General features: G+C 63.5%; 49 protein-coding genes, 4 tRNA genes and 1 pseudogene (1 of these 54 cut by a window edge). 43 read left to right on the top strand and 11 right to left on the bottom strand.

All coding sequences use genetic code 11. The annotated features are described in order from the left end of the window. From rfbB to QC818_RS03855, 28 genes and pseudogenes are all read left to right on the top strand, one after another. On the top strand, positions 1-920 hold the 3' portion of the coding sequence (gene rfbB / locus QC818_RS03985; protein ID WP_309651548.1) for a dTDP-glucose 4,6-dehydratase. Its footprint begins 139 nt before the window's first position; 920 of the gene's 1,059 nt are visible here — the last part of the coding sequence; its start codon lies beyond the left edge, outside the window; its stop codon occupies positions 918-920. 80 nt (positions 921-1,000) lie between these two features. Then, positions 1,001-1,876 (top strand): glucose-1-phosphate thymidylyltransferase RfbA, encoded by an 876-nt coding sequence (rfbA, locus tag QC818_RS03980; protein ID WP_309651547.1) that lies wholly within the window; start codon positions 1,001-1,003, stop codon positions 1,874-1,876. Continuing rightward, positions 1,873-2,931, top strand: coding sequence for a TDP-N-acetylfucosamine:lipid II N-acetylfucosaminyltransferase family protein (locus QC818_RS03975; RefSeq protein WP_309651546.1), 1,059 nt, complete (start codon positions 1,873-1,875; stop codon positions 2,929-2,931). The genes rfbA and QC818_RS03975 overlap by 4 nt, the downstream gene beginning before the upstream one ends. Beyond that, positions 2,924-3,631 carry an NAD-dependent epimerase/dehydratase family protein gene (locus QC818_RS03970; RefSeq protein WP_309651545.1) on the top strand — a complete coding sequence of 236 codons (708 nt, stop codon included), beginning with the start codon at positions 2,924-2,926 and terminating at the stop codon, positions 3,629-3,631. Before QC818_RS03975 ends, QC818_RS03970 begins: the two co-directional genes overlap by 8 nt. 154 nt (positions 3,632-3,785) lie before the next feature. Continuing rightward, positions 3,786-4,613: a sulfotransferase family protein gene (locus tag QC818_RS03965; protein WP_309651544.1), complete on the top strand. Its 828-nt coding sequence runs from the start codon at positions 3,786-3,788 to the stop codon at positions 4,611-4,613. 525 nt (positions 4,614-5,138) lie between these two features. Continuing rightward, a complete protein-coding gene (locus tag QC818_RS03960; RefSeq protein ID WP_309651543.1) occupies positions 5,139-6,464 on the top strand; it encodes a hypothetical protein in 1,326 nt (441 codons plus the stop codon). A gap of 1 nt (position 6,465) precedes the next feature. Next, on the top strand, positions 6,466-6,756 hold the full coding sequence (locus QC818_RS18370; protein ID WP_374710051.1) for a DUF1153 domain-containing protein: 291 nt from the start codon (positions 6,466-6,468) through the stop codon (positions 6,754-6,756). Positions 6,757-6,782: 26 nt separating this feature from the next. Further along, a pseudogene (locus tag QC818_RS03955) lies at positions 6,783-7,941 on the top strand (transposase); the annotation flags it as partial. A gap of 329 nt (positions 7,942-8,270) precedes the next feature. After that, positions 8,271-8,882, top strand: a complete 612-nt coding sequence (locus tag QC818_RS03950; protein WP_309651542.1) for a CatB-related O-acetyltransferase — start codon at positions 8,271-8,273, stop codon at positions 8,880-8,882. Further along, on the top strand, positions 8,879-10,045 hold the full coding sequence (locus QC818_RS03945; protein ID WP_309651541.1) for a glycosyltransferase family 4 protein: 1,167 nt from the start codon (positions 8,879-8,881) through the stop codon (positions 10,043-10,045). Before QC818_RS03950 ends, QC818_RS03945 begins: the two co-directional genes overlap by 4 nt. Before the next feature lie 21 nt (positions 10,046-10,066). Continuing rightward, complete coding sequence (locus QC818_RS03940) at positions 10,067-11,074, top strand: SDR family NAD(P)-dependent oxidoreductase (RefSeq protein ID WP_309651540.1); 1,008 nt, start codon at positions 10,067-10,069, stop codon at positions 11,072-11,074. Positions 11,075-11,103: 29 nt separating this feature from the next. Next, complete coding sequence (locus QC818_RS03935; RefSeq protein ID WP_309651539.1) at positions 11,104-12,216, top strand: polysaccharide biosynthesis C-terminal domain-containing protein; 1,113 nt, start codon at positions 11,104-11,106, stop codon at positions 12,214-12,216. A 12-nt stretch (positions 12,217-12,228) separates the two neighbouring features. Continuing rightward, a complete protein-coding gene (gene wecB / locus QC818_RS03930) occupies positions 12,229-13,377 on the top strand; it encodes a non-hydrolyzing UDP-N-acetylglucosamine 2-epimerase (RefSeq protein WP_309651538.1) in 1,149 nt (382 codons plus the stop codon). Beyond that, a complete protein-coding gene (locus QC818_RS03925; protein WP_309651537.1) occupies positions 13,349-14,629 on the top strand; it encodes a glycosyltransferase family 4 protein in 1,281 nt (426 codons plus the stop codon). Before wecB ends, QC818_RS03925 begins: the two co-directional genes overlap by 29 nt. Next, positions 14,626-15,486 carry a sulfotransferase family protein gene (locus tag QC818_RS03920; RefSeq protein ID WP_309651536.1) on the top strand — a complete coding sequence of 287 codons (861 nt, stop codon included), beginning with the start codon at positions 14,626-14,628 and terminating at the stop codon, positions 15,484-15,486. Before QC818_RS03925 ends, QC818_RS03920 begins: the two co-directional genes overlap by 4 nt. After that, on the top strand, positions 15,470-16,108 hold the full coding sequence (locus QC818_RS03915; RefSeq protein ID WP_309651535.1) for a sugar transferase: 639 nt from the start codon (positions 15,470-15,472) through the stop codon (positions 16,106-16,108). Before QC818_RS03920 ends, QC818_RS03915 begins: the two co-directional genes overlap by 17 nt. A gap of 69 nt (positions 16,109-16,177) precedes the next feature. Beyond that, positions 16,178-17,380, top strand: coding sequence for a DegT/DnrJ/EryC1/StrS family aminotransferase (locus QC818_RS03910; RefSeq protein WP_309651534.1), 1,203 nt, complete (start codon positions 16,178-16,180; stop codon positions 17,378-17,380). A gap of 5 nt (positions 17,381-17,385) precedes the next feature. After that, on the top strand, positions 17,386-18,774 hold the full coding sequence (locus QC818_RS03905) for a lipopolysaccharide biosynthesis protein (protein WP_309651533.1): 1,389 nt from the start codon (positions 17,386-17,388) through the stop codon (positions 18,772-18,774). Continuing rightward, the gene (locus tag QC818_RS03900; protein WP_309651532.1) at positions 18,774-20,540 is read left to right on the top strand and encodes an SLC13 family permease; all 1,767 of its coding nucleotides are present in this window, start codon (positions 18,774-18,776) and stop codon (positions 20,538-20,540) included. The genes QC818_RS03905 and QC818_RS03900 overlap by 1 nt, the downstream gene beginning before the upstream one ends. Positions 20,541-20,701: 161 nt before the next feature. Beyond that, on the top strand, positions 20,702-21,544 hold the full coding sequence (gene cysQ / locus QC818_RS03895) for a 3'(2'),5'-bisphosphate nucleotidase CysQ (protein WP_309651531.1): 843 nt from the start codon (positions 20,702-20,704) through the stop codon (positions 21,542-21,544). A 176-nt stretch (positions 21,545-21,720) separates the two neighbouring features. Next, the gene (gene cysD, locus QC818_RS03890) at positions 21,721-22,638 is read left to right on the top strand and encodes a sulfate adenylyltransferase subunit CysD (RefSeq protein WP_309651530.1); all 918 of its coding nucleotides are present in this window, start codon (positions 21,721-21,723) and stop codon (positions 22,636-22,638) included. Between the two features lie 241 nt (positions 22,639-22,879). Next, complete coding sequence (locus QC818_RS03885) at positions 22,880-23,233, top strand: four helix bundle protein (protein WP_309651529.1); 354 nt, start codon at positions 22,880-22,882, stop codon at positions 23,231-23,233. 87 nt (positions 23,234-23,320) lie between these two features. Next, complete coding sequence (gene cysN, locus QC818_RS03880; protein WP_309651528.1) at positions 23,321-25,234, top strand: sulfate adenylyltransferase subunit CysN; 1,914 nt, start codon at positions 23,321-23,323, stop codon at positions 25,232-25,234. A gap of 57 nt (positions 25,235-25,291) precedes the next feature. Continuing rightward, positions 25,292-27,277 (top strand): polysaccharide biosynthesis protein, encoded by a 1,986-nt coding sequence (locus tag QC818_RS03875; RefSeq protein WP_309651527.1) that lies wholly within the window; start codon positions 25,292-25,294, stop codon positions 27,275-27,277. Positions 27,278-27,403: 126 nt separating this feature from the next. Next, on the top strand, positions 27,404-28,780 hold the full coding sequence (locus tag QC818_RS03870) for an O-antigen ligase family protein (protein WP_309651526.1): 1,377 nt from the start codon (positions 27,404-27,406) through the stop codon (positions 28,778-28,780). Next, on the top strand, positions 28,777-29,937 hold the full coding sequence (locus QC818_RS03865) for a glycosyltransferase (RefSeq protein WP_309651525.1): 1,161 nt from the start codon (positions 28,777-28,779) through the stop codon (positions 29,935-29,937). The genes QC818_RS03870 and QC818_RS03865 overlap by 4 nt, the downstream gene beginning before the upstream one ends. After that, positions 29,934-30,854: a hypothetical protein gene (locus QC818_RS03860; protein WP_309651524.1), complete on the top strand. Its 921-nt coding sequence runs from the start codon at positions 29,934-29,936 to the stop codon at positions 30,852-30,854. Before QC818_RS03865 ends, QC818_RS03860 begins: the two co-directional genes overlap by 4 nt. A 46-nt stretch (positions 30,855-30,900) precedes the next feature. Continuing rightward, entirely contained in the window at positions 30,901-31,464 is a 564-nt protein-coding gene (locus QC818_RS03855) for a serine acetyltransferase (RefSeq protein ID WP_309651523.1), read from the top strand. Positions 31,465-31,491: 27 nt separating this feature from the next. Here the strand turns inward: QC818_RS03855 and QC818_RS03850 are convergent, their stop codons facing one another. From QC818_RS03850 to QC818_RS03840, 3 genes are read right to left on the bottom strand one after another with little or no spacing between them, the layout of a single operon-like run. Further along, positions 31,492-32,577 carry a glycosyltransferase gene (locus tag QC818_RS03850; protein ID WP_309651522.1) on the bottom strand — a complete coding sequence of 362 codons (1,086 nt, stop codon included), beginning with the start codon at positions 32,575-32,577 and terminating at the stop codon, positions 31,492-31,494. Between the two features lie 59 nt (positions 32,578-32,636). After that, the gene (locus tag QC818_RS03845) at positions 32,637-33,350 is read right to left on the bottom strand and encodes a lipopolysaccharide kinase InaA family protein (RefSeq protein WP_309651521.1); all 714 of its coding nucleotides are present in this window, start codon (positions 33,348-33,350) and stop codon (positions 32,637-32,639) included. Between the two features lies 1 nt (position 33,351). Continuing rightward, the gene (locus QC818_RS03840) at positions 33,352-34,434 is read right to left on the bottom strand and encodes a glycosyltransferase (RefSeq protein ID WP_309651520.1); all 1,083 of its coding nucleotides are present in this window, start codon (positions 34,432-34,434) and stop codon (positions 33,352-33,354) included. 181 nt (positions 34,435-34,615) lie between these two features. Here QC818_RS03840 and QC818_RS03835 point away from each other — a divergent pair, with 181 nt between their 5' ends. Continuing rightward, positions 34,616-35,602 (top strand): NAD-dependent epimerase, encoded by a 987-nt coding sequence (locus QC818_RS03835; protein ID WP_309651519.1) that lies wholly within the window; start codon positions 34,616-34,618, stop codon positions 35,600-35,602. Positions 35,603-35,641: 39 nt separating this feature from the next. On the opposite strand, the gene QC818_RS03830 is transcribed toward QC818_RS03835, so the two are convergent. Next, on the bottom strand, positions 35,642-35,989 hold the full coding sequence (locus tag QC818_RS03830) for a four helix bundle protein (RefSeq protein ID WP_309651518.1): 348 nt from the start codon (positions 35,987-35,989) through the stop codon (positions 35,642-35,644). Positions 35,990-36,121: 132 nt separating this feature from the next. On the opposite strand from QC818_RS03830, the gene QC818_RS03825 reads away from it, so the two are divergent. Beyond that, positions 36,122-37,468 carry a UDP-glucose dehydrogenase family protein gene (locus tag QC818_RS03825; RefSeq protein WP_309651517.1) on the top strand — a complete coding sequence of 449 codons (1,347 nt, stop codon included), beginning with the start codon at positions 36,122-36,124 and terminating at the stop codon, positions 37,466-37,468. A 19-nt stretch (positions 37,469-37,487) separates the two neighbouring features. On the opposite strand, the gene QC818_RS03820 is transcribed toward QC818_RS03825, so the two are convergent. Together QC818_RS03820 and QC818_RS03815 are read right to left on the bottom strand one after the other, a co-directional pair. Then, positions 37,488-38,597, bottom strand: a complete 1,110-nt coding sequence (locus QC818_RS03820) for an aminotransferase class I/II-fold pyridoxal phosphate-dependent enzyme (protein WP_309651516.1) — start codon at positions 38,595-38,597, stop codon at positions 37,488-37,490. 20 nt (positions 38,598-38,617) lie between these two features. Beyond that, positions 38,618-38,995: a DUF3592 domain-containing protein gene (locus QC818_RS03815; protein ID WP_445351947.1), complete on the bottom strand. Its 378-nt coding sequence runs from the start codon at positions 38,993-38,995 to the stop codon at positions 38,618-38,620. Positions 38,996-39,095: 100 nt separating this feature from the next. Between QC818_RS03815 and QC818_RS03810 the strand changes: the two genes are divergently transcribed. Beyond that, on the top strand, positions 39,096-39,548 hold the full coding sequence (locus tag QC818_RS03810; protein ID WP_309651514.1) for a tellurite resistance TerB family protein: 453 nt from the start codon (positions 39,096-39,098) through the stop codon (positions 39,546-39,548). 1,117 nt (positions 39,549-40,665) lie between these two features. Beyond that, the gene (locus tag QC818_RS03805; protein ID WP_309651513.1) at positions 40,666-41,907 is read left to right on the top strand and encodes an NAD(P)/FAD-dependent oxidoreductase; all 1,242 of its coding nucleotides are present in this window, start codon (positions 40,666-40,668) and stop codon (positions 41,905-41,907) included. Positions 41,908-41,923: 16 nt separating this feature from the next. Here QC818_RS03805 and QC818_RS03800 read toward each other — a convergent pair whose 3' ends face one another. Beyond that, on the bottom strand, positions 41,924-42,361 hold the full coding sequence (locus tag QC818_RS03800) for a hypothetical protein (RefSeq protein WP_309651512.1): 438 nt from the start codon (positions 42,359-42,361) through the stop codon (positions 41,924-41,926). 141 nt (positions 42,362-42,502) lie between these two features. Here QC818_RS03800 and pyrC point away from each other — a divergent pair, with 141 nt between their 5' ends. Next, positions 42,503-43,540 (top strand): dihydroorotase, encoded by a 1,038-nt coding sequence (gene pyrC, locus QC818_RS03795; RefSeq protein ID WP_309651511.1) that lies wholly within the window; start codon positions 42,503-42,505, stop codon positions 43,538-43,540. 740 nt (positions 43,541-44,280) lie between these two features. Here the strand turns inward: pyrC and QC818_RS03790 are convergent. The 4 genes from QC818_RS03790 to folD form a co-directional block, all read right to left on the bottom strand. Beyond that, positions 44,281-45,201, bottom strand: a complete 921-nt coding sequence (locus QC818_RS03790; RefSeq protein ID WP_309651510.1) for an alpha/beta hydrolase — start codon at positions 45,199-45,201, stop codon at positions 44,281-44,283. A gap of 3 nt (positions 45,202-45,204) precedes the next feature. Beyond that, the gene (mtnN, locus tag QC818_RS03785; RefSeq protein ID WP_309651509.1) at positions 45,205-45,936 is read right to left on the bottom strand and encodes a 5'-methylthioadenosine/S-adenosylhomocysteine nucleosidase; all 732 of its coding nucleotides are present in this window, start codon (positions 45,934-45,936) and stop codon (positions 45,205-45,207) included. Between the two features lie 40 nt (positions 45,937-45,976). Next, positions 45,977-46,450, bottom strand: a complete 474-nt coding sequence (locus tag QC818_RS03780; protein ID WP_309651508.1) for an S-ribosylhomocysteine lyase — start codon at positions 46,448-46,450, stop codon at positions 45,977-45,979. A 182-nt stretch (positions 46,451-46,632) separates the two neighbouring features. Beyond that, the gene (gene folD / locus QC818_RS03775) at positions 46,633-47,493 is read right to left on the bottom strand and encodes a bifunctional methylenetetrahydrofolate dehydrogenase/methenyltetrahydrofolate cyclohydrolase FolD (protein WP_309651507.1); all 861 of its coding nucleotides are present in this window, start codon (positions 47,491-47,493) and stop codon (positions 46,633-46,635) included. A gap of 434 nt (positions 47,494-47,927) precedes the next feature. Between folD and QC818_RS03770 the strand changes: the two genes are divergently transcribed. The 10 genes from QC818_RS03770 to QC818_RS03725 all read left to right on the top strand — a co-directional run bounded on the left by QC818_RS03770 (position 47,928) and on the right by QC818_RS03725 (position 57,069). Then, positions 47,928-48,004, top strand: a tRNA-Pro gene (locus QC818_RS03770). A gap of 68 nt (positions 48,005-48,072) precedes the next feature. Continuing rightward, positions 48,073-48,149: transfer RNA gene (locus QC818_RS03765), tRNA-Arg, on the top strand. A gap of 48 nt (positions 48,150-48,197) precedes the next feature. Further along, positions 48,198-48,272, top strand: a tRNA-His gene (locus tag QC818_RS03760). A gap of 22 nt (positions 48,273-48,294) precedes the next feature. Further along, positions 48,295-48,369, top strand: a tRNA-His gene (locus QC818_RS03755). Positions 48,370-48,637: 268 nt separating this feature from the next. Then, a complete protein-coding gene (tig, locus tag QC818_RS03750; protein WP_309651506.1) occupies positions 48,638-50,002 on the top strand; it encodes a trigger factor in 1,365 nt (454 codons plus the stop codon). An 88-nt stretch (positions 50,003-50,090) separates the two neighbouring features. Beyond that, positions 50,091-50,711: an ATP-dependent Clp endopeptidase proteolytic subunit ClpP gene (gene clpP, locus QC818_RS03745; RefSeq protein WP_309651505.1), complete on the top strand. Its 621-nt coding sequence runs from the start codon at positions 50,091-50,093 to the stop codon at positions 50,709-50,711. A gap of 76 nt (positions 50,712-50,787) precedes the next feature. Further along, positions 50,788-52,065 (top strand): ATP-dependent Clp protease ATP-binding subunit ClpX, encoded by a 1,278-nt coding sequence (clpX, locus tag QC818_RS03740; RefSeq protein WP_309651504.1) that lies wholly within the window; start codon positions 50,788-50,790, stop codon positions 52,063-52,065. Positions 52,066-52,219: 154 nt separating this feature from the next. After that, positions 52,220-54,628 (top strand): endopeptidase La, encoded by a 2,409-nt coding sequence (gene lon / locus QC818_RS03735; RefSeq protein ID WP_309651503.1) that lies wholly within the window; start codon positions 52,220-52,222, stop codon positions 54,626-54,628. Positions 54,629-54,805: 177 nt separating this feature from the next. After that, positions 54,806-55,078, top strand: coding sequence for an HU family DNA-binding protein (locus QC818_RS03730; protein WP_183382282.1), 273 nt, complete (start codon positions 54,806-54,808; stop codon positions 55,076-55,078). Between the two features lie 170 nt (positions 55,079-55,248). After that, positions 55,249-57,069, top strand: a complete 1,821-nt coding sequence (locus QC818_RS03725; protein WP_309651502.1) for a SurA N-terminal domain-containing protein — start codon at positions 55,249-55,251, stop codon at positions 57,067-57,069. Positions 57,070-57,141 lie beyond the last annotated feature (72 nt).

Genomic DNA, 57,141 nt, shown 5'->3' with positions numbered 1-57,141 from the left:
GCGACAGTGACCGCTACGCATTCGAACAGGTGGATATCTGTGATCGTGTTGAGTTGGAGAGGGTGTTCCGCGAGCATCGGCCAGACGCGGTAATGCACCTGGCTGCCGAGAGTCATGTCGACCGCTCCATCGATGGTCCGGCAGCGTTCATCGAAACCAATATCATCGGCACCTACACCTTGCTGGAAGTGGCGCGTGCCTATTGGAACGGCCTGGAGCGCGAAGACCAGCAAGCCTTTCGCTTCCACCATATCTCCACCGACGAAGTGTATGGCGACCTGGAAGGGCTGGAAGGGCTGTTTACCGAAGAGACCTCCTATGCACCCAGCTCGCCCTATTCGGCCAGCAAGGCCAGCTCGGACCATCTGGTACGTGCCTGGCAGCGCACCTATGGCCTGCCGACGCTGATCACCAACTGCTCGAATAATTATGGGCCCTACCACTTCCCCGAGAAGCTGATTCCGCTGATGATCCTCAATGCCCAAGAGGGCAAGGCGCTGCCGGTTTACGGCAAGGGCGAGCAGGTTCGTGACTGGCTCTACGTGGAAGACCACGCCCGCGCGCTCTACAAGGTAGTGACCGAAGGCCGGGCAGGGGAGACCTACAACATCGGCGGGCATAACGAGAAGCAGAACATCGAGGTAGTGCGGACCATCTGCGATCTGCTCGATGAGCTGGCCCCTTCGCAGTATTCGCCCTATGCGGATCTGATCACCCATGTGGCCGACCGCCCCGGCCACGACCTGCGCTACGCCATCAACGCCGACAAGATCGAGCGCGAGCTGGGCTGGCGCCCGCGAGAGACTTTCGAATCCGGCATCCGCAAGACCGTTCAGTGGTACCTGGATAACGCGGATTGGTGTCGCCGAGTGCAGGATGGCAGCTACCAGCGGGAGCGTTTGGGCGTAGCTACATCTTGAAAAACATACAGGAGCGCAGCATGGCTGCGCGATCCATCGCATAGCGATGACTGAAGGCTGGAACTGGATAAGGAATCACCATGGCACGCAAAGGCATTATCCTCGCCGGCGGCTCCGGTACGCGCCTGTACCCCATCACCATGGGCGTCTCCAAGCAACTGCTGCCGATCTACGACAAGCCGATGATCTATTATCCGCTCTCGGTACTGATGCTTGCCGGCATTCGTGAAGTGCTGATTATCACCACCCCGGAAGACAGGACGAGCTTCGAACGTTTGCTGGGCGATGGCAGCCAGTTTGGCATCGAGTTGAGCTATGCCGAGCAGTCCAGCCCGGATGGCTTGGCTCAGGCCTTCATCATCGGTGAGGAGTTTATCGGCAGCGACAGTGTGTGCTTAGTTTTGGGGGATAATATCTTCTATGGCCAAGGTTTCTCACCTAAGCTCCAAGAAGCCGCGGCGCGTGGTAGCGGCGCCACGATTTTCGGGTATCAGGTCAAAGACCCCGAGCGATTTGGCGTAGTTGAGTTCGATACCAACCAGCGCGCCATTTCCATTGAGGAGAAACCTGTAAAGCCGAAATCTAACTATGCTGTTACTGGCCTGTACTTCTACGATAATGATGTGATCGAAGTCGCAAAAAAAGTGAAGCCTTCTCACCGAGGAGAATTGGAAATCACCAGCATCAATCAGGCCTACCTCGAACGAGGAGATTTGAGCGTGGAACAGTTGGGTAGAGGTTTCGCTTGGTTGGATACGGGTACACATGAGAGCTTGTTGGAAGCAAGCAGTTTTGTACAAACGATTGAGCATCGCCAAGGTCTGAAAATAGCATGCTTGGAAGAAATTGCTTATAAACAAAATTGGCTGACTCAAAGAGATTTAAAGAGAATAGGCGGCTCCCTTAGGAAAACTGGATATGGGCAATACATTTTAGATCTTGTGGGTGAGTTGTGAGTAATAAAGTCCTGCATGTATGTACCCCAGATAAGTTTATCCCTCCATTTATTGATTTTGTTGAAGATAACTTCGATTTGAATGACCATGTCTTTTGGTTGAAGGAAGGAGGGCGTTTTCCAGTTGAAGAAGTAGCAAGAGTTAATAGTTCTGGGAGGGGTAAAATAAAAAAAATAAAAGGGTTGGTAGATCTTGCCAAGATGATGAGTGCTTCTGACAAAATTATATTGCATGGGCTTTTCGATATTAGGGTTATTCTTTTGTTGTGGAGTATGCCTTGGCAGTTGAAAAAAGCTTATTGGGTTCTATGGGGTGGGGATTTATACAGCTTTAGACAGGGAGATAAAACTTTCAAATGGAGAATCAGAGAGTTTTTTAAAGCACCTGTGATCAGGGGGATGGGATTTATTATAACTACAGTGCCTGGGGATGTTGATCTAGCAAGGAAATGGTATGGCTTTTCAGGTAAGTTTCATCAAAGCCTTATGTATAGAAGTCATTTGGCTAGGGAGTTGACGAGTAATGGGGCGAAGAAAGAGAATTCTCTTGATGTTGTGAAAGTGCAGATTGGAAATTCTGCTGACCCAAGCAACGAACAGTTTGAGCTAATAGATAAGCTCAGTAAGCTAAGGGGAAAAAGCTTCCTGGCATACTGCCCGCTTTCATATGGGGATCAATTACACAAAAGTAAGGTGATTGACTACGGGGTTGATCGTTTAGGTGAGAGCTTTGTTCCGCTAACAGAGTTTATGGGGTTTGAAGATTACAATGCTTACATGGAAAAGATAGATGTGGCACTCTTCAATCATCGCCGCCAGCAAGCTATGGGTAACATTATTGCCCTTTTGAGCATGGGTAAAACTGTGTATTTAAGGTCAGACCAAACACCATATGAATTTTTCAGAAGTCTAGGGGTGAATGTTAAATCTGTCGAGAACATGGATTCATTGTCTCTTATCGATGAAGAAAGCTCGATGTTAAATATGAAAATAATCAACGAGAATTTTAACATGAAGTTGCTCAAAGCTTCTTGGGAGAAAGTGTTTGATGAGTGAAGTTGTTGGGAATGGTATGCTTGCAAAGGCATTCATGGCTCGATCTTCTGATGTTACATTGCCTGATGGATGTGTCTTTTTCTGTTCGGGGGTTTCCAACTCTTCTGAAGTGAAAAAAAGTGAGTTCCAGAGAGAGAGAGAACTTGCTATAAAAGAAATAAACAAGGCTGACGCTTCAACTTTTGTTTACTTCAGTAGTGTCGCATCTGTGACTGAAAGTTCAGAATATTATAAGCACAAATTGGAGATGGAAAATGTTGTTGGTGATTTGTCGAAAAGTTATTTAATATTTCGGCTCCCGCAAGTTGTTGGGTGCGTGAATAATAACACATTGTTCCCAAGTTTTATAAGGAAGATAAAAAAAGGTGAGCCTCTTGAAATATATTCTAAGTCAACTAGATGCCTTATTGATGTAGACGACGTTGTGAGGCTGTCTAGCTTTATACTGAAGAAAGGGTATGAAAATACAACAATAGATTTGTGCCCCTGTGATTCAATAACTCCTTTGGAGCTTGCTAGACTGATATCCAAGGAGGTTGGGGTTAAGTCGAAAGTAGAGATTGTGGATAAAGGTGGGTCTTATCCTTATGGTAGTCATGAAGATAAAACAATAATTGGAGAGGATGATTCTATATTCTCTAAAAATTACTATAGCCTAGTTGTGAAAAAATATGCTAAAAAGATATTTGCAATTACTTGATGTAGGGCCCAAGAGATATTTGTTAACATTGCACATAATTTAATAAACTCCCTGGTGGTGTCCTTGTGCTTTCTGTCAAATGTCAAAAAGAAAGGCTGGCTTGATCATATGGGATTAGCTTTTTGTGAAATCGCTGTCGTTAAGGAAATGCCTGATGAAGCATCTTTTAAGTAAGGCTGTTGCTGAAACACTTGAATCGAATTATAAAAAGAAAGTGAAAGCATTCTGCTCAGAAGTTCATGATAGCAAGCCTGTTGTGATTCTTGGTAACCAAAAAACAGGGTCAACAGCGATTGCTGCATTACTATCTGAGGCGACACAACAATCCGTAACTTTAGATCTTAAGAAAGCGATCCCTGATGTCGGATGGCAACTCTGTATAAAGCACAACGTTATGAAGTTTTCGGATGTGGCATATAAGTACAGGTCTGACTTCAAACGCTCCATTATTAAAGAACCTTGCTTGACATTTTTTTACGATGAGGTTCGTGAATTGATGCCTAATGCCAAGTTTGTGTTCATCCAAAGGGATCCATTTCAAAATATTAGGAGTATTCTAAATAGGCTGGGAATTCCAGGGGATTTACAAAACATAAACTTGGATGATTGGCCTGAGCTTGCTAAGACTCCAGTATGGCGGCTGGTTTTGGATAGTACTTGGTTAGGGCGAGATTCCGGAAGCTATATAGAAGGCCTAGCCCATCGTTGGGATTTGGCAGCGAAAGAATGTTTGAATGGGGACAAAGAATTCTTCGTAATAAAGTATGAAGATTTCATCAAAGATAAAGAAGGGGCTATCTATTCCTTAGCTGATAGTCTAGGGATGGAGATTAAAAAAAATATTTCTGGAAATGTTGATGTTCAGTATCAGGGCCGGGGGAACTCCGCGGTTTCAGTTAAAGACTTTTTTGGAATGCGCAATTGTGAAATCATACGGAATATATGTGGTGAAAGTGCAGATAAGCTTGGGTACGCTATTTAATTTATACGCAGTTTGAAACTTTGCCTTATATGTGGCTTTCTGTTATCAGATGGTAATGTTAATGGTAATGTCTAATTGCCTGATCTAAATTATTCGCGAAAATCCATCCTAAAAGTTCTGAAACGGATGGAGTTGTGGGTAAAGTGCTTTGTTGCACAGCTTGCTGAATCTGAGCAGCAACAAATGCTGGTTATCGACTATTAGCTTAGTCGCTGGAGTTGAAATTGATCAAGGTTCTCTTTAGGTATATGAGGTAAACATGGCTGTAGCTGATAGCTTAAAGCCCATTTGATCTATTTTGTGATGAGGAACACCGCCTGCTTGCTGACTATGAAGGAAAGGGTGATTCGATTAGTTTTGAATAAGTGCTTGTAACATGTGCACGAGAAGTGGTGTTGCCCAATCCCCACGCGAGACCTGACCATGATGCCAATCCTTCCAGAAAAGGAAGCTACGTAAAACTGAACGAGTATGACGGTTTTCTTGGCGTTGCTGACTAGTATAAATATTCATTGAGAGAGAACATTGGAAAGCCCTAATGCTATTCTAGCTCCAATTAAGAGGGAGCTTTTTTTATTGCTAATTTTTAGTGCCATGATGTTTTTTCTCGTTTTTAACGAGATGTGGTCTTTAACTTATGTATTGTCTGCCTTTATTGTTCCCACCTCATTTTTTAATCCCCCGCTTGCGGTAGCTATTTGGTTAAGCTATCTTGCTTATGAGCCAATTTTTAGCTTTAATGAGGTTTTTTCTTTATACAAGATTCTTTCTCCTGGTGTTGTCATAGGCTGGCTTGCGCGCCAAGTTTATTTCTTAGATTTTGTTAAATATGATACTGCTTCACTTTTTTGGCTGCTGCAATTTCTTCTGACACCCTTGTTATTTATTGTTGTTGGGAATAACTTTGATAGCTTTATTGCATATCTCTCTCTTTGCATGCTGGTGTTGGTGGCCTTTATTAGCTTCACCTGTTGCCACAATTCTAAGAGAAGTATGCTTGTTGTTTTCTGTGGTATTGTTGTAGCTTCAGTGTCATGTTTGGCTTATGCAGCGTTAATCTACGATGGTGGATGGAGACTAACCCTTACTCCAGGCTGGGGAGGTGGTGTAAGGATAATAGACCAAGTTTTGTCTCTTGGGATTGTATCGCTAAGTGCAATTATTTATGGGGGCAAAAGATATTGGCTGCCATCAAAGTTTGTTTTTTTCATCTTATTATCTCTTCTTTTTACTTTTGTTGCCGGGCTGTTGGCAGTGGTAGCAAGGGGGGCTCTTCTTGGGTTAGTAGCTTTCGTTTTGACTTACTTCTTTGTTAAGCTGGCTGAAACATTTAAGTCGGGAGGTATGAGAAGAATTGGTCTTCTTAAGGGTTTTTTCATTTTGTTGTTTTTCCCTTGTTTGATATTCTATGCTTCTTGGTTTGTTAATAAAACTGTTGCGAATGGTTTGCTTTTTGATAAGATCATGCAAGCTGTAAGTAATCCAGGAGAGAGCCCGCGCTGGGATATCTGGAATTCGATACTATCTTCTGTTCTTCAGGATGGTGCTTTGTTTGGGTTGGGGCTGGTGAATATTGAAAGTGATTCTGGATATTATTCGCATAGCCTTTATGTTTCGATATTGGGAGCGGGAGGTTTCTTGGGTTTAATGTTGTTTTTATTTTTCCTGGCTTTTCATTGCTTTAGGGTTCTTAAAGATACAAATGCTCTGGCCTTATCTGCCACCTCTTACTTTGTAGTTAGTTATGCATTTTCTGGGACTATTTTTAGTAAGACAATTTGGGCGGCGGGGGTTTTGGTTTTGTTGGTAGTGGCTTTTTCTTCTAATAAACTCAGATCAGCCTCTTATTGAAGTGACCCCCTCCATAGCTGCACAGGGTATAGTGCAGCCATCAGAAGGACAGGACGAGCGACGCCCCCCCCCTATCAAACGGTGGGCCGCGAAGTGCAAGGCTGCCGTGGTCATGGACATCTTTAAGGGCAAGAACACAGCAGCTGAGGTGGCTCGCCAGTACGATCTCACCGTCTCCGAGATCGAAGGCTGGATCGATGAGGCCCAGCGCTGTCAACACCGATTAGAACTGTCCACTTTCTACCGATCTAAGATGTCTGATCTTGCCCAACAGCAGTGGACACCTCGTTAAAACAGTACACTGAGACGAGGTGACCCATGGCAAGGCAAGCAGCTTCGATGAAGAAGACCTGTACCCGCTACTCCCAGGACTACAAGGCTGAGGCCCTGGCGCTCGCCGATCGCGTCGGCATCAGTGCTGCCGCCCGAGAGCTTGGTCTCCAGCCCAGCCAGCTCTACCAGTGGCGGACCAAGGCCCAGCAGCAGCAAAGCGCTTCAGCCCGCGAGCAAGCCTTGGCCGACGAGAATGCCCGGCTCAAGCGCCAACTGGCCGAGAAGTCGGAAGAGCTTGAAATCGCAAAAAAAGCCGCGGTGTACTTTGCCAAGAGCCTGAAGTGAAGTACGCCTTCATCCATCAGCATCGTCAGGCATTCAGCATCCAGCGGATGTGCAGGGTTCTCGGGGTCGCTCGCAGTGGCTACTACGCCTGGCGGCAGCGTGACGGTGAACCGTGCCCGAGACGCCGCCAGCAGGCGCTTCTCGACCAGCGAGTGGCCCAGGCCTACGAGCGCCGGAAGGGGCGCTCAGGTGCCCCCGATTGGCGCTGGACTTGGTTGACGATGGTCTGGCGGTGAATCGCAAGACCGTCGCTGCCAGCCTGCGACGCCAGGGGCTTCGCGCCAAGGCGGCGCGCAAGTTCAAGGCGACGACGAACTCGCGACACTCGCTGCCGGTGGCGCCCAACCTGCTGGAGCAAGATTTCACCGCCATGGCGCCGAACGAGAAATGGGTTGGCGACCTCACCTATCTGGCGACCGGTGAAGGATGGCTCTACTTGGCGGTGTTGATCGACCTGTTCTCACGCAAGGTGATCGGTTGGGCGATGAGCAATCGGAAGACCGCCGACCTGGTCGGGGACGCGCTCCAGATGGCGCTGTGGCGCCGTAAGATGCCCAGGAAGGTCATCGTACATTCAGATCGCGGCAGCCAGTACTGTTCGATCCTGTACCAGTCGCTGCTGACCCGGCACGACCTCCAGTGCAGCATGAGTGCCAAAGGCAACTGCTACGACAATGCCTGTGCCGAGAGCTTCTTCCATAGCCTCAAGGTCGAGGCGATCCATGGCGAGCGATTCGAGACCCGGGGCGCCATGCGACGGCAAGTGTTCGAGTACATCGAGATGGACTACAACCGGCAGCGCCGGCACAGTGAGATTGGGATGATCAGCCCGGAGGCCTTCGAGGCCCGAATGATCGCTTAGATCGGTGTCCACGATTGCTGGGTAAGATCACTGCTTGAGCATCGGGTCCCTCCTGATCGCTTCGCTTCACAACCAGAAGGTACCCGGCTTGAGTGGGGGACACCTTATTTCGGTACTCAGGGGACTTTTAGCCTCGGTACTGACAGCAGGCGGAAATGGTTGAAGTTCCCCGGCGAAGCCTGTATTACCGGCCAAAGGTGCGGCCGATAATGGTAGACATTGGACTTAGATTTTTACGGAAAATTGGAAAGTGGGTATTTTCTTGGTGCTGAAATTTCTTGTTTTCTTCATCATCTTTCGATAGCTATTTCAACGGAGTGCTTGGCATGAGAGTGCTTTATTATATATCAAAAGCATTGAAGAAGATCCAGCTTCCTGCAATTACAAGCTCTGAGGTGCATAGAACAGTTAAAATATGCAGTCGAAGCCATGTTGTGCGATCCAGTATTGGAAAATATTCTTATATTGGGAGTGATTGTTCCGTCGTAAATACTCGGATAGGTTCCTTTTGTTCTATAGCTGATAATGTTGTGATAGGCGGTGGGCATCACCCAATAGATTGGGTTTCTAGCTCTCCAGTTTTTTATTCAGGGGCTAATGTATTAAAAAAGAATTTTGCTACGCATGACTTTTCCCCCAACAAAGAAACTGTCATAGGTAATGATGTTTGGCTTGGAAGGAATTCTCTGATTAAGTCCGGCGTTACTATAGGGCATGGTTCGGTGGTAGGCATGGGGGCAGTTCTCACAAAGAGCATAGGCGAGTACGAGGTTTGGGCTGGCAATCCTGCAAAATTTATTCGGAAAAGGTTTTCTGATGAAATTTCTCGCCAGCTCTTGGCTATTCGCTGGTGGGAGTGGGGGGATGATGAAATTGCCGAGAAGTCTTGGATGTTTAATGATGTGCGATACTTTGTTGAGGCTGAGAAAGGCGTATGAAGATACTCCATTTGTGTCTTGCTAGTTTTTATATAGATGGTTTTTCATACCAAGAGAATTTACTTCCTAGGTTTCATAAAGCTCTCGGGCACCAGGTCGAAATACTAGCATCTCTAGACAGTTTTGATAGTTCAGGATACAAGATTGTTGAAAAAAAACGCCCGCCTTATTTTAATGAAGATGGGATAAAGGTTACCCGGCTGGAATATAAAAGAGAGAAAGTTGATAAGAAGTTGAAAAGGTTTGAAGGGGTTTATGAGCAGCTTGTTTCCGCTAAGCCTGACTTGATATTCATGCATGGCTGTCAGTTTTTAGATATTTTTGAAGTTGCGCGTTACCTGAAGAAAAAATCCGATGTAGAGCTGTACGTAGATAATCATGCGGATTTTTCTAATAGTGCAAGAAGCTTTCTTTCTAGGAATGTTTTGCATAGATTGATTTGGCGGCTTTGTGCAAGGTCGATTTTGCCATATGCAAACAAGTTCTTTGGCGTGCTCCCTGCTAGAGTGGATTTTTTAAAGGATGTGTACAAAATTCCTGATGAGAAAGTAGATTTGCTCCTGATGGGGGCAGATGATGACTGCGTAAATCAGTGGAGCCCTGAAAGCAAAAGGGCTCAGGCTCGTCGTGAGCTCCATATAGCTCCAGACGAATTTGTGGTGGTTACCGGAGGGAAAATTGATAGCGAAAAAAAACAAGTTCTTGCTCTGATGAAGGCCATAGGTGATCTGAAAGATCGAAATATAAGGCTTGTTGTTTTTGGGTCCGTAGTTGATGAGTTAAAAGAAGAGTTTGAGAGTCTATGTCAGGAAGCATCAAAGGTTGAATATGTTGGGTGGATAAGTTCTAGTGAGACATATCAATACTTTGCGATGTCTGATCTGGTGGTCTTTCCTGGTAGGCATTCGGTGCTGTGGGAACAGGTCGTCGCTCAAGGCATACCACTGGTCGTTAAATACTGGAAAGGTACGACGCATGTGGATATTGGTGGGAATGTTGTGTTCTTAGAGACTGGCAATCTTTCTGAAATAAAAGAGGTTGTCTCTAAGTGTGTTGATGATAAGGAGTATTACTTTTCTCTAAAGGCCTCCGCTCAGTCTGCAATGAGGGAGGAGTTTTTGTACTCGAAGATCGCATTGAAAAGTATAGGATGTGAGTCTTGATTTATAGGCTGCAGGTGTGTGATGAATAATGATGTTGTTCTTGTTACTGGGGGTACAGGCTCTTTCGGCAAGACCATGGCGAACTACCTACTTGACCATGGCTACCGTGAGATCCGCATCCTGAGCCGTGATGAAGCCAAACAAGAAGAGATGCGGATCGCTTTTGGTCGTCCCGAACTGAAGTTCTATATCGGCGATGTCCGCGATCGGCAGTCGGTCGACAAGGCCATGCGCGGGGTGGATCTGGTGTTCCACGCGGCGGCGCTGAAGCAGGTGCCGTCGTGTGAGTTCTTCCCGCTGGAGGCGGTGAAGACCAACATACAAGGCAGCCAGAACGTGATCGACTCGGCCGTGGAGGCCGGTGCGAAGAGCGTGGTGTGCCTGAGCACCGACAAGGCGGTGATGCCGGTCAACGCCATGGGCATGACGAAGGCGCTCATGGAGAAGACGGCCCAGGCAGCCAGTCGGCAGCTGGGGGAAGGCGAAACCACCGTCTCCTGCGTGCGCTACGGTAACGTGATGTGCTCGCGTGGCTCGGTCATCCCACTGTTCATCAAGCAGATCAAGGAAGGCAAGCCGCTGACCATCACCGAGGCCAGCATGACGCGCTTCATGCTCTCGCTGCCGGATGCCATCGAGCTGGTCAACTTCGCCTTCGAGAATGCACACCAAGGTGACATCTTCATCAAGAAGGCCCCGGCCTGTACGGTCAAGCTGCTGGCCGAGACCCTGCTGGAGATGTTCGATGCCGATAACGAGTTGCGCGTCATCGGCATGCGCCACGGCGAGAAGCTCTACGAGACCCTTGCCAGCCGCGAGGAGCTACGTCGCTCCGAGGACATGGGCGACTACTATCGCGTCAGCTTCGACGATCGCGACCTCAACTACGGCAAGTACTTCACCGAGGGTGACGTGGAAGAGGCCGCTACCGAGGATTACCATTCCCACAACACTTATCAGCTCAACAAGCAGGAGCTCAAGGAGCTGCTGCTGACGCTGCCGGAAGTTCGCGACGCGCTCGAGGCTTGATTCTGCCCGCCAACCTATCTGGAGACTCAATGAAGATCGTCATCACCGGAGCCAATGGGCTGCTGGGCCGGCATATTCATCTACATCTGCGCGCTCGAGACGCCTATCGGGACAAGCTGGTGCTGCTGGATCGGCATGCTTTCAATGATGATGCGACGCTGGCCGATGCCTTGAGAGATGCCGAGTGGGTGATTCACTGCGCCGGCATCAACCGCGACAGCGACGAGAGGGTCGAGTACGGCAATCGTGAGTTGGCCGAGCGATTGACGCAAGTCTTGCAAGGCGTTGGCGCCTCGCCGCATCTGTTCTATGCCAACAGCGTTCAGCGCGACCGTGATGTGGCCTATGGGCGTGGCAAGTTGGCGGCCCACCAGGTGTTTGCCGATTGGTCTGAACGTGGGAGTGGCCGTTATACTGAACTGGTGCTGCCCCATGTGTTCGGCGAGGGAGGGCGCCCCCACTACAACTCGGCGATTCACACCTTCTGCCATCAGCTTGCCCAAGGTGAGGATCTGGCCATCAATGGTGGCGGCCAGGTGGAGCTGCTGCATGCCCAGGATATCGCAGCGGCCATCGTGGCAGCCTTTGAGCGTGGCCAAACCGGCGAGCTGCGCTTGCAGGGGCGCTCGATGAGCGTTGCCGCGGCGGCGGGCAAGCTGGTCGACATGCATCGCAGCTATACCGGCGACGTGATTCCGGATCTGCGTGATGCCTTCGACCTGCAGCTGTTCAATACGCTGCGCTCCTTCCTGTACCCCGGCTACTACCCCAAGGCGCTGAAGCTGCATAGCGATGATCGTGGCGCGCTTTTCGAAGGCGTCAAGAACCGTAACGGTGGTCAGGCGTTTCTTTCTACCACCAAGCCCGGCATTACCCGCGGGAACCATTATCACTTCAACAAGGTAGAGCGCTTCCTGGTGGTGAAGGGCCAGGCGGTGATCCGTATTCGCCACCTCCTGGACGACAAGGTCGAGGAGTTCCACGTCAGCGGCGAGGCTCCGGCCTACGTGGACATGCCGACCCTGCACACCCACAGCATCACCAATACCGGGGAAGAGGAACTGCTCACCCTGTTCTGGAGCCACGAGATCTTCGACCCGGATAACCCGGATACCTATTTCGAGCCGGTGCTTGGCCAATAAGCGAGCTAGCCAATGAAAGTCATGACCATTCTGGGCACTCGCCCCGAGATCATTCGCCTGTCGCGCGTGATGGCCGCTCTCGATCAAGTGGTGGACCACAAGATCGTGCACACCGGCCAGAATTATGATTACGAGCTGAACGATGTCTTCTTCGAGGAGCTGGGCGTGCGGCGCCCGGATCACTTCCTCAACGTGGATACCTCATCGTTGGGGCGTAGCCTGGGCGAGATCCTGATCAAGACCGAGCAGGTGCTGCTGGAAGAAAGGCCCGATGCCGTGCTGGTGCTGGGTGACACCAACAGCGCCATCGCCACGTTGATGGCCAAGCGCATGAAGATTCCCACCTACCATATGGAGGCCGGGAATCGCTGCTTCGATGCCAATGTGCCGGAGGAGATCAACCGCAAGATGGTTGACCACCTGGCCGATTTCAACCTGGTGTACACCGAGCACGCCCGACGCCATCTGATCAGTGAAGGGCTCTCGCATCGCTTTGTCTATCTGACCGGCTCGCCGATGCGCGAGGTACTGGAACAGATACTGCCCAGGATCGAGCAGTCCAGGGTGCTGGAGACCCTGGAACTGGAAGCCGGCAAGTACTTCATCGTCAGCGTGCACCGGGAAGAGAACGTCGACAGCCGCGATAGCCTGCGTGAGGTGGTCGAAGCGTTGCAAGCGCTGCATGAGCGTTACGGCTACCCGGTGGTGGTGTCGACGCACCCGCGCACGCGCAATCGCCTCGAGAAGCTGGGATTGGCCGAGGACAGCGAGGCTATCCGCTTCCTCAAGCCGTTCGGCTTCCTGGATTACAACCACCTGCAGATGCACGCTTTCTGCGCCATTTCGGATAGCGGCACCATCAGCGAGGAAGCGTCGATCCTGGGCTTCCCGGCGGTGACGCTGCGTCGTTCCATCGAGCGGCCCGAGGCGCTGGACACTGGCGCCATCGCGCTCACCGGGCTCGACAAGGAAGTGCTGGTGGATGGAGTGCGGATCGCGACGGCGTCGCGTGAGGTATTTTCCGGCACCGAGCGCGAGATTCCCGAAGAGTATCGGGTGCGCAACACCTCGGAGCGCGTGGTCAGGCTGATCACCGGCACCGCCAAGCTGGCCAACCGCTGGCGCAACATGGATGAGTTCAGCCGCTATGACTGGAGTTAAGGGCCAGTACGCGGGCGAGACTCTGGCTGCCGAGAGCGTGCAGCCGCGGAAGATCCTGGCCGTTCACCGCTATTACTGGCCCGACACGCCACCTTATGCGGCCATGCTGCGTCGGATCGTGGCCGCTTGGCAGGATGTTGGACATCAGGTAGAGGTGCTGTCGTCACAGCCTTCCTATAAAGAGGGGCTCGATAACGAGCGCCGTCCAGCGCGCGATAGCGTCGATGGGATCGCCGTGGATCGCATGGCGCTGCCTAACGAGACGTCACGGCCGTTGGTGCGGGTCGTCAATGCCCTGCGTTTAGGGGCCAAGCTGCTGTGGAAAGCTGTCACGCGGCGGTATGACGTCATCATGATTTCCACGGCACCCCCTGTACTGGGGGGAGTGGCCGCGGCATTGGCCTCCAGGCTCTCCGGTGCGCGCTTCATCTATCACTGCATGGATATTCATCCGGAGGTCGGGAAAGTTTCCGGAGAGTTCGCCAACCCGCAGGTGTTTCGCGTACTGAGCAAGTTGGATCAGTGGGCATGTCGCCAGGCTGATCCCGTCGTCGTGCTGTCGCAGGATATGGCGAATACTCTGCGTGAACGCCCCGCCGGAGAACAGCTGTCGATCCGGGTGCTGAATAACTTCAGCCTTCCTGCCGAACGACCAATCCCGGATGAGCTGCCGTTCGACTGGCCAGCCGAGGCGTTTACCGTGCTGTTTGCGGGTAATGTGGGCCGGTTCCAGGGACTCGAAACCGTCGTGGAAGCCATGGGGAGCCTCCAGCATCGAGACGATATCGCGTTCGTGATGATGGGGGAGGGTGTGGCCAAGAGCGCCCTGCAAGAGAGAGCGGCCGAGCTTGGGGCGCGCATCCACTTTGTTGGCCATCAGCCGGTGGAGGTTGCCAAGGCGGCGATGCGGCGAGCCGACGCCGGCTTTGTCAGCCTGACGGCAGATATCTACCGCTATGCCTATCCCAGCAAGACCATGACCTATCTGGAGCAGGGATGCCCCCTGATCGTTGCCGTGGAGCCTGAAAGTGAGCTCGCCTCGGAGGTAGTAGCGGGGGGCTATGGTCATGCGATACCACCGGGGAATAGCGCTGCTTTGGTGGAGCTGCTGGAGAAGCTAGCGGAGGATGGCGATGTCACCTCACGAATGAAAGTGAAAGCCAAGGCAAAGGCCCAGCAGGCCTTCTCCGAAGAGGTCGTGTTAGCGGAGTGGGGCAACCTGCTGCAGCAAGAGGAGAGAGGCAAGGCGTGATAGCCAATAATGTCATCATCATCGGGGCTCCCCGAAGCGGTACTAATATGCTTCGGGATGTGCTTTGCCAGTTCGACGGGGTGGCTACCTGGCCATGTGACGAGATCAATTATCTTTGGCGACACGGTAACGTGCGTTACCCCTCCGATGAGATACCCGCTGAACGTGCTACCCCCGCCGTGCAGGCCTATATGCAGAAGCAATTCGATTGGGTCGCGAATCGCTATCGGGCCCATACCGTCGTCGAGAAGACCTGCGCCAATAGTCTACGGGTGCCCTTCGTGGATCGCGCCGTGCCGGGGGCCAAGTATGTCTACATCCATCGCGATGGCATCGATACCACCGGTTCCGCCAAGCTTCGCTGGCAGGCCAAGCTGGATATTCCCTACTTGCTTGAGAAGGTGCGGTTCGTCCCCCTGACGGATCTACCCTATTACGGCACGCGCTACCTGTGGAGCCATGTTTATCGGTTGCTTTCGCGAGAAAAACGTCTGGCGTTCTGGGGGCCGGCACTGGACGATATGCCGGAGCTACTGGAGCGGTATAGCCTGAACGAGGTCTGTGCCTTGCAGTGGCAGCGTTGTGTCGAGAACGCGGAAAGGGCTTTCGCCGAGATGCCTCAGGATAAGGTGATTCGCGTTCGCTACGAGGACTTCGTGCGTGAACCCCAAGAGCAGTTGTCCAGGATCGTGGACTTCCTGGGGCTCGAGGTTCCCGCCGATGCCATCCGTGAGGCCGTTTCGAGCGTGTCCAGCAAGAGTATTGGCAAGGGGCGTGCCTCGCTGGAAGAAGCTGAAGTGACGCGACTGGAATCCCTGGTAGGAGAGACACTGGATCGTTATGGCTACCGTGCTTGAACGTGAGGGACTGGATGCCGGTCAGGCGGCCATCAAGCGTGCCTTCGACCTGGTGGTGTCGGCCATCGGTCTGGTGCTGAGCGGTTGGCTGATTCTGCTAGCCTGGCTGGCCGCCAGCTGGGATACCCGCAGCAACGGATTCTTCGTGCAGCGGCGGGTGGGCAAGGATGGTCGTCTGTTTCGGGTGGTCAAGATCAAGACCATGAGGCCCAGCCGTGAGCTGAGTACCACGGTGACCCGCTCCGGGGATCCGCGCATCACTCCCCTCGGGCGTTTCTTCCGCAAGGCCAAGATCGACGAGCTGCCCCAGCTGTGGAACGTGCTGCTGGGTGACATGAGCTTCGTTGGCCCCCGGCCGGACGTTCCCGGCTTCGCCGACCGGCTGACGGGAGAGGAACGCCGGCTCTTGAGCATCCGCCCTGGCATCACCGGCCCGGCGACGCTCAAGTATCGCAACGAGGAAGAGCTGCTGGCCGCGGCGGAAGACCCGGAAGCCTACAACCGTGAGGTGATCTGGCCCGACAAGGTGCGTATCAACCTCGACTATATCCAACATTGGAGCCTCGGCCGAGATCTGCGGTACATCTGGCAGACGATAGCTGGCTCAAAATCAAGCGTTTAGCATGATGGCAGAATGGTGATCACGCAATATATTGCGCTCCTACAGGTTGATACCGACTTAGGTGGTTGAATGCTGAATGGACCCTTTTCCCCCTGGCCTTCCTTTACCGAGGAAGAAGCCCAGGCGGTGCAGCGCGTGCTGCTTTCCAACAAGGTGAACTACTGGACCGGTACCGAAGGTCGTGAATTCGAGCGTGAATTCGCGGCCTTCGCGCAAACGGATTATGCCATCGCCGTCGCCAATGGCACCACGGCGCTGGACCTTGCCCTAAAAGGGCTGGGGATCGGCGAAGGCGAGGGCAGGGGGCGAGACGAGGTGATCGTCACCTCACGTACCTTCCTGGCCTCGGCCTCCAGCATCGTCACCGCCGGGACGGTGCCGGTGTTTGCCGATGTGGATCGTGATTCCCAGAACATCACCGCTGAGACGGTGGCCGAGAAGATCACCCCCAACACTCGGGCGATCCTCGCCGTGCATCTTGCGGGCTGGCCCTGCGAGATGGATGCGTTGATGGCCTTGGCAGAGCGGCATGGCCTCTGTGTGATCGAGGACTGCGCCCAGGCCCATGGCGCCACCTATCGGGGGCGCAGCGTGGGTAGCATCGGCCACGCGGGCTGCTGGTCCTTCTGTCAGGACAAGATCATGACCACCGGCGGCGAGGGCGGCATGGTCACGACCAACGACGAAGCCCTGTGGCGCCGGATGTGGGCCTACAAGGATCACGGCAAGAGCTGGAATGCCGTCTACGAGCGTGAACATCCGCCGGGCTTTCGGTGGTTGCACGAGAGCTTCGGCACCAACTGGCGGCTCACCGAGATGCAGGCCGCCATCGGGCGGATTCAGCTTGCGCGCATGCCCGAGTGGAAGGCCGCCAGGCAGGCCAATGCCCAACGGATCTGGCAAACGGCCGCCGAATGCCAGGGGCTGCGGGTACCGGCCATCCCCGAGCATATCGAGCATGCCGCCTACAAGTGCTACGTGTTCGTCGAGCCCGAGCGGCTCGAAGATGGCTGGGATCGGGATCGCATCCAACAGGAAATCGTTGCCCGCGGCGTACCTTGCTTCTCGGGCTCCTGTTCCGAGGTCTATCGCGAGAAGGCCTTCGATGGTACGGAGTGGCGGCCCGATAAGCCGCTGCCCGTTGCGCGTGAGCTGGGCGAGGCCAGCCTGATGTTCCTTTGCCACCCTACGCTTACCGAGGCAGAGATCGACAAGACGTGTGACGTGTTGCGAGAGGTGATGGACGAGGCGACCGGGTATAACGCCGGATGAGAATCTTGTCATTGGGCCAGGGGCTGCTGGGTCGATTGAAGGGCGAGATGGCGCTGGCGCTGGGGCGAACCTTCCTGGCGAGGGGGATCGCGGCCCTGGGAAGCCTGGCCTTGGTGGTCGTGCTGGGGCGGCTCTACGGTGCGGCAGGGGTGGGCGTCTATGCGTTGGCACACAGCCTTTTGATGGGGGCCGCCATCCTGGCCCGCTTCGGTATGGATAACGCGCTGATGCGTTACGTGGGTGAGTCGCCTGATTCCTCCCATGTGATGCGCTACCTGTATTGGGCATGTCGCAGGGCGCTGGTTCTCAGTATCGTATTGGCCCTGGCCATCTTCTTCGGGCGTGGTGTGCTGGTGCGGACGTTCGGGACCGTGGGGTTGGCCGAGGTGCTGGTGGGCATCGCCGTCGCTACGCCCGCCTTTACCCTGGGGTTCTTGTTCTCCGGCTTCTTCAAGGGCATTCGCAAACCGGCCACGGCCTGCCTGCTGGAGAATGGTTCGGTCGCATTGCTGGCGGGCGGGCTGGTGATGGTGCTGCATCAATATACTCAGGAGACCAGGCTCGCGGTCATTGGCTGGGCCTATGCCGGTGCCGCCTGGCTGGTGCTGGGGCAGGGCATCTGGCAGCTCTGGCGCTGGTGGCGTCGACAGAGCTGGTCGGCCCGAGATGAGAATTCGCCGCCAAGTGTTGGCCGGCACCAGTTCGATGCCTCTTCCCGTGCATTCTTCGTCATGAGCCTCGCCAGATTCATGCAGGCCGTGCTGAGTATCATGGTGGCCGGCTGGTTGCTGAGTGAAGCGGGGCTCGGTCTGTTCAAGACCTCACAACAGACAGGCGTTCTGATTGGCTTCATCTTGATCGTCATCAATGCGATCTTTCCACCACGCTTCGCCAGCCTGTACAGGGAAGGCAATATCTCGGCCCTCGGCCGCCTGGCGCGACAGGGCGCCCTGCTGGGCATAGCGATCGCCGCGCCCCTGTTGCTGGTGTGTCTGCTGGTGCCGGGCTGGGTGTTGGGGCTGTTCGGCAGCGAGTTTCCCCAGGCGGCGCCTCTGCTGCGGATCATCGCCTTGGCCCAGTTGGTCAATGTGGCGACCGGCTCGGTGGGCTTCCTGCTCAACATGACGGGGCATGAGACCCTGATGCGTAATATCGCGCTGATCTGCAATGCCATTGGGCTGTCGATGTTCTTCGTGCTGATTCCGCTGTTCGGCCCGCTGGGGGCGGCCATGGCGCTGGCCTTCGTGCTGGTGGTGCAGAACCTTGTTGCGCTGTATTTCGTGTGGCGCAAGCTGGGAATCTGGACCCTGCCCTTGCCCAATGTGTTGAGCGGGCTGGGCATATCGCCCGAAGTGGATGGAGCGTCGTTGGCAAGCAAGGAAAGTCGTTACTGATGGGAGGAGGGGCATACCTGACGCTGGCCACGGTGCTGGCGGTGCTCGTCACGCTGGTGACGACCCGCATCGCGCCGGATGTGGTGCTGATGGCGGCGCTGGCCGTGCTGGTGGTGAGCGGTATCCTGACCCCCGGCGAGGCCCTGGTCGGGTTTTCCAACCCCGGGGTGATGACTATCGCTACCCTCTATGTAGTGGCGGCCGGCCTCAAGGAGACGGGGGCCATCCAGTGGATCGCCCATGGCCTGCTGGGCCGGCCGAAACGACTGCGCCGGGCGCAGTTGCGGGTGTTGCTGCCGTCTGCGGGGCTGAGCGCCTTTATGAACAACACCACGGTGGTGGCGATGTTCATTCCCGCTATCCAGGAGTGGGCCAGCCGACTCAAGCTGCCGCCTTCCAAGCTGCTGATGCCGCTGAGCTACGCCGCCATCCTGGGCGGCACCTGCACGCTGATCGGCACCAGCACCAACCTGGTGGTGGATGGCCTGCTGCAGACCGAGCGCGGCCTGTCGCTTTCGATGTTCGAGCTGGCCTGGGTGGGCGTGCCGCTATTGATGGTGGGCGGCGTCTTCCTGATGCTATTCGCCGACCGGCTGCTGCCCAACCGCCGGGGTGTGCTGGAACAGTTGGAGCAGGCGCGGGAATATGCGGTGGAGGTGGTGGTGGCCGCCAAGGGCCCGCTGGTGGGCAAGTCGATCGCCGATGCGGGCCTGCGTAGCCTCAGCCATGGCTACCTGGCCGATATCGAGCGCCATGGCCGTCTGCTCACCGCGGTGCCGCCAGAGACCGAGCTGCAGGCCGGCGATGTGCTGGTGTTCATCGGCGCCCCTGAGTGTGCCCGGGAGCTGCGGCGCATCCATGGCCTGCGCCCCGCCAACGGCGACGTGCACAAGCTGGACATCGACCATCACCGGCGCTGCCTGGTGGAGGCGGTGATCGGGCCGGACTTCGCCGGTCTGGGCCAGACGGTGCGGGAATCGCGCTTTCGCTCGCGCTACCAAGCGGTGATCCTGTCCATCTCGCGCCATGGGCAACGGCTGCCCGGCAAGCTGGGCGACATTCGCCTGCAGGTGGGCGATACCCTGCTGCTGGAAGCCGCCCAGGACTTCGTCGACCAGTACCGCTACCGCAAGGACTTCCTGCTGGTAAGCGGGCTGAACGACTCCACGCCGCCGGACTTCCGCAAGGCTCCGCTGGCGATTACCATCCTGGGGGCGATGGTGACGGCCAGTGCCAGCGGGTGGCTGAGCATCCTCGAGGCCGCGCTGCTGGCCGGCGGGGCCATGCTGGTGACCCGCTGCGTGCCGGCGAGCAAGGCGCGGCGCTACCTCGACCTGACCGTGCTGATCGTGATCGCCGCCTCCTTCGCCCTGGGAGCGGCCATGGCCAAGACCGGCGCCGCCGCCCAGATCGCCCAGTGGCTGCTGCTGATCGACGGCCTGGCCCCCTGGACGGCGCTGGCGGTGATCTACGCGATGACGGTGATCTTCACCGAGCTGATCACCAACAACGCCGCTGCGGTGCTGATGTTCCCCATCGCCATGGCGGTGGCCGAGCAATTGGGCGTCAACGAACTACCCTTCGCCGTGGCGATCATGTTCGCCGCCTCGGCGAGCTTCATGACCCCGCTGGGCTACCAGACCAACCTGATGGTGCTGGGGCCCGGCGGCTATCGTTTTCTCGACTACCTGCGCCTCGGCGCCCCGCTGAGCCTGATCGTCGGTGTCACGGCGGTGGGGTTGATACCGGTGGTGTGGCCCTTCTGACCGCTTCGCGGTCAGAGAGCTGGAAGCTTGAAGCCGGAAGCTTGAAGAAAACCCTCTTGAGTCCGGCCTTTGGGCATGATTTTGACCTTGGGGTTTCTTCCAGCTTCTAGCATCCAGCCGCGAAGCGGCGCTCTTCGAGCTTATTTGGAAAGGAGTTTCTTTTGACCAATTTCGTAACTGACGATCTGCGTTCCCGCTTGATCGAGGGCGTGCATGCCGCGGGTCGTGAGGTGATGGCCGTGTATCGGCGTGACTTCGATGTGGAAACCAAGGCCGATGAGAGCCCGCTGACCGAGGCGGACATGGCGTCGCATCATGCCCTGGTGGCGCTGCTCGAGGCGGCGACACCGGAGGTGCCGATCCTCTCCGAGGAGTCCGGCGAGATACCCTTCGAGACCCGCCGGGGCTGGGAGCGCTACTGGCTGATCGATCCGCTGGACGGTACCAAGGAGTTCATCAAGAAGAACGGTGAATTCACCCTCAACGTCGCGCTGATCGAAGACGGCGTGCCGGTGTTCGGCATCGTGCATGCCCCTGCACTGGGGGAGGCCGGCATCAGCTGGGTGGGGCAGGCAGGGCAAGGCGCCTTCAAGCTCGAGGGGACTACCCGCACGCCGATTCGGGTGCGCGCGCTTCCCGCCGAAGGCCGCGAGCCCTGGAAGGTGGTGGGCAGTCGCCGCCACGGAGCCGAGACCTTCGAGGCCTTCTGTGCCGGCCTGCCGGCCCACGAGTGCGTGTCCATGGGCAGTTCGCTGAAGCTGTGCCTGGTCGCCGAAGGCGCCGCCGATCTCTATCCGCGCCTCGCGCCCACCTGCGAGTGGGACACCGCCGCCGCCCAGGCCGTGGTCACCGCCGCCGGCGGCCAGGTGCTGAATGCCGAGACCCTCGAGCCGCTGCGTTGCAACCAGCAGGACAGCGTGCTCAATCCGTTCTTTATCGTTTGCGGGCAGCGGGATGAGCGCTGGGAAGGGGCGCTCCGCGCGAGCCTGAAGCCGGAAGCTTGAAGAAACCCCAAGGTCAAAACCATGCCCTAAAGCGGGGCTCCAGTGGGTTTTCTTCTAGCTTAAGCCCGCGAAGCGGGCGTTCTTCCAGCTTTTAGCTCCCGGCGAAGCCGGGGACTTCCAGCTTTCGGCTTCTAACTTCCAGCTCTCCCAATTGAACCAATATTCCCGGATATTCTATGACCGAGATTACCCCCGAACGCCAGACCCACCTCAAGCAGCTCGAGGCGGAGTCGATCCATATCATCCGTGAGGTGGCGGCGGAGTTCCGCAACCCGGTGATGCTGTATTCGATCGGCAAGGACTCCTCGGTGATGCTGCACCTGGCGCGCAAGGCCTTCTATCCCGGCGTGCCGCCGTTCCCGCTGATGCACGTCAATACCACCTGGAAGTTCCGCGAGATGATCGAGTTTCGCGACCGCATGGCGCGGGAAGCCGGGATGGAGCTGATCGAGCACATCAACGAGGAGGGCCGGGCCGCGGGGATCAATCCCTTCGACCACGGCAGCGCCAAGTACACCGACGTGATGAAGACCCAGGCCCTCAAGCAGGCCCTGGATAAGCACGGCTTCGACGCCGCCTTCGGCGGGGCGCGTCGCGACGAGGAGGCCAGCCGCGCCAAGGAGCGGGTGTTCTCCTTCCGCGACAAGCACCACCGCTGGGACCCCAAGAGCCAGCGCCCGGAGCTGTGGAACGTCTATAACGCCAAGGTGGGCAAGGGCGAGTCGATTCGCGTCTTCCCGCTCTCCAACTGGACCGAGCTGGATATCTGGCAGTACATCTACCTGGAATCCATCCCCATCGTGCCGCTGTACTTCTCCGCGCCGCGCCCGGTGGTGCAGCGCGACGGCATCGAGATCATGGTTGACGACGACCGCCTGCCGCTGGAAGACGGCGAAGTGCCGGAAGAAAAATGGGTACGCTTCCGCACCCTCGGCTGCTATCCGCTGACCGGCGCGGTGGAGTCGAAAGCCACCACCCTGCCCGAGATCATCCAGGAGATGCTGCTGACCCGGACCAGCGAGCGCAGCGGACGGGCGATCGATCACGATCAGGCCGGCTCGATGGAGCGTAAAAAACGAGAAGGATACTTCTGAGCTACGGGCTACGGGCTACGGGCTATGGGCTACGGGCTACGGGCTACGGGCTACGGGCTACGGGCTACGGGCTAACGGGCTACGGGCTACGGGCTACGGGCTGCGGGCTACGGGCTAACGGGCTAACGGGCTACGGGCTGCGGGCTACGGGCTACAATGTTGCTCGAAGCTCGAAGCTCGAAGCTCGAAGCTCGAAGCTCGAAGCTCGAAGCTCGAAGCTCGAAGCCGACAAGGAGGTCTTATGCGCCACGAACAAATGGAAGTCTGGCAGCGTAGTAAACAGCTCAGTGTTGAGGTTTATCGAGAATTGAAAGGCTTGCGAGATTTTGGCTTCAAGGACCAGATCACTCGCTCCGCCTTATCTATCCCGAGTAATATTGCCGAAGGCTTCGAGCGATTCACGGAAAAGGAAAAATTCCGCTTCGTTTCGATCGCCAAGGGATCATGCGGGGAATTTGCTACCCAGGCGATTATTGGTATCGAGGTCGGGTACATCCCTGAGCCCATTGGTCAACGGTGGCGCCAGGAAGCCATGCTGCTCTCCCGAATGCTTGGCTCATTGCTCAATTCGCTTTCCCATTCCCCGCATAAATGACCAACGAACTTTCAGGTTGGCACAGGCTGCTCGGAGCCCGAGGCCCGGAGCTCGCAAGCTTGTGCCACCCTCCAAGGAGACATCACTGTGTCGCATCAATCGACATTGATCTCAGACGACATCGAAGCCTACTTGAAAGAGCATGAGCAAAAAGACCTCCTGCGCTTCATCACCTGCGGCAGCGTCGACGACGGGAAGTCGACGCTGATCGGGCGGTTGCTGCACGATTCGAAGATGATCTACGAGGATCAGCTGGCGGCGATTACCCAGGCGTCGAAGACGGCGGGGACCACCGGGGATGAGGTGGATCTGGCGCTGCTGGTGGATGGCCTGCAGTCGGAGCGGGAGCAAGGCATCACCATCGACGTGGCGTATCGGTTCTTCTCCACCGATCGGCGCAAGTTCATCATCGCCGACACGCCGGGCCATGAGCAATACACCCGCAACATGGCCACTGGCGCCTCCACCGCCAGCCTGGCGGTGATCCTGGTCGATGCGCGCCACGGGGTGCAGACCCAGACTCGGCGGCACAGCTTCATCGCCGACTTGCTGGGCATCCAGCACCTGGTGGTGGCGATCAACAAGATGGACCTGGTGGACTATAGCCAGGAACGCTATGAGGAGATCGTCGCCGAGTATCGCGAGATCGCCGAGAAGCTCGGGGCGCGGGACATTCGCTTCGTGCCGCTCTCGGCGCTCAAGGGCGACAACGTGGTCAACAAGAGCGAGGCGATGCGCTGGTACCAGGGGCCGGCCCTGCTCGAGTTGCTGGAGCACGTCGAGGTCAGCCATGACCAGAACCTGCGCGACCTGCGCCTGCCGGTGCAGTACGTCAATCGGCCTCACCTGGATTTCCGCGGCTACGCCGGCACCCTGGCGGCCGGGGTACTGACGCCGGGCCAGACCGTCCGCGCGCTGCCTTCCGGCAAGGTGTCCACCGTCGAGCGCATCGTCACCTTCGACGGTGACCTCGAGACGGCCTACCCGGGGCAGGCGATCACCGTCACCCTGGCAGACGAGATCGATATCTCCCGGGGCGACTGGCTGGTCGCCAAGGACGACGAGGTGCCGCTGGCCACGCGCTTCGAGGCCGACATCGTGTGGATGCACGAGACGGCCCTCGAGCCGGGGCGGCTCTATGACCTCAAGCTCGCCACCCGCGACGCCGCCGGCAAGGTCTCGGCGATCGACTACCAGGTCGACGTCAATACCCTCGAGCAGCGCCACGCCGACCACCTGGACCTCAACGCCATCGCCCGTTGCCGGGTGGAGCTGACGGCGCCGGTGCCGGTGGACGACTACCGCACCAGCCCCGGGACCGGCAGCTTCATCGTCATCGACCGGCTCTCCAACATCACCGTGGGGGCGGGTATGATCCACCGGCCGCTGGAGAGCGAGCTGCCCTACGAGTTCCGCGAGCACGACAGCAAGGCCAGCGTGGTATGGAACCGCACCAGCGTGACCCAGGCCATGCGCGAGCGGCTCAACGGCCATGCCGGCAAGTGCGTGTGGTTCACCGGCTATTCCGGCTCCGGCAAGTCGACCCTGGCCAATGCCCTGGAAGTAGAGCTCAATCGCCGCGGCTACCACACCATGCTGCTGGACGGTGATAACATCCGCCATGGCCTGTGCAAGGACCTGGGGATGGGCGAGGCCGACCGGGCCGAGAACATCCGCCGGGTCGGCGAGGTGGCGCGGCTGTTCGCCGAGGCGGGCGTCATCGTGATCACCGCCTTCATCTCGCCGTTCCGCGCCGACCGTGACGCGGCCCGGGCGCTGTTCGACGACGGCGACTTCGTCGAGGTGCACGTGGACACGCCGCTGGACATCTGCGAGCAGCGCGATCCCAAGGGGCTCTACCAGAAGGCCCGGGAAGGGCGAATCCGCGACTTCACCGGGATCAACAGCCCCTACGAGGTGCCGTCCGCCCCGGAGGCCAGCGTGAATACCGAGCGCCTGTCGCAGCAGGACATCATCATGCAGCTGATGAAGCTGCTCTGAACCAGGAGTGTTCGGCCGGGCACCGTTGTGGCGCCCGGCCGACCGAGGGATGCAGGCATGACGCGATCTGACAGGATGCACCGGCGCTTCGCCAGCATGAGCCGGGCCAGGAAGCGCCTGCTGATGGTGGCCGCCGACCTGGTGGCGCTGCCGCTGGCGCTGTGGTCGGCCTATGCATTGCGCCTGGCCGAGTGGTGGCCGGCGCGCTTCATCGAGCCCTACTGGTGGCTATTCCTAGTGGTGTCGCCGGTGGGGGTGTTCGTGTTCGCCCGGCTGGGGCTCTACCGCGCCGTGGTGCGCTTCATGGGGCCCCAGGCGTTGTGGGCGGTAGTCAAGGGCGCGGTGTTGCTGGCGCTGATGATGTGGGCGGCGGCCTTCTTCTATGGCTGGGAGAGCTTTCCGCGCTCGGTGCCGGTCAACTTCGCCCTGGTGACCCTGGTCTACGTGGGCGGCACCCGGCTGCTGGTGCGCAGCTACTATCACTGGCTGAGTCGCCATTTTGCCCAGAAGGAGCCGGTGGCCATCTACGGCGCCGGCGGCGCCGGGGCCCAGTTGGCGATGGCGCTCTCCAGCGGGCGCGAGTTCGTGGTGACCGCCTTCCTCGACGACGACCCGACGCTGTGGGGCAGCACCATCAAGGGCGTGAAGGTGCTGGAACCGGCATCGATCGCCGATATCGTCGCACGCCAGGGGCTGAAGCGCGTGCTGCTGGCGATGCCCAACGCCACCAAGGCCCAGCGCAAGCGGGCCCTGGACCAGCTGACGGACCTGCCGGTGCACGTGCAGACGGTGCCGTCGATGCCGGAGATTGTCTCCGGCGAGGCCAGCGTCGACCAATTGCGCGAGGTGGATCTCGAGGACCTACTGGGGCGGGATCCGGTGCCGCCGGACGAGTCGCTGGTGGACGCCAGCATCCGCGGCAAGGTGGTGATGGTGACCGGCGCCGGCGGCTCGATCGGCAGCGAGATGTGTCGCCAGGTGATGCGCGGCGGCCCCCGGGCCCTGGTGCTCTACGAGATCAGCGAGTACGGGCTCTACGCCATCGACCAGGAGCTGGAGGCGCTGAAGCGCGACATGGGCGCGGACTTCCCGATCTACCCGCTGCTGGGCAATGTCTGTGACCGAGAGCGGATGGAGGCGACGCTGCGCCGCTACGCGGTCGACACCCTCTACCATGCCGCCGCCTACAAGCACGTGCCGATCGTCGAGCACAATGTGCTGGAAGGCGTACGCAATAACGTGCGCGGTACCCGGGTGGTGGCGGAGAGCGCCGCCAGGGCGGGCGTGGAGCGCTGCGTGCTGATCTCCACCGACAAGGCGGTGCGCCCCACCAACGTGATGGGTGCGACCAAGCGCATGGCCGAACTGGTGCTGCAGGACCTGGCGGTGCGCCACGGCGACCAGGGGGAGCATCGCACCATCTTCTCCATGGTGCGCTTCGGCAACGTGCTGGGCTCCAGCGGCTCGGTGATCCCGCTGTTCCGTCGCCAGATCGAGCAGGGCGGGCCGGTGACCGTGACCCATCCCGAGATCACCCGCTACTTCATGACCATCCCGGAGGCGGCGCTGCTGGTGATCCAGGCGGGCTCCATGGCCGCCGGCGGGGACGTGTTCGTGCTGGACATGGGCGATCCGGTGAAGATCGTCGACCTGGCCCGGCGGATGATCCGGCTGACCGGCCTGGAGGTCCGCGACGAGGCCCATCCGGGGGGCGACATCGAGATCGCCTTCAGCGGGCTGCGCCCCGGCGAGAAGCTCTACGAGGAGCTGCTGATCGGCGAGAACGTGGTCGGCACCTCGCATCCCAAGATCATGCGCGCCCGGGAGGCGGTGCTGCCCGCCGAGACGCTCGGCGAGTTGCTCCAGGCGCTGCACGAGGCCGAGGCGCGCCTGGACAGCCACCAGGCCTGCGAGACGCTCAAGCGGGGCGTGGATGGCTTTTCCCATGGCAGCGGGCTGTGCGACCTGCTGGGCCCCCTGCCGACGGAGGCGGGCCAGGCCGCCGAGGTGGTGTCGCTGGACGTGAGGGGAACGGCCCGCTAGAAGCGGCCAGTGGCGGGGTGAAGCCGGGATCAGCCGGGCGTACGGGGGCGATATCGGCCTACTGCCCGGGCGGAATTCTGGTAGCATGCTCCGCCATTTCCATCGCGATGCAGGCAGTCGAGCACCTTGGGCCACGTTCCTTCCCCCGATATCAGAGTCGTCCGCCAGTTCCCCGAGCGCGGCTTCCCGACTGCCCTGCTATGGCTGGGGCTTGCCGCCACCTTCCTGTACGCCACCGGGCGGCTGGCCTGGCCGGATATCGGCCAGAAGGCCGGTACCGTCATGGCCCTGCTGGGGTTGTTCGCCGTGCTGCGCTGGGGGCGGGGGCTGCGCGCCTCGGCCCCGTTATGGCTATTGCTGGCGATCGTGCTCTCGCAGCTGCTGACCTGGGGGCTCGGCTACCTTCACCATCCCCAGTGGCTGCCGGACAACCCCGAGCTGGACCGCATGGCCAAGTGGTTCCTGTTCATCGGCATGGCCTGGTGGCTGGGCGGTAGCACCCGCCTGACCCTATGGACCTGGGCCCTCGCCGTGCCCGGGCTGTTGCTGGCGGCCTGGCTGGAGGGCCAGGGCTGGCAGAGCTGGCAGCGCGGGCTGGATGGTAGCCGGGTGGATTTCGGCATCCACAATGCCCAGCATGCGGCGATGCTGTTCGGCGTCGCGGCAATGGGCCTGGCCTGCTTCGCCCCGCGTGCCCTGGCCGCCGGGCGCTGGGCCTGGGGCCGGCGGCTGGCCTGGGGCGCGATGCTGGTCGCCTGCCTGGTGGGGGTCGTGGTGACCCAGACCCGGGGTGTCTGGCTGGCCTTGCTGGCGGCGCTGTTGGTCGTGCTGCTGGCCTGGGCCTGCCTTGCCGGCCTGGCCAGGGCCGGGAAGGGGAGCGGCCGGCGTCGTTTCTGGGCCGGGGCGCTGGCCGCGTCGCTGGTGGTCTCGAGCCTGGGGGCGTTCTTCCACGATACCGTCGAGCGCCGGGCGCTCGCCGAGCGGGCGGTGGTGGTCAGCGCCTTGCAGGGCGACTGGGAGAATGTGCCCTATTCCAGCGTCGGTGTTCGCCTCCATTCCTGGCGTGCCGCCCTGGAGTGGATCGCCGAGCGCCCCCTCGTCGGCTGGGGAGGCGAGGGGCGAAGCCTGGTCATGGAGGAAACCGAGTGGTTGCCCACCCACATTCGCCAGCGCTTCGGCCACCTGCACAATACCCTGCTGGAGGTGCTCGTCGGCTATGGGCTGCTGGGCGCCGGCGTGATCGCGGTGCTGGCGGCCTGGGTCGCCCGGGGCACCTGGCTGGCCTGGCGGGGCGGGGCGATGCCCGGGGACATGGCCCTGTTCGGCGCCGGCTTCTTCGTCTTCTTCATGATCGCCAACCAGTTCGAGTCCTACCTGGCGTTCTGGTCCGGCGGCTATGCCTTCACCCTGGTCATGGGCGGGTTGGTGACCCATATCTGGCGCTGGCAGGCGCACAGCGGCCGGCCCGTGCTGGGGCGTCGTACGGATAGGTCAAGCGGATGAGAACCCTGGTCGTGGTGCGCTCCCTCAAGATGGGGGGCATGGAACGCGTGGCGGTCAACCTGGCCGATGCCTTCGCCGAGGCGGGCTACGAGAGCCACCTGCTCAGCCTGCGGGAGGTCGCAAGGCCGTTGGCCCCCGAACGCGACGATGTGCATGTGCATCGCCTGAACCTGCGCTGGTGGAGCCGGCTGACGGGCATCGGGCTGCTGCTGGAGCTGCTGGCGCGACTGGTGCTCAACCCGCTCATGAAGCGCTCGCTGTTCATCGGCACCGGCGTGATGGGTGGCTGGGTCTTCCGGCGCTGGCTGCGCCGGGTCGAGCGGTACCACGGCCGGTTCGACCGGATCGTGTTTCGCGGCATCGGCACCTTCGAGCTCGTCTGGAGCTTCCGCGACGAGCGGGCCCGCTACGTGCTGGAGAACATCTTCCACCAGGGCAGGCGAACCGCCCGGCGTCGGGCGCAGTCGCGGTTGCTGTTCCATGGTCGCCACCTGGTGGCGGTCTCCCGAGGCGTGGCCGAAAGCGCCGAGAGGGCGCAGGCGGCGTGGGGGTTCGAGCCGCGCTCCCTGGAGGTCATCCCGAATCCGTGTCCGATCGATGGCATCCGCCGCGCCATGCGGGAAGCGGAGGCCGACCTGCCGGACGCGCCCTATCTGGTCAACGTGGCGCGCCTGGTGCCGGCCAAGGACCATGCCTTGCTGCTGCGCGCCTATGCTCGCTCCGGCGTGAGCCTGCCCCTGGTGCTGGTGGGGGATGGCCAGGAGCGCGATCACCTCGAGGCGTTGGCCCGGGAGCTGGGGATTGCCGAGCGGGTGGTCTTCGCCGGCCAACGGGCCAACCCCTATCCCTGGATGCGCCATGCCCGCCTGTTCGTGCTCAGCTCCCGCTTCGAGGGCATGGGCATCGTGCTCTTCGAGGCGCTGGCCTGTGGCACCCCGGTGCTGAGTGTCGATTGTCCCGGTGGCATTCGCGAGATCCTCAAGGGCGAGCTGGAGGACTGCATTACCCCCCACAGCGTCGACGGCCTGGCCGAGGGCATTCGCCGGGCGGTGGCCCGGGACAAGCCGCCGATCGAGGAGGCCTGGCTGGATGACTTCCGGCCGGCCCGTGTGGCGCAGGCCTTCATCGACTCGGGACAGTCGGTGGAGTCGGCATGAGACAGGAACCCATCTCACTCGTGGCCGGTCGCCGCGTTCCCCTGGCGCCCGCCGGCGACCCGGCCTTCGTGCCCCTGTATGACGATCGGCTGCGCTGGCGCGTGATGCGTGCACGCTGGCAGGTGGCCGTTCGCGATGGCCTCCAGGCCCATCTGGCGGGGCCGGTCGAGCGCGGCCTGCTCGCCTGGTGGGCGAGACGGTGGCCTGGGGCCGGGCGACTCGAGCGGCTGGGGCTGCCGCGCCGCGCCGTCGAGGCGCGCCTGGGCGAGGCCCTGGTGCTGCATGTCGATCCGCGCCAACTGATCCGCAGCACCGACTGGCGAGGCTATCCCCATCGGGAACGCCCGTCGTCCAACCACTTCATCTGGGACGGCGACTGGGACCTGCGGCGCGGCGACCTGCGTTTCAGCTCGCGCTATCGCTTCATCAGCGACCTCGACGAGCATCGCCATGACCTGAGGCACAGCGAGCGCTTCGGGGCGCTGCGGGATCGGCTCCGGGACGGCCGGCCCTGGTCGTCGCACCAGCAAGGCGTGATGCTGGATTCCGATGAGCGGATCCTGCTGTACCTGAAGGTATACCTCAGCTTCCTCGACGACATGGCGGCCCGCGGCTTCGATGCCAGCCGCGGCAAGGACGAACTCGGGGTGGCCGTCAGCCGCGAGGGGCGACTGATCAAGATCAATCGCGGCCTGCATCGGCTGGCCATGGCCCAGCGCCTGGGCCTGCCGTCGGTGCCGGTGCGCGTGAAGGCGGTGCATCGCGACTGGTGGCACGACGTCACCCGTGGGAGCGAAGGCGGCGATGCCCTGGACCGGTTGCGCCATGCCCTTCAGGCTTGCCGGCCCGAAACCGCCCCGGGAGCGCGGGATCCGATGGCCTACCCCGAAGGCTTCACATGGCCCAGGCCTCGATAGAGGGCAGGCTGAACGAGGCGCATGCACTAATACCGCAGGTGATGGAATGACGTTTAGCCAGTTTCGCGATTGCCTCGACCAAGAGGTGCTGGGCGGGAAGCCTTCCTTGTTCGGCCTTCGTCTGCTCAAGGCCCTGTGGTCCACCAACCTCGGCCGCCAGGCCGTGCTGCGCCTGCGCCTGGCCCAGTTGCTGACGCATTACCGATGTCGCTACCTGGCTCAGCGTCAGCTGGTACGGTTGGCGATGCGCTTCGGGCTCTACGCGGAGCCGACCTCGGCCATCGGCCGAGGCCTGCGACTGCCCCACCCGACATCGATCGTGATCGGCAAGGGCCTGCGCATCGGAAAGCGTTGCCAGTTGTACCAGCAGGTCTCGCTCGGGGCCGCCCCTCGCGACCACGATGGCTTGATGCCGCGCATCGGCGATGACGTGACCGTCTATCCGGGCGCCAAGTTCGTGGGGGAAGGTCGGGTCGGCGATCGGGTGATCGTCGGTGCCAATGCCGTGGTCACCAAGCCCTTCGGCGATGATGTGGTGGTGGCGGGCATTCCGGCCAGGGCGATTCGCCGGGTCGGGCCCGGTGATCGGCTCGGTTCCGTCCGAACCTGAGCCTGCGCTTCGTCACGGCGGCCGAGGCTATTCCATCAGGGCCCGATAACGGGCGGCCACGGCCTCGGGCGTATAGGCCTCCACCGCCTCAGAGGGTATCGCGGGGGGCGCCTCGATGCTCGAGCGGATGGCGCGGGCGAAACCGTCGATATCGTCCAGGGGGACCAGGCCCTGCGCCAGCCGGCCGGTCAGGATGTCGCGGGGCCCCGACAGGCAGTCGGTACTCACGACGGGAGTGCCGCAGGCCAGCGCCTCGAGGAGCACGTTGGGCAGGCCCTCGTAGTCGGAGGCCAGCAGCAGGGCGCTGGCCCGGTGCATGTACGGGTAGGGGTTGTCGCGTGGCCCCAGCTTGATCACGCTTTCCTGCAGGCCCAGGGCCTCGATTTCCCGCTCCACGGCCGCGTGGTCGCCGTCGCCGATCAGGACCAGTCGCTGCGTCACCTCGCTGGCCTGGAAGGCCTTCAACAGGCGATCCAGCCGTTTCTGGCGCATGTTGAGACGCCCCACGTAGACGCAGAAGGGCGCGTCTCGCAGCCATGGCTCCGCGATCTCGTCTCGCATCAGCTCGCGAACCCGCGTCACGTCCAGCACATTGGGGATGACCTCCGCGCGACATGGGCGACTGCCGATCCTGGCGAGCGATGCCAGGTTGGTGCGTGACAGGGCGATGACCCGCTTGTCGTCATAGAGCCGCCTGACCTTGGCCTTCTTCACCAGGCGTCGCCATCCGGCCTTGTTGGACAGCAGCTCCTGCCAGGGATCGGAGCGGATGCATAGCCAGGCTCGGTCGGCCAGTCGCGAGCGTCGGACCACCTGATGAGCCTGATGGAGGTTCGAGACCACCAGGTCGAAGCGCTCCTGGCGACCGTCGAGGAAGGCGTCCAGACGTTCGGCATGCAGGCGGTAGCGGCGCAGCTTCTGCCAGCGCCCCCGGGGCGTGAAGGGCACCACGTGCAGCTGGGCCCCATCGGGCACCGATAGCCCCGTGCGCTCGGAGAGCGAAATCAGGGTGACGCGGACGCCGCTTGCCAGTAGTGCGCGTGTCACCTTGAGCACCGAGCGGGGAGCGCCGCCGCTGGCGAGCTGGTCGATGAGGAAGAGGGCGTGGGCCATATGCGCGTGTGTTCCGGTGAGGTGAATCGAGAAGAAGCGGGCGGCGCCGTGTGTGGCGCCTAAGCGGGAGGGGCGTGCCAGAGCCGGTGCATGCGCCGTTCCGCGAAGTCGCGGTATGCCTCGCCTCTCAGCTTGTTGGCCGTCAAGGCGCCGCGGATGGCGGGCCAGCATGCTTGCCGGCGCCGCGGCAGGCGCCTGACATGGGCATCGATCCAGAGGATGCGGCCGCCGGCGTCGATCAACAGGTTGTTGTAGTGCAGGTCGCGGTGCACATAGCCGGCGTGTGCCAGCCGCGCGACCTCCGCGCAGAAGCGTTCCAGGAAGCGCCGCCGTCCGCCTTCGTCCAGGGCGTCGAATACCTCGCCGCCCGGCCGGGCATCGGCCAGGTGCTCCACCAGCAGCAGCGAGGCGTTGCAGTTGCCGGGATTCAGCGAGACGCCCCAGCCGTGGCAGCGGGGGGTGGCGAGGCCGGCGCCCCGGAGGATGCGCAGGCTCAGGAATTCCTTGCGGGCGTCCGACTGCAGCAGCCAGCGCTTCTCCAGGTAGTCGCGGCAGGCCCAGGCGAGCGGGGCGCGCCGGCGATCGAACTTGTCGGGCACCACCTTGGCCAGGATGCGCTCGTCCGCGGAGAGGTAGAAGCGGCTGCTGCCCACGGCCTCGAAGGAGGCGGTGGTCGAGGTGCTGGCCAGGCGCAGCCGCGTCGGCAGGCCGTCGGCGTGGAACACCAGATAGCGCCGGCGCCGGTCGTCGAAGGGAATGTCGAGCAGCTGCATCCTAGAGCGCCTCGAACTGGGGCAGCACCGTCTCCTTGAGGAACTGCCGGTAATGGCGCGGCTCGATGGTCACCGGGGCCTGGTCCATGCGCGCGAGCGCGTCGGCCAGGCCCTTTTCGTCGTCGGGGGCGACCAGGAAGTCGGCCAGCTCCTGGGTCAGGATCTCGCGGGGGCCGCTGGGGCAGTCGACGCTGACGACCGGCGTGTGCAGCAGCAACGCCTCGATCAGCACCCGGGGCAGGCCCTCGGCATCCGAGGCGAGCACCAGCGCCTTGGCGCCGCGGATGAAGGGGTAGGGGTTGTGGTGATAGCCCAGCCACAGCACCCGGTCCTCGAGCCCCAGGGCCTCGATCTGCTCGCGCACCGCGGCCTCGTGCTCGGGCTTGCCCTTGCCCATGATCGCCAGCGGCGTGCTCACGCCGCTCTGGGCATAGGCCCGCAGCAGGCGGTCGTGGCGCTTGCGCGGCTCGATGGCCGCGACGCACAGCAAGTAGTCGCCGTCCGGAAGCTCGGCGGGTTCCTCGGCCATGGCGGTGAAGGGCTCGCGCTCGTAGGGATTGTAGATGGGCACGATGCGCTCGGCGTCCAGCCCGACCACCCGCTCCAGGTTCTCCTTGACGCCCTGGGAGACGGCGATGACCCGGCGGTGGCGATAGAAGCGGCGCACCTTGTCGAAGGCCCGCTCGCGCTTGGCGGGGTCGCTGAACTTGGCCGAGACGTCGGACTTCACCCAGAAGTACAGCTCGGGCAGGTCCAGGTGGCGGGTGATCTTGTCGCAGGAGCAGGAGATCACCACGTCGGGGCCCCAGGACGCCAGGGCGCGGGCGATGCGCGAGGCCTGCCACTTCTCGGTGAGCACCGTGCTGGTGGCCTTGGTGAAACGGGTGACCACGGCGAGGTTGTCGATCTCGAGGCCGTCGGGCAGGCGGTGCTCGACCCGCTCGCGCAGGGTGAAGACCCTGACCGCATGGCCGCGCTGGCGAAGCTGGTCGGCGGTGTAGAGCAGCGACTTCTGGGCGCCGCCGCCGTAGAGGTCCTCGATGACGAAGGCGAAGCGCTTGGTGGGCGAGGTCGCTTGGCTCATGCAGGGCTCCAGTAACTGACAGGCGCAGGCGTGTCGGGCGGTCGTCGAGCCGCGCATCCTACCACGAGTTGGCGCGCGCCGCCCGGCCCTGCCGATGCCTGCCGCCTGGGGTATAATCGCCCGCTGCACAGCGGCCGGCGGTCATGGCCGGCCTTACCTGCGAGAGGGAGAACGCGCTGCAATGAAACTGCTGATTACCGGCATGGCGGGCTTCATCGGCCATGCCGTGGCTCGCCGCCTGTCCGGCCGGGGCCACGAGATCCTCGGCGTCGACAATCTCAACGCCTACTACGACGTCGCCCTCAAGCAGGCACGACTCGACGACCTGGGCGACTGCCCGGACGTGCGCTTCCGGCGCCTCGACCTCGCCGACCGGGAGGCCACGGCCCGGCTCTTCGCGGAGGAAGGCTTCGACCGGGTCGTCCACCTGGCGGCCCAGCCGGGCGTGCGCTACTCCCTCGAGAACCCGCATGCCTATGCCGACGCCAACCTGATCGCGCACCTCAACGTCCTGGAGGGCTGCCGACACCAGCGCGTCGAGCACCTGGTCTATGCCTCCTCGAGCTCGGTCTACGGCGCCAACGACAAGGTGCCCTTCGCCACCGACGACAACGTCGATCATCCCATCAGCCTGTATGCCGCCACCAAGAAGGCCAACGAGCTGATGGCCCACACCTACGCGCACCTCTACGAGCTGCCGACCACCGGCCTGCGCTTCTTCACGGTCTACGGGCCCTGGGGGCGGCCGGACATGGCGATGTTCAAGTTCGCCCGCGCGGTGCTGGCCGGCGAGCCCATCGAGATCTACAACCACGGCGAGATGTCCCGGGACTTCACCTACATCGACGATATCGTCGAGGGCATCGTGCGCATCCTGGACGTGGTGCCGGGAAGGGGCACGGACGAGGCGGCCGGCGGTGCACCCTATGCCCTCTACAACATCGGCCACGGCAGCCCCGTGGCGCTGATGGACTTCGTGCGGGCCGTGGAGGCCGCCACCGGCCGCCAGGCCATCTGCGACTTCCAGCCCATGCAGCCGGGCGACGTGCCGCGCACCTGGGCCGACACCGAGGCCCTGTTCGCCGCCACCGGCTATCGGCCGCGGGTCGGCGTGGAGGAAGGCGTGCGGCGGTTCGTGGACTGGTATCGCGGGTTTTATGGGGTGTAAGGAACGAGGGGCGAGGGACGAGGTTCGAGGGGCGAGGATCTATTTGCGGTGGCGAAAGTGATTCATTAGGCCATACAGCATTCGGGAGAGTGCGTGGGTTTCCTCCACCCACCGGTTTCCCGTTTGCGGCTCGATGTATCCGATCTGCATGCCGATGTAGATCTGGGTGCGTAGCTCGCCGCAGGAGCCCTTGGCGTAGTTGAGAAAACGCACCCGGTCCTTCTCGCCGATCCGCTCGTACCCTTCGGCAATGTTGCTGGCGATGGAAAGCGATGACCGGGTAATCTGATCCCTGAAGCCGAAGTCCCTGGATGCCTGGAAGTCCTGGTAGATGTGCACGCTCAGGCGTGCCGCGCGCTTCCAGACTTCCAGATCCTCGAATCGCATAGTGAGTCCCTCGGTCCCTTGTATAATGCTCGCTTGCCAGCATAGCCAATGACTTGGCATCGTCCCCGGCGAACCTCGAACCTCGAACCTCGAACCTCGAACCTCGAACCTCGAACCTCACAAGGAACTTGCATGAAAATCACCATCTTCGGCACCGGCTATGTGGGCCTGGTCACCGGCACCTGCCTGGCCGATGTCGGCCACGACGTCATGTGCATGGATGTGGACGCCGACAAGATCGCCCGCCTGGAGGCCGGCGAGATTCCGATCTATGAGCCGGGACTCGAGGAGATGGTCAAGGCCAACGTGGCCGAGGGCCGGCTGCGCTTCACCACCGACCCGGCTGCTGCGGTGGATTTCGGCGTGCTGCAGTTCATCGCCGTGGGCACGCCCCCGGACGAGGACGGCAGCGCGGACCTGCAGTACGTGCTGGCGGTGGCCGAGACCATCGGCCGGCACATGACCGAGGAGAAGGTGGTCGTCGACAAGTCCACCGTGCCGGTGGGCACCGCGGACCGGGTCAAGGCCGCGGTGGCCGGCGCCCTGGCCGAGCGCGGCGCGGCGATCGACTTCGAGGTCTGCTCGAACCCGGAGTTCCTCAAGGAAGGCGCGGCCATCGAGGACTTCACCCACGGCGCCCGCATCATCGTCGGCACCGAGTCCGAGCGGGTGAAGACCCTGATGCGCGAGTGCTACGCGCCCTACATTCGCCTCCATGACAAGCTGATGTTCATGGACGTGCGGGCGGCGGAGCTGACCAAGTACGCCGCCAACGCCATGCTGGCCACCAAGATCAGCTTCATGAACGAGATCGCCAACCTGGCCGAGCGGCTGGGGGCGGACGTGGAGCAGGTGCGCCGGGGCATCGGCTCGGATCCGCGCATCGGCTACCAGTTCATCTACCCGGGCTGCGGCTATGGCGGCTCCTGCTTCCCCAAGGACGTCCAGGCCCTGGCGCGCACCGCCGGCGAGGTCGATTATGAGGCCGAGCTGCTGGGGGCCGTGGAGGCCGTCAACCGGCGCCAGAAGCAGACCCTGTTCGCCAAGCTGTCGCGAGCCTTCGACGGCGACCTGGCCGGGCGCACCATCGCGCTCTGGGGCCTGGCCTTCAAGCCCAACACCGACGACATGCGCGATGCCCCCAGCCGCACCCTGATGGAGGCGCTGTGGGCCGCCGGGGCCCGGGTCCAGGCCTACGATCCGGAGGCCATGGACGAGTGCCGCCGCCTCTACGGCGAGCGCGAGGACCTGGCGCTGGTCGAGGATCGCGTCCAGGCGGTGGAGGGCGCCGATGCGCTGGTGATCTGCACCGAGTGGAAGGCCTTCCGCAGCGTGGACTTCGCCTGGCTCAAGTCGCGGCTGACGCTGCCGGTGGTGGTGGACGGCCGCAACCTCTTCGAGCCCGAAACCGCCCGGGCCGCGGGGCTGCTGTACTACGCGGTCGGCCGGGGCGACTCCCTGCGTCCGGCCGAGCGCTGAGGCGAGGCCGCCGGCGCGCTCAGCCCGCCTCGCCCAGGGCGGCCTCCAGGGCGTCCAGCCGCCCCGGCGCCAGGGCGTCCTCCACGGCGGTGATGCGCAACAGGCGGCCCAGGGCCGGGTGCCCGGGGCGGGCGACCAGCTTGCCGTCCTCCAGCAGGCTGCGGTGTACCTTGGCGGCGCGTTCGGCGTCGTCCAGCCGCACGGCGACGAAGTTGGTGGCGCTGGGCAGCACCTCGCCGCCCAGCGCGCGCAGGCGCTCGGCCAGCCGTTCCCGCCGTTCCACCACCGCCGCGATATGCGCCCGGGTCTCCTCGGGGTGGTCGAGCACCACCTCGGCGGCGGCCTGGGACAGGGTGGCGACCGCGTAGTGGATGCGGACCTTCATCAGCATCGCCAGGGTCTCGGGCTCGGCGATGGCGTAGCCCACCCGCAGCCCGGCCAGGCCATGGGCCTTGGACAGGGTGCGGCAGCGAATCACCCCGGGCAGCACCTCGGCGGCGAAGGGCGCATCGGCGTCCGGCCGGAAGTCGTGGTAGGCCTCGTCCAGCAGCAGCCAGCAATCCGCCGGCAGCGCCTCGCGCAGCCGGCGGATGGCGTCGTCGTCGTGGAGGTGGCCGCTGGGATTGTCGGGGTTGGCCAGGTAGACCAGCCGGGCGTCTTCCTCATTTGCGCGGCGGGCCAGGGCCGCCAGGTCCGGCGCCAGGCGCCCGGGGCGCTGATCGTAGTCGACCTCCACCAGCCGGCAGCCCTGGCCGCGGGCGAAGTAGCCGAAGGTGGGGTAGGTGCCAGCGGAGGCCACCACGGCGACGCCCGGCGTGGCCACCGCCCGCAGGGTCAGGGCCAGCAGGCTGTCGGCGCCGGCGTCCACCAGCAGCGCCTCCAGCGGGATGCCCTGCTGATCGGCGATCCGCCGGCGGATGCCCAGCGCCTCGGCGTCGCCGTAGCCGTAGACGTGCTCGACCATGGCGTCGCCGAAGTGGCGACGCAGGGCGCTGTGGGGCATGTCCAGGCCCTCGTTGGAGCCCAGGCGGTGGGGAATCGGCCGCGCCAGGCGGCGCTCCAGCACCTTGATGCCGGGAAAGGGGTTGTCCGGGCCGGGGGCGTAGAGGTGATCGGCGAAGCGGGGCATGCGGTCTCCGTGGGCTGTCGTCAGGCCAGCGCCCGCCACAGGGCGGCGGCGCCGACGAGGGTGAGAAAGGCGGCCAGGCCCAGGCGCGAGGTGGGCAGGCGCCGCTCGCCGACCTGGGTCAGCGTCGGGTCAGCGGGGTCGTGGCGGATGACCAGCGACGCGCCGGGCGGGGTGGCCGCCAGGTGGGCCTCGGCGGCCTCGCGGCTGGCGAAGGCGGGAACGCCGTCGAAGCGGCCGTTGTCGGAGCGATACGTCTTCCCCGCGACCTCGAAGGCGAGGTGCACCCGGGCCAGGTAGCGGCGCGGATGGTCGTCGCGGTCCGCCCGTCGGTGCGTGTCGTCCACCACCTCCACTTCGGTGCGCTCGACCCGGGCGCGGGCCTCGGGCCAGGCGTTCACGGCCCGTCGTCGCCAGACGCTCCGGCCCGCAATCGCCGCGCCGGCCCCGCAGGCCAGGGCGGCGGCGAGCGGAAGCCAGTCAACCGTTTCGGGAGTTCCCATGATCCAGTCCCTGCAGCGAATCTTTCAGGACATGATGGCGCCTGACCGGGCCCCTGAAAAGGCCGAGCCCAGCCTGGCGCTGGCCGTCGCGGTGCTGCTGTGCGAGGTGATCCGCGCCGACTATCGGCTCGAGGAGGCGGAGCTGGCGCGGCTGGGCGAGATCCTGGCGGCGCGCTTCTCGCTGCCCGAGGCCGAGGCGTCGGCGCTGGTGCGCCAGGCCTGCCGGGAGACCGAGGCCGCGGTGGACCATCATCGTTTCCTGCGCCGGGTGCGCGACGCCTGCGCCTACCCGGCGCGGGTCGAACTGGTGCGGGCGATGTGGTCGCTGGCGCTGGTCGACGGCCACAAGGATCCCCTGGAGGAGCACCGCATCCGCCGCCTGGCGGAGCTGCTGCACGTGCGCCACGGCGATTTCGTCAGGGCACGGATCGAGGTGGAAGGCGAGGGCTGATCGGGGCGCCTTTCGCGCAGCGAAGCTGCGCTCCTACAGCGATGGCCAAGCCCGATCTCGGGGCATGAATGGGGCGCCTGGCGGCGCCTTTCGCGCAGCGGAGCTGCGCTCCTACAGCGATGGCCAAGCCCTATCTCGAGGCATGAATGGGGCGCCTGGCGGCGCCAGGGTTGTAGGAGCGCAACTTGTTGCGCGATGGCAAGCCCGATCGCGGTGGCAAGCCCAATCTCGGGGCATGAATGGGGCGCCTGGCGGCGCCTTTCGCGCAGCGCAGCTGCGCTCCTACAGCGATGGCCAAGCCCAATCTCGGGGCATGAATGGGGCGCCTGGCGGCACCTGGGTTGTAGGAGCGCAACTTGTTGCGCGATCACGGTTTCGCCAGGCCCGGGGGCTAAACCGGGCGCCTGGCGGCGCCTTTCGCGCAGCGAAGCTGCGCTCCTACGCGACGGGGCCAGGCCCGATCACGGGGCGGAACCAGGGCGCCTGGCGGCGCCTTTCGCGCAGCGGAGCTGCGCTCCTACGCGACGGGGCCAGGCCCGATCACGGGGCGGAACCAGGGCGCCTGTGGCGCCTTTCGCGCAGCGGAGCTGCGCTCCTACGCGATGGGGCCAGCCCCGATCACGGGGCGGAACCAGGGCGCCTGGCGGCGCCTTTCGCGCAGCGCAGCTGCGCTCCTACAGCGATGGCCAAGCCCAATCTCGGGGCATGAATGGGGCGCCTGGCGGCACCTTTCGCGCAGCGAAGCTGCGCTCCTACGGTGATCGGGGTGGCCCAGCCACGTGGGGCAGAGGCCGGGCGCCTGGCGGCGCCTTTCGCGCAGCGGAGCTGCGCTCCTACAGCGATGGCCAAGCCCAATCTCGAGGCATGAATGGGGCGCCTGGCGGCACCTTTCGCGCAGCGGAGCTGCGCTCCTACGGTGATGGGGGGTGGCCCATCCACGGGGCATGAATGGGGCGCCTGCGGCGCCTTTCGCGCAGCGAAGCTGCGCTCCTACGGTGATCGGGGGAGGTCCATCCACACGGGGCAGGGGGCGGGCGCCTGGCGGCGCTTTTCGCTGTTAGAATGTGGGCTCGCGGCTCGCGAGGCGGGCCTGGCAACTCGGCAAGGGAGAGGCAGCATGGCGCGGCAAATCATCGTCCTGGGAGCGGGCATGGTCGGGGTCTCGGTGGCCTGGCACCTGGTTCGCCAGGGGCATTCGGTGACCCTGGTGGATCGGCGGGCGCCGGGTCGCGAGACGTCCTTCGGCAATGCCGGCATCATCCAGCGCGAGGCGGTGCGCCCCTATGCCTTCCCCCGCGACCTGAGCACCCTGCTGCGGGTGCTGCCCAATCGCCAGGTGGATATCCGCTATCGCCCCGGGGGCATGCTGCGGGCGGCGGGGCCGCTGTGGCGCTACTGGCGGGAGTCGGCGCCGGGCCGCTATCGCGATATCGTGCCGGAATATGCCTCGCTGATCGGGCTGTGCCTGGAGGCCCACGCGCCGATGATCGAGGCCGCCGGCGCCGAGCATCTGGTGCGCCGCGACGGCTGGCTCGAGGTCTATCGCAGCGAGGCGGCGATGTCGGCGCGCCTGGAGGAGGCCCGGGAGAACGAGCGGCGCTTCGGGGTGCGCTTCGCGGCGCTCGACGCCGAGGCGCTCGCCGCCCTGGAGCCCGACCTGTCCCCGGGGCTGGCCGGCGCCATCCACTGGCTGGACCCCTGGACGGTGGCCGATCCCGGCGGGCTGGTCGAGGCCTATGCCCGAGCCTTCGAGGCCGAGGGCGGCCGCCTCGAGCAGGCCGAGGTCCGGGATGCCGCGCCGGTCGAGGGCGGCTGGCGGGTCGTCACCGAGGCCGGCGAGCGCCGCGCCGACGACCTGGTCATGGCGCTGGGGCCCTGGTCCCGGGACTGGCTGGCGCGGCTCGGGCTGTCGGTGCCGCTGTTCGTCAAGCGCGGCTATCACATGCACTACGCCAGCGCCGGCCAGGCGCGGCTCAACCACTGGGTCATGGACGAGGAGGTGGGCTACCTGCTGGCGCCGATGCGGGCGGGGATCCGGCTGACCACCGGCGCCGAGCTCGAGCGGCTGGAGGCGCCGCCGCATCTCGCCCAGCTCGGCGCCGCCGAGGCTCGGGCCCGCGAGCTCTACCCGCTGGGCGAGCGGCTCGATGCCGAGCCGTGGAAGGGCGCGCGTCCCTGCACCCCGGACATGAAGCCGGTGATCGGGCCGGTGCCGGGCCGCGAGGGGCTGTGGTGCGCCTTCGGCCACGGCCACCAGGGCTTCACCCTGGGGCCGGCCACCGGGCGCCTGCTGGCGCAGATAATGGCCGGCGAGACGCCGGAGATCGACATGCGCCCCTTCCGGGTCGATCGCTTCTGAGGCGGGGAGGGCGCCGTCAGCGCGGCGCCCGCTGACGCTGGCGGCGCTTCTCGGTCAGCAGGTGGAACAGCAGCTTGACCGCCAGGGTGATGATGAACACCAGCCAGCCGGCGGTGGCCAGCACGTTGAACAGCAGCATCTTCTGGGTGCCGTTCAGTGGGGTGACCAGGTGCTCGATGACGATGGCCAGCAGGAAGGCCAGCCCCAGGGGCAGGGCGAGGATGTGCATCCACATCTCGGTGCGGCGCTTGCGCACGTGGTAGCGGCTGAGCAGCACCCGGATGGGCCGGTGGACCAGGCTGATCAGGATCAGGCTGCCCGCCACCAGCAGGGCCGCCAGGGTGGGCTCGATGTTGTCGATATACACCGAGTAGCTCACCGACCAGTAGACCAGCAGCCACATCAGGCCGGCCAGGATGGCGACGAGGTCGGCGTAGTAGCGTACCTTCGGCATGTCGTCCTCATGGTGGATTCCCGGCTGCGATGATACGGCAATTTGGCGCGCCGTGAAGGGGTTTCGCCCGGGCGCTGAGCCGCCGGCGGCCATGCGGTATACTGGGCCGATCGCGAACCCACCGCCGAGACAGGACCCGCCGTGAACTCGATGACCCTGACCCGCCCCGATGACTGGCACCTCCACCTGCGCGACGGTGCCGCGCTGCCCGCCGTGGTGCCCGCCAGCGCCCGCCAGATGGGCCGCGCCATCATCATGCCCAACCTCAAGCCGCCGGTGACCACCACCGAGCAGGCGCTGGCCTATCGCGAGCGGATCCTGGCGGCGGTGCCCGAGGGGCTCGCCTTCGAGCCGCTGATGACCCTCTATCTCACCGATCGCACCCCCGCCGAGGAGATCGAGCGGGCCCACGCCTCGGGCCGGGTGCAGGCGGTCAAGCTCTACCCGGCCGGCGCGACCACCAATTCCGACTCCGGCGTCACCGATCTGGCGAACTGCGACGCGGCGATCGCCGCCATGGCCCGGCTCGGCATGCCGCTGCTGGTCCACGGCGAGGTCACCGACGCCGAGATCGACATCTTCGATCGCGAGGCGGTGTTCATCGAGCGGGTCATGAAGCCGCTGCTCGAGCGTCACCCGGACCTCAGGGTGGTCTTCGAGCACATCACCACCGCCGATGCCGCCGCCTTCGTGGCCCAGGCGCCGGCCAATGTCGGCGCCACCATCACCGCGCACCACCTGCTGTTCAACCGCAACCGCATGCTGGTGGGCGGCATCAAGCCCCACTACTACTGCCTGCCGATCCTCAAGCGCGAGCGCCATCGCCAGGCGCTGCTCGAGGCCGCGACTTCGGGCAGCGGCAAGTTCTTCCTGGGCACCGACAGCGCGCCCCATGCCCAGGGCGACAAGGAGAGCGCCTGCGGCTGCGCCGGCGCCTACACCGCGCCCGCGGCGCTCGAGCTCTACGCCACGGCCTTCGAGCAGGCCGGCGCCCTGGAGCGCCTGGAAGGCTTCGCCAGCCACTTCGGCCCGGATTTCTACGGCCTGCCGCGCAACGCCGACACCGTCACCCTGGTCCGCGAGCCCTGGACCCTGCCCGAGAGCCTGCCCTACCAGGATGGCCAGCGCATCGTGCCGCTCCAGGCCGGCGAGAGGCTGGACTGGAAGCTCGAGGTGTAAGGTGGCGGCCCTGCCGCCCCGACACCGGGCGGCACGCCTTGTAGGAGCGCAGCTTTGCTGCGCGAATGGCGCCGTCAGGCGCCCGGTTTTGCCCGGGGCGGTTCGTGCCGCGGGGCGGATCCCATCGCGCAACAAGTTGCGCTCCTACCACCCTGGCGCCGTCAGGCGCCCGGTTTTGCCCGGGGCGGTTCGTGCCGCGGGGCGGATCCCATCGCGCAACAAGTTGCGCTCCTACCACCCTGGCGCCGCCAGGCGCCCGGTTTAGCCCCCGGGGCTTGGCGAAACCCCGATCGCTGTAGGAGCGCAGCTTCGCTGCGCGAATGGCGCCGTCAGGCGCCCGGTTTTGCCCGGGGCGGTTCGTGCCGCGGGGCGGATCCCATCGCGCAACAAGTTGCGCTCCTACCACCCCGGCGCCGTCAGGCGCCCGGTTTAGCCCCCGGGCCTGGCGAAACCCCGATCGCTGTAGGAGCGCAGCTTCGCTGCGCGAATGGCGCCGTCAGGCGCCTGGTTTTGCCCGGGGCGGTTCGTGCCGCGGGGCGGTTCGTGCCGCGGGGCGGATCCCATCGCGCAACAAGTTGCGCTCCTACCACCCTGGCGCCGCCAGGCGCCCGGTTCGGCCCCCGGGGCTTGGTGAAACCCCGATCGCGCAACAAGTTGCGCTCCTACCACCCTGGCGCCGTCAGGCGCCTGGTTCGGCCTCCGGGGGCTGGCGAAACCCCGATCGCGCAACGAGTGTGTTCCTACCACCTCGGCCGGATGGCCAGGTGCTCGTCGAGGAAGGCCAGGGCGGCCTCGAGGGCGTCGTCGCGGGTCAGGAAGGCGGTGAGGTGGCCGCGCAGCCGCTGCAGGTAGAGCTCCGCGGGGACGCCGGCCGCCGCCAGCCGGGCATACATGTCGGTGGCGTGGTCCACCGGCACCAGGGCGTCCGACGCGCCGTGGAAGAGGAAGTGGGGCGGGGTGTCGGGCGACACCTGGCGGGCCGGGGAGGCCAGGGCATAGGCCTCGGGCTTCTCGGCGCGGGTGCCGCCGATGAAGGCCACCACCAGCCGGCCGTCGTCGAATTTCAGCAGGTCGCTGGGCAGGCCGCCGGCGACCACCGCCGCCAGGCGCGCGGTGTCGCCGCCGTGGGGGCGATCCAGCGGCGATTCCGGGCCCTGGGTGGCCAGCAGGCTGACCAGGTGGGCGCCGCTGGAGTAGCCGACGCCGACGATGCGGCCGGTATCGATGCGCCAGGCGTCGGCGCGCTCGTGCAGCCAGGCCATGGCGGCCTGCAGGTCGTGAAGCTGGGCCGGGAAGCGATGCTCGGGGGCGAAACGATAGGCGACGTTGGCGACCACGTAGCCCCGGCGCACCAGGCGTTCGGCGATGGCGGCCATGTCCTCCGGGCCGCGTCCTTGCCAGCCGCCGCCGTGGACGAGCAGGGCCGCGGGCCGCCGCGCGGTGCCGGGCGTCTCGGGCAGGTAGACGCGAGCCTCCAGCGCCTCGGGCCAGTCCGGCGGGGTGTAGGGGCGCGGCGACAGGCGCCGGAAGGGGGCCGCCTCGACGTGTCGCGGGCCGTCATCGGCCAGGGCGGGGCGGCCGTCGGTGCTGCGATGGCTGGCGCAGCCGCCGACCAGCAGGGACAGGCAGAGCGCCAGTCCCAGCAGGCGGCGGGTCGGCATGGTTCAGCCCTCGGCGGCGTCGGCGGTGACCGGCTCGCCCAGGCGCGCCACCATGGCGGTGACCATGCGCGTGGAGTGGTCGGCGGCCTGGTCCAGGAATGCCTCGAAGGAGAGGTGGTTGTCGTCGCCGCCGGCGATGTCGGAGAGCGCGCGGATCACCACGAAGGGGCAGCCGTAGAGGTGGCAGGTCTGGGCGATGGCGGCGGCCTCCATCTCGGCGGCCAGCATGGTCGGGAAGCGCGAGCGCGTCTTGGCGACCAGTTCCGGGCAGGCCATGAAGACGTCGCCGGTGGCGATCAGGCCCTCGGTCACCCGGACCTCGTTCATCGACTCGACGCACTCGCGGGCCGTGCGCACCAGGCGCTCGTCGGGGAGGTAGGCCGCCGGCATCTGCGGCACCTGGCCGTGCTCGTAGCCGAACACCACGGCATCCACGTCGTGGTGGCGCACCTCGCTGGAGACCACCACGTCGCCGACCGACAGGCCCTCGCCGAAGCCGCCCGCGGAGCCGGTGTTGATGATCGCCTCGGGCCGGTAGGTGTCCAGCAGCAGGGTGGTGCCGATGGCGGCGTTCACCTTGCCGATGCCCGACTGCAGGATCACCACCTCGACGCCGTGGAGGCGGCCGGTGTGGAAGGTGGAGCCCACCCGGGTGTGGGTCTCCCGATCCTCGAGCATGGCCGCCAGCCGGGCGACTTCCTGGGCCATGGCGCCGATGATGCCGATGCGTTTCATCTATCCGGATCTCCGCGGAGTGAGGTAGTCAGAGGGAGGGTCAGGCGTCTGCGCCGAAGACCTGGTGCCACTCGTCGCGCTTGGCCAGGAAGCCCCGGGCGATCCGCTGGGCGCCTTCCAGGCTGTGGCTGGCGGCCCAGCCGCACTGCATCTCGTTGCAGGCGGGGACCTCGGTGGCCTCCAGCACGTCCTTCAGGGTGCCCTCGACCAGCTCGAGCACGCCCTGGTAGTCGTCATGGTTGAGCAGGGCGATGTAGAAGCCGGTCTGGCAGCCCATGGGGCTGATGTCGACGAGCTTGTCGGAGTGGTTGCGCGACAGCTCGGCCATCAGGTGCTCCAGGGAGTGCAGCCCCGGCATGTCCATGTGGTCCTGGTTGGGCTGGCAGATGCGCATGTCGTACTTGTGGATGCGGTCGCCGTGCTCGCCCGTCTTGATGTCGGCCAGACGCACATAGGGAGCCTTCACCTTGGTGTGGTCCAGGTTGAAGCTTTCGACGTTCATCCTGTCGCTCATCGACGGACCTCGCGAGTCGGTGGTAGGTCAGGGGCGCATTCTACCGGAGTGGGGCTATGGGTGCACGGGGCGCCGGTCGGCGCCAAGCGCTCGGTAAGCTGAGCGCCTGCGAAGGGCGTGTCTCGCCCCCTTATCCCTTGCACCTCACCCCTTACTCCTTTCCTCTCGCCCCTCGCACCTCTTCACTCCATCCCGTCGTGCATCTCGGCGGCCAGCAGGGTGTTCTCGAGCAGCGAGGCGACGGTCATGGGGCCCACGCCGCCGGGCACCGGGGTGATGTGGCTGGCTCGGGCCGCCGCGGGCTCGAACTCGACGTCGCCCACCAGGCGGCCGTCCTCCTGGCGGTTGATGCCCACGTCGATGACGATGGCGTCGTCGCGCACCCACTCGCCCTTGACCAGGCCGGGGCGGCCCACCGCGACCACCAGCAGCTCGGCGCGGCGCACGTGCTCCTCGAGGTTGCGGGTGAAGCGGTGGCAGACGGTGGTGGTGCAGCCGGCCAGCATCAGCTCGAGGGCCATGGGGCGGCCGACGATGTTGGAGGCGCCGACCACGGTGGCGTCCAGGCCGCGGATCGCAAGCCCGCTGTCCTGCAGCAGGGTGATCACGCCCTTGGGGGTGCAGGGGCGCAGCAGCGGCAGGCGCTGGGCCAGGCGGCCGAGGTTGTAGGGGTGGAAGCCGTCCACGTCCTTGTGCGGCAGGATGCGCTCGAGGATGGGGCGCGGGTCCAGGTGGTCGGGCAGCGGCAGCTGCACCAGGATGCCGTCGACGGTCGGGTCGGCATTGAGCTCGTCGACCAGCGCCTCGAGTGCCTCCTGGGAGGTGTCGGCGGGCAGCTGGTGCTTGATCGACTGGATGCCGGCCTCCTCGCAGGCGCGGTGCTTGTTGCGCACATAGACCGCCGAGGCCGGGTCCTCGCCCACCAGCACGACGGCAAGCCCGGGCACCCGCCCGCCGGCCTCGCGGCGTGCCTGCACCTGGCGTGCGACCTGCTGGCGGACTCGGGCGGCAATGGACTTGCCATCGATCAGTTGGGCGGTCATCGAACTTCCCTCTGGTGGTCAGATGGTGAAAGAAGGCGCGATTTTCGCATGCCGGGGGCCCCAGGCAAAGGGAGGTGGGGTGCGAGGGGCGAGGGGCGAGGGGCGAAGGGCGAGGGGCGAAGGGCGAAGGGCGAGGGGCGAAGGGCGAAGGGCGAAGGGCGAAGGGCGAAGGGCGAAGGGCGAAGGGCGAAGGGCGAAGGGCGAAGGGCGAAGGGCGAAGGGCGAAGGGCGAAGGGCGAGGGGCGAGGGGCGAGGTGTGAGGTGTGAGGTGTGAGGGGCGAAGGGCGAAGGGCGAAGGGCGAGGGGCGAAGGGCGAAGGGCATGCGATAAGCCGCTGATCGGTGGGCCCTGGCTTGACGAAGGCGGAGAGTCACGTAGAATACGCCTCGCTTGACGGGGCCCCTGCGGCGACGTCAGGGCCGTGCAAGAGCCGGCGGGGTGTAGCGCAGCCTGGTAGCGCGCCTGCTTTGGGAGCAGGATGTCGGGGGTTCAAATCCCTCCACCCCGACCACAAGCCGTTGATTGAATTGAAAGATTTTTCATTCATGGCTTGCGGGCAGGCGCTCGGGAACGTATCATGCGCCCATAGCTCAACCGGATAGAGCAACGGCCTTCTAAGCCGTAGGTTGCAGGTTCGAGTCCTGCTGGGCGTGCCACCCCGGGTGGCGTCGCGGCGGTCTCGCCGGTCGAGCAGAGTCGAGATGGTGGATGTAGCTCAGTGGTAGAGCCCCGGATTGTGGCTCCGGTGGTCGTGGGTTCGATCCCCATCATCCACCCCATTTCGACGCGCTTCAGGCAGTGGTGGATGTAGCTCAGTGGTAGAGCCCCGGATTGTGGCTCCGGTGGTCGTGGGTTCGATCCCCATCATCCACCCCATTGCCTCCCCTCATGATTATCTTTCGCTCGCTCTCCTGCCATCGCCTCCGGTCATCCGGCGCCTGCGATGCGGCGGGTTTTCGCGTGTCCGGTCCGCTGGCCCCCGTTGTCGGGGATAATCTGCGCGATGCCCTTGTCGAACCGGGTAAGCGTCCCCATCTATTGGCCCATGGCGCTTGCCACTGCGGAAAGGGATTCATAGAATTCTTTCCTTTGAACGTTTTACGCTTTTCTCCACAGAACGCCCCCAGTCGGTAGAGGACAATTCATGCAAGTTTCCGTCGATACGACCTCCCAGATCGAACGCCGCATCAAGGTGCAGGTGCCGGCCGCCGAAATCGACGAGGCCGTCGCCTCCCGTCTCAAGGATGCCGCCAAGAACGTGCGTCTGGACGGCTTCCGCAAGGGCAAGGTGCCGATGTCGGTGATTCGTCAGCGCTACGGCCGTGGCGTGCGTGACGAGGTGGTCGGCGAGGTGATGCGCGAGCGCTACGTCAAGGCCATCACCGAGGAGAACCTCAACCCGGCCGGCTATCCCGAGATCGAGGCCCAGGTCAACGAGGCCGGCAAGGATCTCGAGTTCACCGCCACCCTGGAGATCTATCCGGAGATCGAACTGGCCTCCATCGAGGGCACCGAGGTCGAGCGTCCGGTGGTCGAGCTCGCCGACGCCGACGTCGACGAGATGATCGAGACCCTGCGCAAGCAGAACGCCGCCTGGGAAGAGGTGGAGCGCGCCGCCGAGGATGGCGACCAGGTCAACATCGACTTCCAGGGCTACCTGGGCGACGAGCCCTTCGAGGGCGGCAGCGCCGAGGGCCACGACCTGGTGATCGGTTCCGGCAGCTTCATCCCCGGCTTCGAGGAGCAGCTGATCGGCGCCAAGGCCGGCGAGGACAAGGAACTCAAGGTCACCTTCCCCGAGGACTACCAGGCCGAGCAGCTGGCCGGCCAGGAAGCGACCTTCAAGGTCAAGGTCAACGCCGTCAAGGCGCAGGCCCTGCCCGAGATCGACGCGGCCTTCGCCGAGAAGTTCGGCGTCGAGGACGGCGACCTGGCCAAGTTCCGCGACGAGATCACCAAGAACATGAAGCGCGAGGCCGACCAGGCCATCGAGAACCGCGTCAAGCAGCAGGTCCTCGACGCCCTGAAGCAGGCCAACGACATCCCGGTGCCGCAGGCCCTGATCCAGCAGGAGACTGACGGCCTCAAGCGCCAGGCCGCGCAGCAGTTCGGCCTGGGCGAGGACTTCGACGTCAGCCAGCTGCCCAACGAGCTGTTCGCCGAGCAGGCCAAGAGCCGCGTGCAGATCGGCCTGCTGCTGGCCGAGGTGATCAAGGTCAACGAACTCGACGCCTCCGACGACGAGATCAAGGCCAAGGTCGAGGAACTGGCCCAGCAGTACCAGGAGCCCCAGCAGGTGGTCGAGTACTACATGGGCAACGAGCAGATGAAGGGGCAGGTCAAGTCGGCCGTCCTGGAAGAGAAGGCCGTCGAGGTCCTGCTTGGCCAGGCCAACGTCAAGGACGTCCCGATGAGCTATCAGGACGCCCTGGCCGCGGCCCAGCAGCAGGGCGGTGACGCCGAGGACGACGCCGAAGCCGACGAGGCCGAGGGCGAGGAGAAGGCCTGACGGTCACTCCCGGCCCTTCCGCCCGGCGCGAGCCGGGCGGAGCTGCCAGGCGTCGCTTCCATACACCGGATGCAAGGACATCACCCAGATGAGTAACGAGTTCGATATCCAATCCGCCGGCGGCCTGGTGCCCATGGTGGTCGAGCAGAGCGCACGCGGCGAGCGGTCCTACGACATCTACTCCCGCCTGCTCAAGGAACGCGTGATCTTCCTGGTGGGGCCGGTCGAGGACTACACGGCCAATCTGCTGGTGGCTCAGCTGCTGTTCCTGGAGTCCGAGAATCCGGACAAGGACATCCACCTCTACATCAATTCCCCGGGCGGCTCGGTCACCGCGGGGATGTCGGTCTATGACACCATGCAGTTCATCAAGCCCGACGTCTCCACCGTGTGCATCGGCCAGGCGGCGAGCATGGGCGCGCTGCTGCTGGCCGGGGGGGCGGCGGGCAAGCGCTATTGCCTGCCGAACTCGCGGATGATGATCCACCAGCCGCTGGGCGGCTTCCAGGGTCAGGCCTCGGACATCGAGATCCATACCCGCGAGATCCTCGGTATCCGCGAGCGCCTCAACCAGATCCTGGCCCACCACACCGGGCAGGACATCGAGACCATCGCCAAGGATACCGACCGCGACAACTTCATGAACGGCGCCCAGGCCGCCGAATACGGCCTGATCGACGCCGTGCTGGATAAGCGGCCGACATCCTGATAGCGTGAAATTCACCACGCTCTGATTACGTGATTCCCGGCGGCCCGCGGGCCGCCGCTGCGAGAGAGGTACGCGAATGGCCGACGGCAAAGGCAAGGACGAAGGCGGCAAGCTGCTGTACTGCTCGTTCTGCGGCAAGAACCAGAACGAGGTACGCAAGCTGATTGCCGGCCCGTCCGTCTATATCTGCGATGAGTGTGTCGATCTGTGCAACGACATCATTCGCGAGGAGGTGCTCGATGCCGATGCCGAGACCGACGAGGAGCGTCTGCCCGCCCCCCGCGAGATTCGTCACACCCTCGACGACTACGTGATCGGCCAGGACCGCGCCAAGATGGTGCTGTCGGTGGCGGTCTACAACCACTACAAGCGTCTGCGCCATGGCGGCAAGGACGAGGTGGAGCTCGGCAAGTCGAACATCCTGCTGATCGGCCCTACCGGCAGCGGCAAGACCCTGCTGGCCGAGACGCTGGCCCGGCTGCTCAACGTGCCCTTCACCATCGCCGACGCCACCACCCTCACCGAGGCGGGCTACGTCGGCGAGGATGTCGAGAACATCATCCAGAAGCTGCTGCAGAAGTGCGACTACGACGTGGACAAGGCCCAGCGCGGCATCGTCTACATCGACGAGATCGACAAGATCTCGCGCAAGTCGGACAACCCCTCCATCACCCGGGACGTGTCCGGGGAGGGCGTGCAGCAGGCCCTGCTCAAGCTGATCGAGGGCACCACCGCCTCGGTGCCGCCCCAGGGCGGGCGCAAGCATCCGCAGCAGGAGTTCGTCCAGGTCGACACCACCAACATGCTGTTCATCGTCGGCGGCGCCTTCGCCGGCCTCGACAAGGTCATCCGCGACCGTGCCGAGCAGGGCGGCATCGGCTTCAACGCCGAGGTGAAGAGCAAGGACGAGACCAAGGGCGTGGGCGACCTGCTGCTCGACGTGGAGCCCGAGGACCTGGTCAAGTTCGGCCTGATCCCCGAGTTCGTCGGCCGCCTGCCGGTGATCGCGACCCTCACCGAGCTCACCGAGGACGCCCTGATCCAGATCCTCACCGAGCCCAAGAACTCGCTGATCAAGCAGTACGGTCGGCTGTTCGAGATGGAAGGCGTGGAGCTGGACTTCCGCGAGGATGCCCTGCGCGCGGTGGCCGGCAAGGCCATGGCCCGCAAGACCGGCGCCCGCGGCCTGCGCTCCATCCTCGAGTCGGTGCTGCTCGACACCATGTACGAGATTCCCTCCCTGGAGGGGGTGACCAAGGTGGTGATCGACGCCTCGGTGATCGCCGGCGAGAGCGAGCCGCTGCTGATCTATTCCCAGCAGGAGCAGCCGCGGGTCGACGGCACCGACGGCTAGACGCCGGACCCGCACGCCTCCGTGGCGTCGGTGCCGGGATCGAGGGCCGCCTGCGCGGCCCTTTTCTTTGCCGTTCCGCCCCGCCGGCCTTGCAAAGCCGGGCCGTCGCCCCCACTCCCCTGGTATCCAACCGATCGTTTGAGGAACGTCTGCGATGCAGCAGAACGCCGAACAGACCCAGAGTCTGCCCCTTTTGCCGCTGCGGGACGTGGTCGTCTACCCGCAGATGGTCATTCCGCTGTTCGTCGGCCGCGAGAAGTCGATCCAGGCCCTCGAGGCCGCCATGGAGGCCGACAAGCGCGTGCTGCTGGTGGCGCAGCGCGAGGCCAGCGAGGACGATCCCGCCAACGAGGACCTGTTCGCCATCGGCACCGTGGCCGAGATCATGCAGCTGCTCAAGCTGCCCGACGGCACCGTCAAGGTGCTGATCGAGGGCGAGTCCCGGGCCGACATCCGCGACATCCTGGCCGTCGACGACGGCTACAGCCGCGCCGAGGTGAGCCTGCGCGAGAGCGAGCCGCTCACCGAGCGCGAGCAGGACGCCCTGGTGCGGGTGCTGCTCAACCAGTTCGAGCAGTACGTCAAGATGTCCAAGAAGGTGCCCAACGAGGTGCTCAACTCGCTGTCGGGCATCGAGGATCCCAGCCGGCTGGTGGACACCATCTGCGCCCACCTGTCGCTGAAGATCGACGACAAGCAGCAGCTGCTGGAGATGGATCGGGTCCGCGACCGCATCGAGCACCTGATGGCGCTGATCGAGTCCGAGATCGACCTGCTGCAGGTGGAGAAGCGCATCCGCTCGCGGGTCAAGGACCAGATGGAGAAGTCCCAGCGCGAGTACTACCTCAACGAGCAGATGAAGGCCATCCAGAAGGAGATGGGCGAGCTCGAGAACGCCCCCAACGAGGCCGACAAGTACGAGCAGGCCATCGAGAGCTCGGGGATGCCCAAGGAGGCCGCCGAGAAGGCCAAGCAGGAGCTCGGCAAGCTGCGCATGATGTCGCCGTCCTCCGCCGAGGCCACGGTGGTGCGCTCCTACCTGGACTGGCTGATCGCGGTGCCCTGGAAGAAGCGCACCCGGGTGCGCCACGACCTGGCTCACGCCCAGAAGGTGCTGGACGAGGATCACTACGGCCTGGAGGAGGTCAAGGAGCGCATCCTCGAGTACCTGGCGGTGCACAAGCGGGTCAAGAAGCTCAAGGGGCCGGTGCTGTGCCTGGTGGGCCCGCCCGGGGTGGGCAAGACCTCGCTGGGCCAGTCCATCGCCCGGGCCACCAACCGCAAGTACGTGCGCCTGGCGCTGGGCGGGGTGCGTGACGAGTCCGAGATCCGCGGCCACCGCCGCACCTACATCGGCTCGCTGCCCGGCAAGATGATCCAGCGCATGAGCAAGGCCGGGGTGAAGAACCCGCTGTTCCTGCTCGACGAGGTCGACAAGATCGGCATGGACCACCGCGGTGATCCGGCCTCGGCGATGCTCGAGGTGCTGGATCCGGAGCAGAACGACAAGTTCAGCGACCACTACCTGGAGCTGGACTACGATCTCTCCGAGACGCTGTTCATCTGCACCGCCAACTCGATGAACATCCCCGGGCCGCTGCTCGATCGCATGGAGGTGATCCGCCTGCCCGGCTACACCGAGGACGAGAAGCTGGCCATCGCCAAGCGCTACCTGGTGCCCAAGCAGCTCAAGGCCAACGGCTTCAAGGACGACGAGCTGGCCTTCACCGACGAGGCCGTGCTGGAGCTGATCCGCTACTACAGCCGCGAGGCCGGGGTCCGCGAGCTCGAGCGCCAGATCGCCAAGGTGTGCCGCAAGGTGCTGCGCGAGCGCCTCGAGAAGGAGGGCAAGGAGGGCGCCCAGGCCCCGGTCCAGCTGGCCGCGGCCGACATCGAGGCCTACGCCGGGGTGCGCCGCTACAGCTACGGCCTGGCCGATCAGGAGGACCAGGTGGGCCGGGTCACGGGGCTGGCCTGGACCTCGGTGGGCGGCGAACTGCTCAACATCGAGTCGGTGGTGACCCCCGGCAAGGGGCGGCTCAACAAGACCGGCTCGCTGGGCGACGTGATGAAGGAGTCGGTGAGCGCCGCCCAGACCGTGGTGCGGGCCCGGGCGCCGTCCTTCGGCATCGACCCGGAGCGCTTCGAGCAGGAGGACCTGCACATCCACGTGCCCGAGGGCGCCACGCCCAAGGACGGCCCGAGCGCCGGCATCGCCATGGTCACCGCCATGATCTCCGCCTACACCGGCCGGCCGGTGCGCTGCGACGTGGCGATGACCGGCGAGGTCAACCTGCGCGGCGAGGTGATGCCGATCGGCGGGCTGAAGGAGAAATTGCTGGCCGCCAGGCGCGGTGGTATAAAGACCGTGCTTATCCCCGAGGAGAACCGGCGCGACCTCAAGGAGGTTCCGGACAACATCAAGGAAGCGCTGGACATTCGTCCCGTGCGCTGGATCGATGAAGTCCTGGAGGCGGCCCTCGTGGAAAAAAACGGCCTGAAAACCGATGAATCACGAGCGGAAGACACGGCATCTTCTCACTCGATGATCAGTACGCACTGACGACGTTTTTTCCATCATGCCGGGGCCAAAACCCCGGCATGATGGGGATTGTCAGGGATGGTTGCTTGACAGGCGTTTGATCGCATTGCTATAAACTCTCGCCATGCTGTGATCGCGTCAGTCAGCCGTAAGTCTCGCCGATTAGAGCCAATTTACGTAACAGTCAAGGGGTGAAGTGTGAACAAGTCCGAGCTGATCGAAGCCATTGCCGCGTCTGCCGACATTCCCAAGGCGGCCGCCTCCCGCGCGCTCGACGCCATGGTCGATACCGTTGCCGACAGCCTGAAGAAGGGCGATAGCGTCTCCCTGGTGGGTTTCGGCACCTTCACCGTCAAGGAGCGGGCGGCCCGCACCGGTCGCAACCCGCAGACCGGTGAGCCGATCGAGATCAGCGCCGCCAAGGTGCCGAGCTTCAAGGCCGGCAAGGCGCTCAAGGATTCCGTCAACTGAGCAGGCGGCGACGCCGCGTCTCAGGACGTTTCCCTACAGGCGCACCGCTGTCGCGGTGCGCCTGTTTCGTTTCGGGGTCCGTGCCGTCGCCGCCCGGCGGCCGGTCGCGAGGCCCGGCGGGATGCGTATAATGTGCCGCGTCCCGATCCACCAGATCCGCAGAGGCCTGCATGCTGCAAAGTATTCGTGACCGCTCCAGAAGCTGGGGCGCCAAGATCCTGGTCGGCGCCGTGGTGGTGACCATGGCGCTGTTCGGCGTGGAGTCCCTGGTGGGGCTGCTCGGCAGCGACGGCGAGGAGGTCGCCTCGGTCAACGGCGAGCCGATCACCCGCCAGCAGCTCGAGCTGGAGGTCCAGCGCGCCATCCGCAGCGGCCAGGTGCCGCCGGAGCAGGAGCGCCAGCTGCGCGCCGAGATGCTCGATACCCTGATCACCGAGCGCCTGCTGACCCAGTACGCCGAGCAGGGCGGGCTGCACCTGTCCGAGGGCCAGCTCGACCAGCTGATCGTCGGCCTGCCCGAGTTCCAGGACGCCGAGGGACGCTTCGATCGCGAGCTGTTCCGCAACCGCCTGGCCAGCGCCGGCTTCACGCCGCTGGCCTTCCGCGAGCAGCTGCGCCGCGACATGAAGCGTCGCCAGCTTCAGCAGGGGCTGGCCGCCAGCGAGTTCACCCTGGAGGACGAGCGCGAGCGGCTCGCCGCCCTGCAGCGCCAGGCGCGGACCTTCCGCTACCATGCCCTGACGCCGGCCGACCTCGAGCGGGAGATCGAGGTGAGCGACGCCGAGCTGCGCGACTACTACGAGGCCCATGCCGAGGACTATCAGCGTCCCGAGCAGGTTCGCCTGGCCTATGTGGTGCTGGATCGCCAGGCCATGGCCGAGGCGGTGGACGTCGAGGAGGCGGCGCTGCGCGAGGCCTGGCGGGCCGAGGCGGCGGATGCCGACCGCCGCGTCTCGCACATCATGGTGACCTACGGCGACCGGCGCACCCGCGAGGAGGCCAGGGCGCGCCTGGAGTCGGTCAAGGACCGCCTGGCCGACGGCGAGGCCTTCGCCGACCTGGCCGCCGAGGTCTCCGACGACACCTCCACCAGCGACGCCGGCGGCGACCTGGGGGTGATCGGTCGCGGTTTCTTCGGCGAGGCCTTCGAGGAGGCCGCCTTCGCCCTCCGGGAGGGCCAGGTGTCGGATATCGTCGAGACCGACAACGGCCTGCACCTGATCCGGGTCACCGAGATCGATCGGCCGCCCTTCGAAGAGGCCCGCGAGCGCCTGACCCGCCAGGTAGCGGGCGAGCGGGTGCGTGATGCCTTCAACGACAAGGCCCAGCGGCTGATCGACGAAAGCTTCGCCGCCGAGGACCTGGCAAGCGTCGCCGAGGACCTGGCGCTGACCCTGCAGGAGAGCGACTGGGTGAGCCGCGACGGCGCCGAGGGCGTGCTCGCCGAGCCCGGCGTGATGCGTCAGGCCTTCAGCCCGGACGTGCTCGAGGAAGGCTTCAACAGCGAGGTCATCGAGCTGGACGAGGACCGCCGGATGGTGCTGCGGGTGCGCGAGCACCGCGAGGCCACGACCCTGCCGCTCGAGGAGGTCCGCGACCGGGTCGTCGCCGCCGTAGAGGCGCGCAAGACCCGCGAGGCCCTGCAGGCGCGCGCCGACGAGCTGCTGGCGGCGCTGCGCGACGGCGAGTCCCTCGCGCTGCCCTGGCGGCGCGCCGAGGGCGTGAGCCGTCAGGCCGAGAGCGAGGTCGCCGCCCCGGTCATCGACGCCGCCTTCCGGCTGCCGCGTCCCGAGGACCAGGCGACCGTCTACGGCCGGGCCGACGACGGCCAGCGGGTGGTCCTGATCGGCCTGGAGGAAGTCACCCCCGGTGAGCCCAATGCGCAGATCGAGGGCTTCGTCGCGCGCATGGCCGAGCAGCTGCGCGCCCAGGCGGCCATCGCCGGCCTGATGCGCCACCTGCGCGAGCAGGCCGAGATCGAGCGGCCCTGATCGCCGAGGGGCGAGGAGAGCGAGGGACGAGGATCGAGGAACCCCACATTGGTGCCTTGCCCCTCGTCCCTC

It is taken from the genome of Halomonas koreensis (assembly GCF_031451675.1).
GTDB classification, from domain to species: domain Bacteria; phylum Pseudomonadota; class Gammaproteobacteria; order Pseudomonadales; family Halomonadaceae; genus Halomonas; species Halomonas koreensis.
The sequence above is the reverse complement of the archived record's forward strand: the minus strand, read 5'-3'. Positions and strand labels throughout refer to the sequence as shown.

Excerpts from the sequence above, each read along its gene's own strand:
- QC818_RS03925 (WP_309651537.1), top strand. The coding sequence starts at position 13,349 with ATGAGTTCAGCCGCTATGACTGGAGTTAAGGGCCAGTACGCGGGCGAG.
- QC818_RS03865 (WP_309651525.1), top strand. The coding sequence starts at position 28,777 with ATGAGAACCCTGGTCGTGGTGCGCTCCCTCAAGATGGGGGGCATGGAA.
- QC818_RS03875 (WP_309651527.1), top strand. The coding sequence starts at position 25,292 with ATGACGCGATCTGACAGGATGCACCGGCGCTTCGCCAGCATGAGCCGG.
- lon (WP_309651503.1), top strand. The coding sequence starts at position 52,220 with ATGCAGCAGAACGCCGAACAGACCCAGAGTCTGCCCCTTTTGCCGCTG.
- wecB (WP_309651538.1), top strand. The coding sequence starts at position 12,229 with ATGAAAGTCATGACCATTCTGGGCACTCGCCCCGAGATCATTCGCCTG.
- QC818_RS03805 (WP_309651513.1), top strand. The coding sequence starts at position 40,666 with ATGGCGCGGCAAATCATCGTCCTGGGAGCGGGCATGGTCGGGGTCTCG.
- QC818_RS03965 (WP_309651544.1), top strand. The coding sequence starts at position 3,786 with ATGAAGCATCTTTTAAGTAAGGCTGTTGCTGAAACACTTGAATCGAAT.
- clpX (WP_309651504.1), top strand. The coding sequence starts at position 50,788 with ATGGCCGACGGCAAAGGCAAGGACGAAGGCGGCAAGCTGCTGTACTGC.
- QC818_RS03860 (WP_309651524.1), top strand. The coding sequence starts at position 29,934 with ATGAGACAGGAACCCATCTCACTCGTGGCCGGTCGCCGCGTTCCCCTG.
- QC818_RS03855 (WP_309651523.1), top strand. The coding sequence starts at position 30,901 with ATGACGTTTAGCCAGTTTCGCGATTGCCTCGACCAAGAGGTGCTGGGC.
- QC818_RS03800 (WP_309651512.1), bottom strand. The coding sequence starts at position 42,361 with ATGCCGAAGGTACGCTACTACGCCGACCTCGTCGCCATCCTGGCCGGC.
- tig (WP_309651506.1), top strand. The coding sequence starts at position 48,638 with ATGCAAGTTTCCGTCGATACGACCTCCCAGATCGAACGCCGCATCAAG.
- QC818_RS03820 (WP_309651516.1), bottom strand. The coding sequence starts at position 38,597 with ATGCCCCGCTTCGCCGATCACCTCTACGCCCCCGGCCCGGACAACCCC.
- QC818_RS03885 (WP_309651529.1), top strand. The coding sequence starts at position 22,880 with ATGCGCCACGAACAAATGGAAGTCTGGCAGCGTAGTAAACAGCTCAGT.
- folD (WP_309651507.1), bottom strand. The coding sequence starts at position 47,493 with ATGACCGCCCAACTGATCGATGGCAAGTCCATTGCCGCCCGAGTCCGC.
- QC818_RS03940 (WP_309651540.1), top strand. The coding sequence starts at position 10,067 with ATGAATAATGATGTTGTTCTTGTTACTGGGGGTACAGGCTCTTTCGGC.
- QC818_RS03900 (WP_309651532.1), top strand. The coding sequence starts at position 18,774 with ATGGGAGGAGGGGCATACCTGACGCTGGCCACGGTGCTGGCGGTGCTC.
- QC818_RS03830 (WP_309651518.1), bottom strand. The coding sequence starts at position 35,989 with ATGCGATTCGAGGATCTGGAAGTCTGGAAGCGCGCGGCACGCCTGAGC.
- clpP (WP_309651505.1), top strand. The coding sequence starts at position 50,091 with ATGAGTAACGAGTTCGATATCCAATCCGCCGGCGGCCTGGTGCCCATG.
- QC818_RS03790 (WP_309651510.1), bottom strand. The coding sequence starts at position 45,201 with ATGCCGACCCGCCGCCTGCTGGGACTGGCGCTCTGCCTGTCCCTGCTG.
- QC818_RS03835 (WP_309651519.1), top strand. The coding sequence starts at position 34,616 with ATGAAACTGCTGATTACCGGCATGGCGGGCTTCATCGGCCATGCCGTG.
- QC818_RS03945 (WP_309651541.1), top strand. The coding sequence starts at position 8,879 with ATGAAGATACTCCATTTGTGTCTTGCTAGTTTTTATATAGATGGTTTT.
- QC818_RS03950 (WP_309651542.1), top strand. The coding sequence starts at position 8,271 with ATGAGAGTGCTTTATTATATATCAAAAGCATTGAAGAAGATCCAGCTT.
- QC818_RS03840 (WP_309651520.1), bottom strand. The coding sequence starts at position 34,434 with ATGAGCCAAGCGACCTCGCCCACCAAGCGCTTCGCCTTCGTCATCGAG.
- QC818_RS03780 (WP_309651508.1), bottom strand. The coding sequence starts at position 46,450 with ATGAGCGACAGGATGAACGTCGAAAGCTTCAACCTGGACCACACCAAG.
- QC818_RS03935 (WP_309651539.1), top strand. The coding sequence starts at position 11,104 with ATGAAGATCGTCATCACCGGAGCCAATGGGCTGCTGGGCCGGCATATT.
- QC818_RS03810 (WP_309651514.1), top strand. The coding sequence starts at position 39,096 with ATGATCCAGTCCCTGCAGCGAATCTTTCAGGACATGATGGCGCCTGAC.
- QC818_RS03850 (WP_309651522.1), bottom strand. The coding sequence starts at position 32,577 with ATGGCCCACGCCCTCTTCCTCATCGACCAGCTCGCCAGCGGCGGCGCT.
- mtnN (WP_309651509.1), bottom strand. The coding sequence starts at position 45,936 with ATGAAACGCATCGGCATCATCGGCGCCATGGCCCAGGAAGTCGCCCGG.
- QC818_RS03845 (WP_309651521.1), bottom strand. The coding sequence starts at position 33,350 with ATGCAGCTGCTCGACATTCCCTTCGACGACCGGCGCCGGCGCTATCTG.
- QC818_RS03825 (WP_309651517.1), top strand. The coding sequence starts at position 36,122 with ATGAAAATCACCATCTTCGGCACCGGCTATGTGGGCCTGGTCACCGGC.
- QC818_RS03970 (WP_309651545.1), top strand. The coding sequence starts at position 2,924 with ATGAGTGAAGTTGTTGGGAATGGTATGCTTGCAAAGGCATTCATGGCT.
- cysD (WP_309651530.1), top strand. The coding sequence starts at position 21,721 with ATGACCGAGATTACCCCCGAACGCCAGACCCACCTCAAGCAGCTCGAG.
- QC818_RS03910 (WP_309651534.1), top strand. The coding sequence starts at position 16,178 with ATGCTGAATGGACCCTTTTCCCCCTGGCCTTCCTTTACCGAGGAAGAA.
- QC818_RS03915 (WP_309651535.1), top strand. The coding sequence starts at position 15,470 with ATGGCTACCGTGCTTGAACGTGAGGGACTGGATGCCGGTCAGGCGGCC.
- QC818_RS03725 (WP_309651502.1), top strand. The coding sequence starts at position 55,249 with ATGCTGCAAAGTATTCGTGACCGCTCCAGAAGCTGGGGCGCCAAGATC.
- rfbA (WP_309651547.1), top strand. The coding sequence starts at position 1,001 with ATGGCACGCAAAGGCATTATCCTCGCCGGCGGCTCCGGTACGCGCCTG.